This window comes from Tsukamurella soli (assembly GCF_039541155.1).
Taxonomy (GTDB): domain Bacteria; phylum Actinomycetota; class Actinomycetes; order Mycobacteriales; family Mycobacteriaceae; genus Tsukamurella; species Tsukamurella soli.
Genome location: NZ_BAABFR010000025.1, coordinates 1 through 57,671, shown reverse-complemented (window position 1 = coordinate 57,671; position 57,671 = coordinate 1). Strand labels below are relative to the sequence as shown.

At 69.8% G+C, this 57,671-nt stretch carries 48 protein-coding genes and 1 pseudogene (1 of these 49 running past the window's edge); 21 read left to right on the top strand and 28 right to left on the bottom strand.

What is annotated here, in order from left to right:
• A protein-coding gene (locus ABD908_RS10155; RefSeq protein WP_344994635.1) for an MFS transporter crosses the window boundary here: on the top strand, positions 1 to 1,073 show its 3' portion. The gene continues 304 nt to the left of window position 1, outside the view; the window shows 1,073 of its 1,377 coding nt (coding positions 305–1,377); the start codon falls outside the window, past its left edge; its stop codon occupies positions 1,071 to 1,073.
• 52 nt (positions 1,074 to 1,125) lie between these two features.
• The gene (locus ABD908_RS10150; protein WP_344994632.1) at positions 1,126 to 3,612 is read left to right on the top strand and encodes a beta-glucosidase family protein; all 2,487 of its coding nucleotides are present in this window, start codon (positions 1,126 to 1,128) and stop codon (positions 3,610 to 3,612) included.
• A 50-nt stretch (positions 3,613 to 3,662) separates the two neighbouring features.
• Here ABD908_RS10150 and ABD908_RS27630 read toward each other — a convergent pair.
• Positions 3,663 to 3,869, bottom strand: a pseudogene (locus ABD908_RS27630) (MmyB family transcriptional regulator); the annotation flags it as partial.
• Positions 3,870 to 3,939: 70 nt separating this feature from the next.
• Here ABD908_RS27630 and ABD908_RS10145 point away from each other — a divergent pair.
• Both ABD908_RS10145 and ABD908_RS10140 read left to right on the top strand, forming a co-directional pair.
• Complete coding sequence (locus ABD908_RS10145; RefSeq protein ID WP_344994629.1) at positions 3,940 to 4,260, top strand: hypothetical protein; 321 nt, start codon at positions 3,940 to 3,942, stop codon at positions 4,258 to 4,260.
• A 78-nt stretch (positions 4,261 to 4,338) separates the two neighbouring features.
• A complete protein-coding gene (locus ABD908_RS10140) occupies positions 4,339 to 4,548 on the top strand; it encodes a dodecin (RefSeq protein WP_344994627.1) in 210 nt (69 codons plus the stop codon).
• 5 nt (positions 4,549 to 4,553) lie between these two features.
• On the opposite strand, the gene ABD908_RS10135 is transcribed toward ABD908_RS10140, so the two are convergent.
• The 3 genes from ABD908_RS10135 to ABD908_RS10125 all read right to left on the bottom strand — a co-directional run bounded on the left by ABD908_RS10135 (position 4,554) and on the right by ABD908_RS10125 (position 8,012).
• Positions 4,554 to 5,561: a patatin-like phospholipase family protein gene (locus tag ABD908_RS10135; RefSeq protein WP_344994625.1), complete on the bottom strand. Its 1,008-nt coding sequence runs from the start codon at positions 5,559 to 5,561 to the stop codon at positions 4,554 to 4,556.
• Positions 5,562 to 5,640: 79 nt separating this feature from the next.
• A complete protein-coding gene (locus ABD908_RS10130; protein ID WP_344994623.1) occupies positions 5,641 to 6,951 on the bottom strand; it encodes an NAD(P)/FAD-dependent oxidoreductase in 1,311 nt (436 codons plus the stop codon).
• Entirely contained in the window at positions 6,951 to 8,012 is a 1,062-nt protein-coding gene (locus ABD908_RS10125) for a LacI family DNA-binding transcriptional regulator (RefSeq protein WP_425584365.1), read from the bottom strand. Before ABD908_RS10125 ends, ABD908_RS10130 begins: the two co-directional genes overlap by 1 nt.
• A 96-nt stretch (positions 8,013 to 8,108) precedes the next feature.
• On the opposite strand from ABD908_RS10125, the gene ABD908_RS10120 reads away from it, so the two are divergent.
• The 3 genes from ABD908_RS10120 to ABD908_RS10110 are packed head-to-tail and all read left to right on the top strand — an operon-like array spanning position 8,109 to position 11,315.
• Positions 8,109 to 9,155: a Gfo/Idh/MocA family protein gene (locus ABD908_RS10120; protein ID WP_344994619.1), complete on the top strand. Its 1,047-nt coding sequence runs from the start codon at positions 8,109 to 8,111 to the stop codon at positions 9,153 to 9,155.
• Between the two features lie 18 nt (positions 9,156 to 9,173).
• Positions 9,174 to 10,346 (top strand): Gfo/Idh/MocA family protein, encoded by a 1,173-nt coding sequence (locus ABD908_RS10115; RefSeq protein ID WP_344994616.1) that lies wholly within the window; start codon positions 9,174 to 9,176, stop codon positions 10,344 to 10,346.
• Positions 10,347 to 10,385: 39 nt separating this feature from the next.
• A complete protein-coding gene (locus ABD908_RS10110) occupies positions 10,386 to 11,315 on the top strand; it encodes a sugar phosphate isomerase/epimerase family protein (RefSeq protein ID WP_344994613.1) in 930 nt (309 codons plus the stop codon).
• A gap of 73 nt (positions 11,316 to 11,388) precedes the next feature.
• Here ABD908_RS10110 and ABD908_RS10105 read toward each other — a convergent pair whose 3' ends face one another.
• Positions 11,389 to 12,501 carry an NDMA-dependent alcohol dehydrogenase gene (locus ABD908_RS10105; protein WP_344994653.1) on the bottom strand — a complete coding sequence of 371 codons (1,113 nt, stop codon included), beginning with the start codon at positions 12,499 to 12,501 and terminating at the stop codon, positions 11,389 to 11,391.
• A 224-nt stretch (positions 12,502 to 12,725) separates the two neighbouring features.
• Between ABD908_RS10105 and ABD908_RS10100 the strand changes: the two genes are divergently transcribed.
• Positions 12,726 to 14,441, top strand: a complete 1,716-nt coding sequence (locus ABD908_RS10100; protein WP_344994610.1) for an HNH endonuclease signature motif containing protein — start codon at positions 12,726 to 12,728, stop codon at positions 14,439 to 14,441.
• A 13-nt stretch (positions 14,442 to 14,454) separates the two neighbouring features.
• Here the strand turns inward: ABD908_RS10100 and ABD908_RS10095 are convergent, their stop codons facing one another.
• From ABD908_RS10095 to ABD908_RS10060, 8 genes are all read right to left on the bottom strand, one after another.
• A complete protein-coding gene (locus ABD908_RS10095; RefSeq protein WP_344994607.1) occupies positions 14,455 to 15,411 on the bottom strand; it encodes an AraC-like ligand-binding domain-containing protein in 957 nt (318 codons plus the stop codon).
• Positions 15,412 to 15,421: 10 nt separating this feature from the next.
• Entirely contained in the window at positions 15,422 to 16,717 is a 1,296-nt protein-coding gene (paaK, locus tag ABD908_RS10090; protein WP_344994604.1) for a phenylacetate--CoA ligase PaaK, read from the bottom strand.
• 37 nt (positions 16,718 to 16,754) lie between these two features.
• On the bottom strand, positions 16,755 to 17,855 hold the full coding sequence (gene paaE / locus ABD908_RS10085; protein WP_344994600.1) for a 1,2-phenylacetyl-CoA epoxidase subunit PaaE: 1,101 nt from the start codon (positions 17,853 to 17,855) through the stop codon (positions 16,755 to 16,757).
• A complete protein-coding gene (gene paaD, locus ABD908_RS10080; protein ID WP_385921897.1) occupies positions 17,855 to 18,379 on the bottom strand; it encodes a 1,2-phenylacetyl-CoA epoxidase subunit PaaD in 525 nt (174 codons plus the stop codon). The genes paaE and paaD overlap by 1 nt, the downstream gene beginning before the upstream one ends.
• Entirely contained in the window at positions 18,373 to 19,290 is a 918-nt protein-coding gene (gene paaC / locus ABD908_RS10075; protein ID WP_344994594.1) for a 1,2-phenylacetyl-CoA epoxidase subunit PaaC, read from the bottom strand. Before paaC ends, paaD begins: the two co-directional genes overlap by 7 nt.
• A gap of 38 nt (positions 19,291 to 19,328) precedes the next feature.
• Positions 19,329 to 19,625: a 1,2-phenylacetyl-CoA epoxidase subunit PaaB gene (gene paaB / locus ABD908_RS10070; RefSeq protein ID WP_344994591.1), complete on the bottom strand. Its 297-nt coding sequence runs from the start codon at positions 19,623 to 19,625 to the stop codon at positions 19,329 to 19,331.
• Positions 19,618 to 20,565 (bottom strand): 1,2-phenylacetyl-CoA epoxidase subunit PaaA, encoded by a 948-nt coding sequence (paaA, locus tag ABD908_RS10065; protein ID WP_344994588.1) that lies wholly within the window; start codon positions 20,563 to 20,565, stop codon positions 19,618 to 19,620. Before paaA ends, paaB begins: the two co-directional genes overlap by 8 nt.
• Positions 20,566 to 20,626: 61 nt before the next feature.
• The gene (locus ABD908_RS10060) at positions 20,627 to 21,508 is read right to left on the bottom strand and encodes an enoyl-CoA hydratase/isomerase family protein (RefSeq protein ID WP_344994585.1); all 882 of its coding nucleotides are present in this window, start codon (positions 21,506 to 21,508) and stop codon (positions 20,627 to 20,629) included.
• Positions 21,509 to 21,610: 102 nt separating this feature from the next.
• On the opposite strand from ABD908_RS10060, the gene ABD908_RS10055 reads away from it, so the two are divergent.
• The 3 genes from ABD908_RS10055 to paaI all read left to right on the top strand — a co-directional run bounded on the left by ABD908_RS10055 (position 21,611) and on the right by paaI (position 24,849).
• A complete protein-coding gene (locus ABD908_RS10055; RefSeq protein ID WP_344994582.1) occupies positions 21,611 to 22,225 on the top strand; it encodes a TetR/AcrR family transcriptional regulator in 615 nt (204 codons plus the stop codon).
• Positions 22,226 to 22,314: 89 nt separating this feature from the next.
• Entirely contained in the window at positions 22,315 to 24,366 is a 2,052-nt protein-coding gene (paaZ, locus tag ABD908_RS10050) for a phenylacetic acid degradation bifunctional protein PaaZ (RefSeq protein ID WP_344994579.1), read from the top strand.
• 66 nt (positions 24,367 to 24,432) lie between these two features.
• Positions 24,433 to 24,849 (top strand): hydroxyphenylacetyl-CoA thioesterase PaaI, encoded by a 417-nt coding sequence (gene paaI / locus ABD908_RS10045; RefSeq protein WP_344994650.1) that lies wholly within the window; start codon positions 24,433 to 24,435, stop codon positions 24,847 to 24,849.
• Positions 24,850 to 24,943: 94 nt separating this feature from the next.
• Here paaI and ABD908_RS10040 read toward each other — a convergent pair whose 3' ends face one another.
• Both ABD908_RS10040 and ABD908_RS10035 read right to left on the bottom strand, forming a co-directional pair.
• Positions 24,944 to 26,155, bottom strand: coding sequence for an NAD-dependent epimerase/dehydratase family protein (locus tag ABD908_RS10040; protein ID WP_344994576.1), 1,212 nt, complete (start codon positions 26,153 to 26,155; stop codon positions 24,944 to 24,946).
• Between the two features lie 541 nt (positions 26,156 to 26,696).
• Positions 26,697 to 26,831: a hypothetical protein gene (locus ABD908_RS10035; RefSeq protein WP_344994573.1), complete on the bottom strand. Its 135-nt coding sequence runs from the start codon at positions 26,829 to 26,831 to the stop codon at positions 26,697 to 26,699.
• Positions 26,832 to 27,262: 431 nt separating this feature from the next.
• Between ABD908_RS10035 and ABD908_RS10030 the strand changes: the two genes are divergently transcribed.
• Positions 27,263 to 29,371 carry an alpha-glucosidase gene (locus ABD908_RS10030; RefSeq protein ID WP_344994570.1) on the top strand — a complete coding sequence of 703 codons (2,109 nt, stop codon included), beginning with the start codon at positions 27,263 to 27,265 and terminating at the stop codon, positions 29,369 to 29,371.
• 372 nt (positions 29,372 to 29,743) lie between these two features.
• Here ABD908_RS10030 and ABD908_RS10025 read toward each other — a convergent pair whose 3' ends face one another.
• From ABD908_RS10025 to ABD908_RS10005, 5 genes are all read right to left on the bottom strand, one after another.
• Positions 29,744 to 29,983, bottom strand: a complete 240-nt coding sequence (locus ABD908_RS10025; protein WP_344994567.1) for a universal stress protein — start codon at positions 29,981 to 29,983, stop codon at positions 29,744 to 29,746.
• A gap of 286 nt (positions 29,984 to 30,269) precedes the next feature.
• Entirely contained in the window at positions 30,270 to 31,043 is a 774-nt protein-coding gene (locus ABD908_RS10020; protein WP_344994565.1) for an SDR family NAD(P)-dependent oxidoreductase, read from the bottom strand.
• A 197-nt stretch (positions 31,044 to 31,240) separates the two neighbouring features.
• Positions 31,241 to 32,509 carry an MFS transporter gene (locus ABD908_RS10015; RefSeq protein WP_344994563.1) on the bottom strand — a complete coding sequence of 423 codons (1,269 nt, stop codon included), beginning with the start codon at positions 32,507 to 32,509 and terminating at the stop codon, positions 31,241 to 31,243.
• 128 nt (positions 32,510 to 32,637) lie between these two features.
• A complete protein-coding gene (locus tag ABD908_RS10010; protein WP_344994561.1) occupies positions 32,638 to 33,564 on the bottom strand; it encodes an NAD(P)-dependent oxidoreductase in 927 nt (308 codons plus the stop codon).
• A 101-nt stretch (positions 33,565 to 33,665) separates the two neighbouring features.
• The gene (locus ABD908_RS10005; protein WP_344994558.1) at positions 33,666 to 34,874 is read right to left on the bottom strand and encodes a PucR family transcriptional regulator; all 1,209 of its coding nucleotides are present in this window, start codon (positions 34,872 to 34,874) and stop codon (positions 33,666 to 33,668) included.
• 106 nt (positions 34,875 to 34,980) lie between these two features.
• Between ABD908_RS10005 and ABD908_RS10000 the strand changes: the two genes are divergently transcribed.
• The 6 genes from ABD908_RS10000 (at position 34,981) to ABD908_RS09975 (ending at position 43,933) form a co-directional block, all read left to right on the top strand.
• Positions 34,981 to 36,153: a thiolase domain-containing protein gene (locus tag ABD908_RS10000; RefSeq protein ID WP_344994551.1), complete on the top strand. Its 1,173-nt coding sequence runs from the start codon at positions 34,981 to 34,983 to the stop codon at positions 36,151 to 36,153.
• The gene (locus tag ABD908_RS09995) at positions 36,153 to 37,763 is read left to right on the top strand and encodes an AMP-binding protein (RefSeq protein WP_344994548.1); all 1,611 of its coding nucleotides are present in this window, start codon (positions 36,153 to 36,155) and stop codon (positions 37,761 to 37,763) included. The genes ABD908_RS10000 and ABD908_RS09995 overlap by 1 nt, the downstream gene beginning before the upstream one ends.
• Entirely contained in the window at positions 37,763 to 39,142 is a 1,380-nt protein-coding gene (locus ABD908_RS09990; RefSeq protein ID WP_344994545.1) for an FAD-binding oxidoreductase, read from the top strand. Before ABD908_RS09995 ends, ABD908_RS09990 begins: the two co-directional genes overlap by 1 nt.
• Before the next feature lie 74 nt (positions 39,143 to 39,216).
• A complete protein-coding gene (locus tag ABD908_RS09985; protein WP_344994542.1) occupies positions 39,217 to 39,735 on the top strand; it encodes a gamma carbonic anhydrase family protein in 519 nt (172 codons plus the stop codon).
• Between the two features lie 194 nt (positions 39,736 to 39,929).
• Complete coding sequence (locus tag ABD908_RS09980; protein ID WP_344994539.1) at positions 39,930 to 43,316, top strand: pyruvate carboxylase; 3,387 nt, start codon at positions 39,930 to 39,932, stop codon at positions 43,314 to 43,316.
• 185 nt (positions 43,317 to 43,501) lie between these two features.
• Positions 43,502 to 43,933: a pyridoxamine 5'-phosphate oxidase family protein gene (locus ABD908_RS09975; RefSeq protein WP_344994536.1), complete on the top strand. Its 432-nt coding sequence runs from the start codon at positions 43,502 to 43,504 to the stop codon at positions 43,931 to 43,933.
• Here the strand turns inward: ABD908_RS09975 and ABD908_RS09970 are convergent.
• Positions 43,905 to 45,374 carry an amidase gene (locus ABD908_RS09970; RefSeq protein WP_344994533.1) on the bottom strand — a complete coding sequence of 490 codons (1,470 nt, stop codon included), beginning with the start codon at positions 45,372 to 45,374 and terminating at the stop codon, positions 43,905 to 43,907. The two genes, ABD908_RS09975 and ABD908_RS09970, sit on opposite strands and share 29 nt — an antisense overlap.
• A 77-nt stretch (positions 45,375 to 45,451) precedes the next feature.
• Between ABD908_RS09970 and ABD908_RS09965 the strand changes: the two genes are divergently transcribed.
• A complete protein-coding gene (locus ABD908_RS09965; RefSeq protein ID WP_344994530.1) occupies positions 45,452 to 46,408 on the top strand; it encodes an Lrp/AsnC family transcriptional regulator in 957 nt (318 codons plus the stop codon).
• Positions 46,409 to 46,427: 19 nt separating this feature from the next.
• Here ABD908_RS09965 and ABD908_RS09960 read toward each other — a convergent pair whose 3' ends face one another.
• Positions 46,428 to 48,191, bottom strand: coding sequence for a glycerol-3-phosphate dehydrogenase/oxidase (locus tag ABD908_RS09960; protein WP_344994527.1), 1,764 nt, complete (start codon positions 48,189 to 48,191; stop codon positions 46,428 to 46,430).
• 96 nt (positions 48,192 to 48,287) lie between these two features.
• Between ABD908_RS09960 and glpK the strand changes: the two genes are divergently transcribed.
• Positions 48,288 to 49,793: a glycerol kinase GlpK gene (gene glpK / locus ABD908_RS09955; protein ID WP_344994647.1), complete on the top strand. Its 1,506-nt coding sequence runs from the start codon at positions 48,288 to 48,290 to the stop codon at positions 49,791 to 49,793.
• A gap of 28 nt (positions 49,794 to 49,821) precedes the next feature.
• Here glpK and ABD908_RS09950 read toward each other — a convergent pair whose 3' ends face one another.
• The 4 genes from ABD908_RS09950 to ABD908_RS09935 all read right to left on the bottom strand — a co-directional run bounded on the left by ABD908_RS09950 (position 49,822) and on the right by ABD908_RS09935 (position 54,217).
• Positions 49,822 to 50,784, bottom strand: coding sequence for an isopenicillin N synthase family dioxygenase (locus ABD908_RS09950; protein WP_344994524.1), 963 nt, complete (start codon positions 50,782 to 50,784; stop codon positions 49,822 to 49,824).
• On the bottom strand, positions 50,781 to 51,254 hold the full coding sequence (locus tag ABD908_RS09945) for a nucleoside deaminase (protein WP_344994521.1): 474 nt from the start codon (positions 51,252 to 51,254) through the stop codon (positions 50,781 to 50,783). Before ABD908_RS09945 ends, ABD908_RS09950 begins: the two co-directional genes overlap by 4 nt.
• The gene (locus ABD908_RS09940) at positions 51,251 to 52,687 is read right to left on the bottom strand and encodes a purine-cytosine permease family protein (protein ID WP_344994517.1); all 1,437 of its coding nucleotides are present in this window, start codon (positions 52,685 to 52,687) and stop codon (positions 51,251 to 51,253) included. The genes ABD908_RS09945 and ABD908_RS09940 overlap by 4 nt, the downstream gene beginning before the upstream one ends.
• 126 nt (positions 52,688 to 52,813) lie before the next feature.
• Entirely contained in the window at positions 52,814 to 54,217 is a 1,404-nt protein-coding gene (locus ABD908_RS09935; RefSeq protein ID WP_344994514.1) for an NAD(P)H-quinone dehydrogenase, read from the bottom strand.
• 85 nt (positions 54,218 to 54,302) lie between these two features.
• Between ABD908_RS09935 and ABD908_RS09930 the strand changes: the two genes are divergently transcribed.
• Positions 54,303 to 54,788, top strand: coding sequence for a gamma-glutamylcyclotransferase family protein (locus ABD908_RS09930; protein ID WP_344994511.1), 486 nt, complete (start codon positions 54,303 to 54,305; stop codon positions 54,786 to 54,788).
• A 313-nt stretch (positions 54,789 to 55,101) separates the two neighbouring features.
• Here ABD908_RS09930 and ABD908_RS09925 read toward each other — a convergent pair whose 3' ends face one another.
• Positions 55,102 to 56,268, bottom strand: a complete 1,167-nt coding sequence (locus ABD908_RS09925) for an amidohydrolase (RefSeq protein ID WP_344994508.1) — start codon at positions 56,266 to 56,268, stop codon at positions 55,102 to 55,104.
• Positions 56,269 to 56,310: 42 nt separating this feature from the next.
• Positions 56,311 to 57,468, bottom strand: a complete 1,158-nt coding sequence (locus ABD908_RS09920) for a M20 family metallopeptidase (protein WP_344994644.1) — start codon at positions 57,466 to 57,468, stop codon at positions 56,311 to 56,313.
• Between the last annotated feature and the right edge of the window lie 203 nt (positions 57,469 to 57,671).

Genomic DNA, 57,671 nt, shown 5'->3' with positions numbered 1-57,671 from the left:
TCGTGACCGGCACCGGCGCCCTGCTGGCGATGTTCGGCAATCCCCTGTTCGGCAGCCTGTCGGACCGCACCACCTCGCAGTTCGGCATGCGGCGCCCGTGGATGCTCATCGGCTTCGCCGGCGGACTGGTCGGCATCGTCATCGTCGCCGTCGCGCCGACGGTGCCGGTGGCCCTCGTGGGCTGGTGCATCACCCAGCTGATGTTCAACGCCGTACTCGCGACGCAGACCGCGGTTCTACCCGATCACGTCCCGGCGAAGCAACGCGGCACGGTCTCCGGCATCCTCGGCATCTGCATGCCCATCGCGCTGGTGATCGGCAGCTACATCGTCCAGTTGTTCTCGCCGGATCAGTTCCTGATGTTCGTCGTCCCCACCGTGATCGCGGCGATCCCCGTCATCGCCTTCGCCGTCCTCCTGAAGGACCGCAGGCTCGCACCGGCCGACCGGATCCCGTTCTCCGCCAAGGAGTTCGCGAGCAGCTTCTACGTCAACCCGCTCGCGAACCGGGACTTCTCATGGGCGTTCGTGAGCCGGTTCCTGTTCATCCTGGCGTACTCCTTCCTCACCACGTACCAGACCTTCTACCTCATCCACCGGGTCGGCGTCGGTGCGGACGACGTCGCCCACGTCGTGTTCCTGGGCACGCTCGCCAACTCCACCGTCTGGATCGTCCTCAGCCTCGTCGGCGGCCCACTGTCCGACCGGCTGCGCCGCCGCAAGCCGTTCGTACTCACCGCCTCCGCGGTGTACGGCATCGCCCTCGTGGTGCTCGCGGTCGCGACACACCAGAACGGCTACCTGATCGCCATGACGATCGCCGGGCTGGGCATGGGCGTGTACATGGCCGTCGACCTCGCGCTGGTCACCGACGTCCTGCCCGACACCGAGCACGCCGCCAAAGACCTGGGCGTGTTCAACATCGCCAGCGCACTGCCGCAGTCGATCGCACCGGCGATCGCACCGGCGATCCTCGCCGTCGGCGGCAGGAGCTACAGCTTCCTGTACGCGGTGGCGGCCGTCGTCGCGGTGCTCGGCGCCCTCGCAGTGCTCCGCGTCCGGTCGGTCCATTGAGCACGGAACCATCGGGACGTATATCCGTCACCGAGACAGGAGAATTCGACACATGACCACCACACGGACCGACCTCGAGCAGCTGATCGCCGACCGCGTCGCGGGCCTGACCCTCGAGCAGAAGGTCCGCCTGCTCACCGGGGCGGACTTCTGGTCGCTGTACCCGGAGCCGGCAGCGGGCCTGCGCCGCCTGGTCGTCTCCGACGGGCCGGCCGGCGTGCGCGGCGAGACCTGGGACGAGCGCAGCCCGTCGGCGAACGTCCCGTCACCCACCGCGCTGGCAGCCACCTGGGACCTCGAACGGGTGTCCGCGATCGGTCGCATCATCGCCGGGGAGGCCCGCCGCAAGGGTGTCGACGTGGTCCTCGCGCCGACCATCAACCTGCACCGCACCCCGTACGGCGGCCGGTACTTCGAGAACTACAGCGAGGATCCGACGCTGACCGCCGCGATCGGCGCCGCATACATCTCGGGCGTGCAGTCGGGCGGGGTCGGCGCCACCGCCAAGCACTTCGTGGCCAACGACACCGAGACCGACCGCTTCACGTACGACGCGATCATCGACGAGCGGACCCTGCGCGAGGTGTACCTCGTCCCCTTCGAGGCCGCGGTACGGCAGGCCGGCGTGTGGGCCGTGATGGCCGCGTACAACTCGGTCGACGGAGCCACGATGACCGAGTCGCCGCTGCTGCGCGAGGTGCTGCAGGGCGAGTGGGGTTTCGACGGGGTCACCATGACCGACTGGTATGCGGGGCGCTCGCTCGCGGCGGCGTCGGCCGGGCTGGACCTGCTGATGCCGGGGCCGACGGGCCCGTGGGGCGACGCGCTCGTCGCAGCGGTGCGGGCCGGCGAGGTCCCCGAGGGCGCGGTCGACGACAAGGTGGCCCGCATCCTGCGCCTGGCGGCACGCGTCGGCGCGCTCGACGTCACGGAATCCGCCGTCCCGCCGTCGTACACCGACGGTCAGGTGGCCGCCGAGCTGCGCGCCGCCGCGGCGGACGGCTTCGTACTGGCTCGCAACGAGGCGGCCGCGAGCGCCGACAGCGCCGCGCCCCTGCTCCCTCTCCGGGCGGTCACCAGGGTCGCCGTCGTCGGCCCCAACGCCACCCCTGGCCGCAACCTCGGCGGCGGCAGCGCCACCGTCTACCCCGCGCACGTGGTGTCGCCGCTCGACGGGATCCGCGCAGCCCTGGGCGACGGCGTCGATGTGCGCTACGCGCGGGGCGGGCGCACCACCGAGCGCGACACCCCCGCCCCGGTCGAGTGGCTGTCCACGCCCGACGGTGAGACCGGCGTGCGACTCGAGTTCGTCGACGGTGACGGTGCCGTGCTGCACACCGAGACACGGCGCGCCACCTCGTTCACCTGGCTCGGCGACGTCGCCCCCGGCGTCCCGCTCGCGGCGGTCGCCGCGGTGCGGGCGCGCACGACGCTGCGCGTCCCGGTCGCGGGGACGTACCGGCTCGGCATCAGTGGCGTCGGCGCGTTCCGCCTCGCGGCCGACGGCATGGTCCTGCTCGACGAGACCGTGTCGCTGCCCGAAGGCGCCGATCCGGTGGAGGCCGTGATGAGCCCGCCGCAGGTGGCCGTCGAGGTGGCGCTCGACCCCGCACGGCCGGTCGAGCTGGCGCTGTCGCACCCGGTCGCCACCGGCGGCGGTTTCGGCGATGCCGCTGTCAGCATGCTCGGATTCTCGCTCACCGCAGACGCCGAGGCCGATGCCGACGTCGAGCTCGCCGAGGCCGAGACGCTGGCCGGATGGGCCGACGTCACCATCGCGGTCGTCGGCACCACCGAGGAGGTCGAGTCCGAGGGCACCGACCGGAGGACCCTCGCGCTGCCGGGGCGGCAGGACGAGCTGGTCCGGCGCATCGTCGCAGCGAATCCGCGGACCGTGGTCGTGGTGAACTCCGGTGCGCCCGTTCTGCTCCCGTGGGCGGACGACGTTCCCGCGGTGCTGTTGGCGTGGTTCCCGGGCCAGGAGTTCGGCGCGGCACTCGGCGACGTGCTCACCGGCGTGGCCGAACCCGGCGGCCGCCTGGCCAGCACCTGGCCGCTCGACGAGGAGGGGCTGCCCAGCACCACCCCGGTCGACGGCCGGCAGTGCTACGAGGAGGGCCTGCACATCGGCTACCGCGCCTACCAGCGCGACGGCCGCACACCGCGGTTCCCGTTCGGCCACGGACTCGGCTACACCGGATTCCAGTTAGGCTGCGCCACAATTGTTCCCGCTGGCGAAGGCGTACGTATCGACGTCCCGGTGCGGAACACCGGCGACCGCCGGGGCAAGATCGTGGTCCAGGTGTTCGCGTCCCGGCCGGACTCGGCGCTCGAGCGCCCGGTGCGCTGGCTCGCCGGGTTCGCGACGGCGCGGGTCGACGCAGCCGCCGAGGCGACGGTCACCGTCGACATCCCGGCCCGCGCGTTCCAGCACTGGGACGCCGCGGCCGGCGAATGGGCCACGGAGCCGGGCATGTTCGCCCTGGAAGCGGGGACGTCGATCGCCGACCTGGGCCCGGCGGTGACCGTGACCCGCTGACGGTTCACGCAGCTCGAACCATTCACAGCCGAATCGCGAACGCCGACCTCCGAATGGGTGAGCGGCTTCGCCCCGGATCGATAGCGGAACACGTCGGGCGACGCCCAGGGCGTGCCGAACTCGGCGATCTGGGTGGAGAGGGTACCGATCACCTCGATGAGCTGCTCGTCGTAAGAGTCCCGCGCGCTCGCGGCGTGCAGCAGAGCCACCACGTTGTGCGTGGCGGTGGCGACGTCGCGGTGGAACCTCTTGTCGATTCTCGTCTCTCCCGGCTCGACGTCGGGTGTCGCCTCAGCCGCGATCGCGGTTCACGGGTGCGGCGGGGGCTTGACGGCGCGGCGTTCGTCGACGACCTCGTCGCCCCGCGACGGGAACCGGCGCACCGGCGATCGGCGCCTACGCCGGGCAGAACTCCTCGGCTGGCGCGGAACCTTCCGGGCCGTCGCGGTCCTCGCCGCGCTCGCGGCACTCGTCATCGCCAGGTTCACCCCCGTCGACGTCCCCGACCACGGACCGTCCGTCCGCACCGAACTCCGCGCCATCGGCACCCGGGCCGGCGCATCCGCCCTCGAGTCGTCACTCGGCGGCCTGGCGGCACTGCTGATCATGGCGGCGCTACGCCTGACCGGGCCCGCGAATCGCGGCTGACCGGCAACGTCGTCCACCGGCGACGACGATCCGCTCGAACCGCCCACAGGTGCATCGCCGCAGTGCCACGATCGAATGATGACCAACAACGTGTACCGAGTAATCGAGGTCGTCGGTTCGTCGCCGGACGGCACCGACGCGGCCATCGCCAACGCAGTGGCCCGCGCATCCCAGACGGTTCGGAACCTCGAATGGTTCGAAGTCGTCGAGACGCGCGGTCACATCGAGGACGGCGCGATCGCCCATACGCAGGTAACGGTGAAGATCGGCTTCCGTATGGAGTCCTGACGACCTCACGGGCGGGGGTGACGCTCCCGCTCCAACCCGTCGAGGGCCGTGGCCGTCACCTGCCGCCCGACGGCGATCACCTCGGCGGCCCGGTGGAAGTCCAGGCTGCGGCACACGGTGCGCGGGATCTCGATGAGCAGGTCCGGCGGGTACGCGGCGAGAGTGTGCCGGGCGAGCGCAGCCTGAGCGATATCGATGGTGCGGTTCATCACCTCGAAGCCGCCGAGCCGGGGCGCCGACGGTGCCGGCACGTCGTCGGCGACCAGCGGGTCGATGTGCCGATCGGGATCGGCCGGCACGTCGCCGTAGTCGTACCCCTCGGGCACGAACCGCCCCAGCACCGCGCGCCCGGAGGTCGTCTCCAGTAGCGACCGCACCGCCTTCGTCTCGAGTAGCGACGACGTGCTGCGCCACATCCGGCCCAGTCGATCCGCCGTGCGCGACTCCGTGTGGGCGAGCCGGGCCTCGGGATCGTCGCCACCGAGGCTCACCGCGATGGTCAGGTCCGCGTTGACCGCGGAGATCGGCGCCATGGGGATCGGCTCGAGGATCCCGCCGTCCGCGAGCAGCCGCCCGTCGAGGACGTGCGGCGCGATCACGCCGGGGATCGCGATCGACGCGCGGATCGCCTCCGACAGCGACCCGCGTTGCAGCCACACGGATCGGCCGGCGATCAGGTCCGTGGCCACGGAGGTGAACGGGATCGGCAGGTCCTCGACGGCCACATCACCCACGATGTCCCGGACCGCGCCGATGATCTTCTCCGCCCGCAGCACCCCCGCCGCGGTCACCGACGGGTCCAGCAGCCGCAGCACCGCGCGCTGGTTGAGCGACCGCACCCAGTCCGTGTACTCCCGCAGGGCCCCGGCGGCCTGCAGCCCGCCGACCAGCGCCCCCATCGATGAGCCGGCCACCCCCACCACCTCATGACCGCGCGCCGTGAGCTCGTCGATGACGCCGATATGCGCGTAGCCGCGCGCTCCTCCACTCCCCAGCGCCAACGCGACCCGCATGGCCTCATTCTGCGCCTCGCCGCCCGGTCCGCCGCGCGCGCCCGCCGATCCGGGCGCTCGACCCGCGAGGAACCGCCGCTCAGCCGACCACGGTGCCGGACGATTCGGCGTTCGGCGCGCGCCGGCGGGAGAACGAGCCGAGGTCGATCTCCCGGCCCGACACCCGACCGCGATAGCGCACCGGTTCGGCGTCGTGGTCGTGCCCGGCCCGGGTCGCATCGATGATCTCCGCGAGGAACTCCCCGGCCAGGGGCGCGTTCTTGAACTGGTTTCCGCTGGTGCCCATCGCCACGTAGAAGCCGGGCGCCTCGGTTCGGTCGTACACCGGCGTCCAGTCGCTCGCCACGTCGTACACGCCGGCGATCCCGCTGGGCCGCGACGGCACCCCGAGCGCCGGGAAGCGCCGCGCGAGACGCAGCACCTGCGCCTCGAACCGCTCCGCCGTACGGCGGCCGTCCACCGTGTCCGGGTCGTCGACCCACTCGAGCGGATCGCACTCGGGTTCCGTTCCTCCGACGAGGAACCCGCCGCCCGGCTCCGGCCGGGAATAGGTACCGAGGTCCATGTCCGCGAGCGCGGGACCGAGGCCCCCGTCCGGGTTGTAGCCCGACGGGGGCCGCACGTGGTGCACCTCCTGCCGCAGGGGACGCACGGAGACGGTCCAGCCGTCACCCACCCCGGCGAGCGCATTCAGCCCGCCGGACCACGGGCCCGTCGCGTTCACGACGATCGGCGCGGCGAGCTCGGTGCCGTCGTCGAGGGTCAGCCGCCACACCTCGTCGCGTTCCAGCGCGACGACCCTGCTGCGGTACCGGAACACCGCCCCCGCCCGCACAGCCGCGTCGGCGAGCCCCGCCGCGGCCAGGCGCGGGTCGTCGACGAAGCCACCGTCGGGCGTGTACAGCGCGCCGATCTCGCCGTGGGCATCGGCGAGGAACTCCGCCGAGTGCACAGGCGCGGGCGGGAAGTACCGCCCCGCATCGATTCCCGGGATCCGCCGCGTCAGTTCCGTTGCATCCCAACGCTCGTACGGCACACCCGCGGCATCGAAGAGGGCGGCGGTTCGATCGGCAGGCGCCGCGTCGACGTCGAGGAACACCATGCCCACCCGGTGGAACCGGGCCACCGGAACATCCTGCGGCAGACCGAGATACCCGCGCCAGTTTCGCCAGCAGTGCGACGACTCCCAGGCGGTCAGGACGCCGTCGAGCGTGGAGTAGTTGAACCGGATCATCGCGCTCGAGGCGCTGGTCGACCCGTATCCGGCGCCGCCGGCCTTGTCGACGACGGTGACGTGGTACCCCCGGCTGGCCAGCTGCAGCGCGATCGACGAGCCGATCACCCCCGCCCCGACGACGACGGCGATCGCTGGATCGTGGAGCCGTATCACTATGCCACGGGTCCGGTGGTGCCCCGCACGACGAGGTGCGGCGCCAGCTCGACGGTGCGTGACCCGTCCTGTCCATCGCCCGCGCCCCGCAACCCCTCACCCAGCCGGGCGACGGCGAGACGCACTGCGCCGCGGGCGAGTTCCGCGGCGTCCTGCCGCACGGTGGTCAGGTCCAGATGCGCGAGGCGGGCGGCGCGGCTGTCGTCGAAGCCCACGACGGACACCTGCCCCGGGACGTCCACGCCGGCCCGACGAAGCTCCACGACCACCCCGACCGCCGCCTGGTCGTTGCCCGCGACGATCGCCGTCGGCAGTTCCCCGGCCGCGAGCAGCCTACGCACGCACTCGGCACCGTCGGATTCCGCGAACCCGCCGGCGATCACCGTCGGCGCCAGCCCGTGTCCGCGCATCGCGGCCTGGTAGCCCGCTCGCCGCTCGGCGGCGCCCGACGCGGCCCCGCCGTCGAGGTGCACGATGCGGCGGTGTCCCAGCGCGACCAGGTGCTCGACCGCGGACCGGGTCCCGGCGCCGTCGTCGGTGTACACGCCGTCGAACGCCGAACCCGCTGCGCGCCGCCCGATCCCGACCGCGGGCAGACCGCCGCCCACCTCATCGACCTCGATACCGCCCAGCAGGATGATCGCCTCGCAGCGCGACGCGACCAGCGCATCCACCGCGCGCCGCTCGTCCCGGCCCGACACGACGGCGCTCAGCACCACGTCGTATCCGGCCGCCTCCGCCGCCGCGTAGATGTGCTCGACCAGATCGGCGTGGAACGGGTCGGCCGCTCGGAACATCACGCCCAGTAGGCGGCTCGACCGACTGCGCAGCAGCTGCGCGGCGACGTCCGGGCGGTAGCCCAGCTCGTCCGCCGCGGCCCGCACCTTGACCCGCGACGCCTCGCTCGGGCCGGCCGCGTCGCGGATCACCAGCGACGCCGTGGCGCGTGACACGCCCGCCCGCCGGGCCACGTCGAGCAGCGTCGGGCGGCGTACCGAAGCCCCCTCCTCGGCCATCCCCACCTCCGACGTCGTGGACTCGAGATCGGTCCAAGTGTGCACTTGACACGGCGGTGATGTCGACCACATACTTCCCTGGCCGCGATTTAGATCGATCTAAACCGCTTGAGAACGCCGCCGGAAGGGATGCAGCACACCATGATTCGGGAGACGACGCCCGCTGCGCGCTGGGGCATGCTGTCCACCGCCGACATCGGCCGGACGGTGGCGGCCGCGCTCCGCTCGTCGCAGACCGCCGAGCTGGTCGCCGTCGCGGGCCGCCACGGCGCCAAGGCCGCCGCGTTCGCCGCCGAGCTCGGCATCCCGACCAGCTACGGCTGTTACGACGCGCTGCTGGCCGACGACTCGATCGACGCCGTGTACATCCCGCTGCCGAACACGCTGCACGCCGAGTGGACGATCCGGGCGCTGCGCGCGGGCAAGCACGTGTTGTGCGAGAAGCCGTTCGCGCTCACCCCCGCCGAGGTCGATGCCTGCTTCGACGCGGCGGACGCCGCCGACCGATGGTGCATCGAGGGCTTCATGTGGCGCCTGCACCCGCAGACGCTGCTCACGTCGAAGTTGCTGGCAGACGGCGTCATCGGCGACCTGGCGACGGTGCGTGCCTCGCTCACCGTGGACGCACCGGCAGGCAATATCCGCCGGCGCACCGACCTCGGCGGCGGCGCGCTGTGGGACCTCGGCTGCTACTGCGTCAGCGCGATCCGCCTGTTCGCCGGACGCCCCGCCGCGGTCGGCGCGACGCAGATCGTCGATCCGCTGGCGACCGGCGAGGGCCACGACCTGCGCATGGTCGCCCACTTCACGATGCCGCGGAACGTGCTGGGGCAGTTGGACGTCGGCCTCGACCTCACCCGTCGCGACCTCCTCGAGCTGGTCGGCACGCGCGGCCGGATCGTCGTACCCGACCCGTGGCTGTGCCGGGCGGGTTACGTCACCGTCGTCCGCGACGGTCACGAGGAGCGGTTCGAGGCAGATCCGTCCGGCGAGTACGGGCTGGCCCCCGCCGCCCCCCACAACACCGACGCCTACCGGATCGAGTTCGAGGCCGCGAGCCACGCCATCACCACGCGGCAGGCGCCCCGCTTCGGCCGGGCCGACGCGGCGGAGCAGGCCGAGGTGATCGACGCCGTCCGCCGCTCCGCGACCGCACGCCGCACCGTCGAGCTCACCACCACCGTCTGATCCACCCGAGGAGACCCCGTGACCGCACCCCTGAGCGTCGGAGTCGTCGGCTGCGGCAACGTCGCGCTGAACTTCCACGTACCCGCCTACCTCGCCCTTCCCGGCGACTACACGCTCGTCGGCCTCGCCGACCCGTCACCCGATCGGCTCGCCGCGGGCGCTCGGATCGCCGGACTGGACGACTCTCACCTGCACACCGACGCAGCCGAGCTGATCGCCCGCGCCGATGTCGACGTGATCGACGTGTGTACGCCGCAGCATCTGCACCGCGACCTGGTGGTCGCCGCAGCGCGGGCCGGCAAGCACATCATGTGTGAGAAGCCCCTCGCCGCAACGCCGTCCGATGCCGCGGCGATGGTCGCGGCTGCGGCCGCCGCGGGTGTCCGACTCGCGGTGATGCACAACTACCTCTTCTTCCCGGAGGTCGTGGCGCTACGTGGGCTGATCGACGACGGCGAGCTGGGCACGGTGCGCACCGTCACCGTCGACATGCTGGGCGTGGTCGACTCCCCCGGCGCCGGCGGCTCGGTGTGGCGGCACGACCCCGCGCAGTCAGGCGGCGGCGTGCTGGTCGACATGCTGCACGGCGTATACCTCGCCGAGCACCTGCTGGGCGAGCAGGCCACGGCCGTATCGGCTTTCGTCGACTCGGTGATCGACGGTGACCGGGTGGAGGGCATCGCGCTCTGCCGCCTGGAGGCGGGCCGCCGAGTAGCGCTCGTGAACATCGCGTGGGGCGTGGGCCAGGGCGGCATCGCCGTCGAAGGCACCGGCGGTCGTGCGGTCGTCCGCTACCGCGGCGACGGGACCCCGCCGTGGGCGCCGTTCGAATCACTGACCGTCACAACGCCGTCGGGCGGCACGCGAACCGTCGACCTGGCAGGTGGGCAGGAGCTGGCTCAGCTCATCGCCGACGCCGTGCGCGACACCGTCGCCGACCTCGCCGCGGCCGTTCGGACCGGCCGCGCTCCGGCGGCCGACGGCGCCGTGGGCCTGCACACCCTCGAGGAGACGGTCGCGGCGTACGCGTCCGCGGCGTTGCGCGCCACCGTCGACCTGCCGCTGACGGGCGCCCTGCACGATCGCGGCGTCGGAGCGCTGGCCTACCTCGACGTAGCCCCGCAGTCGCTCGTCGCACAGCGGGCGCTGTTCGGGCCCGCGAACAGCGCTGCGGCGAATAGCGCTGTGTAACGCGAAGATACCCCACCACACCCCGAAAGGAACCCCATCATGGAACTGGGCCTGCTCACCGACAGCCTGTCGGAGCTGACCCGCGACCAGGCCCTCGACTTCGCCGCCGAACTCGGTATCGACACAGTCGAGATCGGCCTGGGCGGCACGCACGGCGGCTGGTCGCCGGCGCCGCACGCCGACCTGCGCGAGCTGCTCGACGACGGTGCCGAGCGGACCCGGCTGCACACCGACGTCACGGCCCGAGGCCTCCGCCTGGAGGCCCTCAACGCGTCCGGCAACCCGCTGCACCCCGTGCACGGCGAGCGCGACGACGCGGTCCTGCGCGGCGCGCTGCGGCTGGCCGAGGATCTCGAGATCGGCACCGTGGTCACCATGTCCGGGCTGCCGGCGAAGCCCGGCGACACCTTCCCCGCGTGGATCACCACCGTCTGGCCGCCGGAGAACCTGCAGCTGCTGGAGCACCAGTGGGAGGTCGCGATCGACTACTGGGGCGGCGTCGCCGAGGAGGCCCGGCGGCGCGGCGTGCGGATCGCCGTCGAGATGCACGCCAACCAGCTCGTCTACAGCGTGCCGGGGCTGCTCCGTCTGCGTGCGGCCGTCGGCGACACCGTCGGCGTGAACTTCGACCCCAGCCACCTGTTCTGGATGGGCGCCGACCCGATCGCCGCCGTCGATGCGCTCGCGGGGACCATCCATCACGTGCACGCCAAGGACACGACGATCGAGCCCCTGGCCGCGGTGCGGTCGCATCTCGAGACCGTCCCCAACGAGCGGTTCGCCGAGCGCGCCTGGAACTACGTCGCAGTGGGCCGCGGCAACGGGGTCGAGTTCTGGACCCGGTTCGTCACCGCGCTGCGCGCGGCGGGCTACAACGGCCCCCTGTCCATCGAGAACGAGGACTACGCAGTGGGACAGCGTGACTCGGTGGCCCTGGCGGCGAAGACGCTGCGCGGGGCCTTGAGCTGATCGCAGCCCTGCACCGACCACAGCCCTGCACTGACCGCGGTCGGCGCACGACCGCGCCGACCGCGGGCCTGCGTCAGTACCGGATCAGGCCCCGGACGTTCTCGGCTCGGCGCATGGCCGCGTAGCCCTCGTTGACCTGGTCCAGCGTGTACTCCCGGGTGATCATCTCGTCCAGCTTGAGCTGCCCCTCCATGTACAGCCGCAGGAGGTGGGGGATGTCGAAGCGGATGTTGGCGTTGCCGAACCACGCGCCCTTGAACGTCTTCCGCATCGCGGTGAGATCGAACAGGCTCAGCTGCACGTCCATGTCGGCGACGGGGCCCACCGAGACCTGAACGCACACACCGCCCTTCGCGACCAGGCTCATGGCCTGCGCCACGAGATCGCCGCGCGCCACATCGACGGTGATGAGCACCTTGTCGGCCATGTGGCCCCAGGTGAGGTCCTGCAGGAGCGTGGTCGCCTCCTCGATCGACGCGACCGCGTGCGTGGCACCGAAGATCTTGGCCTGCTCACGCTTGAACGGCGACGGGTCCACCAGCACGACGTGCCGGGCGCCCGCGAGGTGCGCCCCCTGTACCGCTCCGCAACCCACACCACCCATGCCGAGGACGACCACGGTCTCGCCGGCCTGCACCTCCGCCGCGTACACGGACGAACCCCAGCCGGTGGTGACACCGCAGCCGACGAGGGCCGCCTTGTCGAGCGGGATGTCGTCGGTGATCTTGACGCACGACGCCTCGTTCACCACGGTGTGCGGGCTGAAGGTGCCGAGCAGGCACATGATGCTCGCGTCCTTCCCGCCGATGTGGTGCCGCGACGTCGCGTCCGAGATCTGCAGTCCGAGCATGAGATCCGCACCCATGTCGCAGATGCTGGACTTGCCCGTGGCGCACTCGCGACATCGACCGCAGGCGGGGATGAAACCGAGCGCCACGTGGTCGCCCACCTCGAGGCTCCGCACGCCCGGCCCCACCGCCGTGACGATGCCGGCACCCTCGTGCCCGCCGATGAACGGGTAGATCTCGAGCGGGACACTGCCGTCTCGCACGTGCTCGTCCGAGTGGCACATGCCCGACGCCGCGAGCTCCACCCGCACCTCGCCGTACTTGGGCTCGTCGAGCTCGAGCTCCTCGATCTGCCAGTCCTCGCCGGGTGCGAAAATCACTGCGGCCTGCGTCTTCATCGTCTCGAGCTCCTCATCTGCACCGGGTGTGATGCACCACACATTCTTCTCCGGTCGATCCATGCGCAGTTGGCAATCTGTGCACACCCGTTGCCCGTCGGCGCACCATCGGTCGACACCCCGTGGGTGATTTTCAGACACTATGAGAATATGTGTTCCAATTTTATGGCGCCGTTCGATTTGTCGTGTAAGCTGGATCACATCGGATCGAAGGAGGTGAACACATGATCCCCGGACCCATCAGCACTGATGAATACCTGCGGCGTCTCGAAGCATTCGAACACGCCACCACCGGCCTGGCCGAAGCGGACCCGGGCATGCTCACCCCGAAGCAGGCCCTCGACGCGATGGTGCGGATCGAACGGTGCCACCGCCGCCTGTCGCCGGTGACGACCCGGATCGCGGGCACCTGCGACCGGCTCGGCGTCCCCGGGCAGCTCGGCTTCCGCAATCTGAAGCAATTGCTCGTCGCCGCCCTGCGGCTGTCGGGTGGGGAGGCCGCTGCCCGCGTCAAAGCGGTGCACTACCGGGCCTGGTCGACGACGCCGACCGGGGAAACCGTCGCGCCGCGGCACCCGCTGCTGGCTCAGGCACAGGTCGACGGGGACATCTCGGATGCCCACGCTGCCGCCGTCGAGAAGGCGATCGAACGGTGCCGACGCCGCCTCACCGGCGACCAACTCGACCAGCTCGAGGACATCCTCACCGGACTCGCCCGGGAGTCCACCCCCGACGCGGTGCGCAAAGCCGCGAAGCATGCCGCGGACACGGTCGACCCCGACGGCGCCGAACCCGACCCCGAGCAGGCCAGACGCGCGCGGAGCCTCGATGCCGCGCCGCAGGACGACGACGGCCTCACCGACCTCGACGCCACCCTCGACGCGGCGACCCGGGCCATGTTGGACGCGGTGATCGCGAAGTGGGGGCGGCCCGGGGTGTGCAACCCCGCCGACCCCGCGCCGCTCGACGACACCGCGCACGCGTCCGAGCAGGAGTTGGCCGCCGCCGCGAAGCGGGACGAGCGGACCCCCACCCAGCGGCGCCACGACGCCCTCACGCACGCCCTGCGCCTCGCACTCGGGCACGCCGGAACACACCGCGGACTACCCGCGATGGTGATCGCGACCATGACCGTCGATCAACTCACCAGCCTCGCCGGCACCGCGACCACGGCCACCGGTGGCACCCTGCCCGTCGCCGATGCGCTACGTCTCGCCGGCGGACATCCGCGCTACGTCCTCCTCACCGACGTCGCGAGCCGCCCGCTGTGGCTCGGCCGCACTCGACGCCTCGCCGCTCCCGACCAGCGGATCGCCCTCTACGCCACCGAGAAGGGCTGCAGCGCACCCGGATGCGACGTGCCGCCCGCGTTCTGCGCCGTCCACCACATGGATGAGTACGCCGCCGGCGGGACGACGGACATCGACAACCTCACCCTCGTCTGCGACGCCCACCACGCCACCGTCAGCCCCGACGGAAACCACACCGCGCCCGTCGCCGACGGCCCCTACCGCGGACGCGCCGGATGGAGCCACCCCCGGATCGCGGGCGGCGCGGTGCGTGTCAACCACACCCACGACTGCACCGAGCTCTATCGGCAGGCCCTGGAACGCTGGACGCTCACCCGCAGCGCGTGGCTGCGCTCCTACAACCAGCGCACGATGGCCGCGAGCGAGCACGCCGCCCACGTGCAGCAGATCGGCCCCATCCACGACGAGATCGCGGCCGTGCTCGACGGCCCCACCGGAGGTGAGATCCTCGAACGCCTGCTCGCGGAGCACGACGCCGCGACCCCCTGGGACACCCACGCCTGCACCATGAACGGCGCCACACCGACCCGTGGACAGCGCAACGTGCCGGTGTCGCTCGTCAAGACCAGCATCCGTAAGCGCTACACGCACGGTCGCACCACAGGCGACCGCAGCACAGACCCCGGCTGAGCCGGGACGCCGATCAGTCCAACCGATGCACCCGGTACTCCGACGGAGTGCAGCCGACCTCGGCGCGGAACATCCGGGACAGGGCCGCGGCGCTCGCGATCCCCCAGCGCGCGCCGATCGCGGACACTGTCGCACCCGCCAGCGCAGGATTGGCGAGGTCGTGACTGATCCGTTCGATCCGTCGGCTGCGGATCCAACCGCTGACCGTCTCGCCGTGCTCGCCGAACAGCTTCTGCAGGTAGCGCACTGAGACGTGATGCTCGGCGGCGATCTCGCGAACGGTCAGGCCCGGATCCGACAGCCGGGCGGCGATCCCGGTCTGGATCTCCAGCAGCAGACTCCGCCGCCGCGCATCTCCCGCGGGGGCCGCGTCTATCCGGTCGGCGAGAGCGGCGGTGAGCAGGTCCAACACGGCGTCGCCGACGACGGGATCGCTGCGCACCGGCAGGGTCTCCAGCTGCCGGCCGAGCTCGGCGAGCAGCCGGGAGACCAGCGCCGGCAGACCCGAGCGACCGTCGAACCGCACCGCGGTCAGCTCGGCGAGCCTGGGCCGCGGGATCCGCAGACGCGCAGCCGGGACCATGACCACGAAGACGGCGAACGGGTCACCGTAGTCCAGGCGGTAGGGGCGGCTGGTGTCGTACACCGCGAAATCGCCCGCCCCGAGCACGGTGGCCCGCCCGTCCTGCACGACCGTCCCGCTGCCCGCGAGTTGCAGGCCGACCTTGACGAATCCCGGGTCGTCCGCGGCGATCTCGCGACGGGTGCGAGACACCGTCACCCTGCTGGCCGCCACCGTGCTGATCGCGAGCCCACCCATCGCCTGCGCCACCAGCCGGCCCGTGAACTCCGCGGGCTCCGCCGTCGCGGCCCGCAACGGCACGAAGCTGCTGCGCACCGTCTCACACCACGCGTCGAACCGGTCCGCGCGGGCGACGTCCGCGGAGTCGAATCGGGTGCCGAACGACATCGCCGTCGCCTCAATCGCGCGGTCGACGATCGAGCAGCCTGCGTGCCTTACCCACCGAGCGCTCGAGCCCGCCGGGCCCGACGACGTCGACGGCCACGGTCACGCCGATCTTGTCCTTGATCAGCCGCTGCAGCGCCGCGCCCGCCGGTGTGTGCGCGCCGGACGGGGCGTCGGGGCGGTGCTCGACGCGCACGGTGAGCTCGTCCATGCGGCCGGGCCGCGTGAGGATGCACTGGAACTGCGGTGCAAGGGCATCGATCCCGAGGATCAGCTCCTCGATCTGCGTCGGGAACAGGTTGACGCCGCGCAGGATGATCATGTCGTCGGTGCGGCCGGTGACCTTCTCCATCCGCCGCATCGTGCGCGCGGTGCCCGGCAGCAGGCGGGTGAGATCCCTTGTGCGGTAGCGGATGATCGGCGTCGCCTCCTTCGTCAGCGAGGTGAACACCAGCTCGCCGTGCTCACCGTCGGGCAGCACCTCGCCGGTGGTCGGGTCGATGATCTCCGGGTAGAAGTGGTCCTCCCAGATGTGCAGTCCGTCCTTGGTCTCCACGCACTCCTGGGCCACGCCCGGGCCCATCACCTCCGACAGGCCGTAGATGTCCACAGCGTCGATGTCCATGTCGCTCTCCAGCTCCGAGCGCATCCGCTCGGTCCAGGGCTCGGCACCGAACACCCCGACCCGCAGGGACGTCGACCGCGGGTCGATGCCCATCGCGATCATCGTGTCCACGATCGTGAGCATGTACGACGGGGTCACCATGATCGCGTCGGGCTGGAAGTCGCAGATCAGCCGCACCTGCTTCTCGGTCTGCCCGCCGGACATGGGGATCACCGCGCAGCCGAGCCCCTCGGCACCGTAGTGGGCGCCGAGGCCGCCGGTGAACAGGCCGTACCCGTACGCGACGTGCACCCGGTCCCCGGGCTTCACGCCCGCCGCACGCAGCGATCGCGCCACCACATCGGCCCACGTGGATATGTCCCTCGCGGTGTATCCGACCACCGTGGGCCAGCCGGTGGTGCCCGACGAGGCGTGGATCCGCGAGACCTCCGCGCGCGGAACGGCGAACATGCCGAAGGGGTAGTTCTCCCGCAGATGCGCCTTCGTGGTGAACGGGAACCGCGCCAGGTCCGACAGTTCCCGGCAGTCGCTCGGGTGCACGCCCGCGGCGTCGAAGGCCTTCCGGTAGTGCGGGACGTGCTCGTAGGCGTGGGCGAGCGACCACCGCAGACGCTCGAGCTGGAGCGCCGCGATCCGGTCGCGCGAGGCGAATTCGATGTCGTCGGTGGGGGTGGCGGTGGTCATGCGTCCGGCTTCCTGGGGTTCGTCGGCTACGTGCGACTCACGCGTCGAAATCGACGGTGACGGCGTCGCCGATCGGGTAGGTCTGGCAGGTGAGGACGAATCCGGCGGCCACCTCGTCGTCCTCGAGGGCGTAGTTGCGGCGCATGTCCACCTCGCCGCACAGCACCCGCGCGCGGCAGGTGCCGCACACACCGCCCTTGCAGGCGAACGGCAGATCCGGGCGGAACGCCTCGGCGCCGTCGAGGATCGTGTCCGCCCGCGCGAGGGTGCCCGTCACGCTGCGGCCGTCGAGGACGACGGTGACCTCGCTGCGCGGGCCGGTCACGCCCGGCTCGCGGTGCCTCTCCTGCGGCGGCGGGGTGCCGTCGTCGACGTAGAACAGTTCGCGGTGGATCCGCTGGCGCTCCACACCCAGGTCGGCCAACACGGATTCGGCGTCGGTCACCATGCCGTGCGGGCCGCACAGCCAGAAGTGGTCGACGTCGCTGGTCGGGATCACCGTCTGCAGCAGCTCGCGCAGCCGGCCGGAATCGATTCTGCCGGTGAATAGTTCCACATCCCGCGGTTCCCGCGACAGCACGTGGACGACGTCGAAGCGGTCGTGGTAGCGGTCCTTGAGATCGGCGATCTCGTCGGCGAACATCACCGACCGGGTGCGCCGGTTTCCGTACACGAGGATCACCTGCGCTGCGGGATTCGCGAGCATGGTGGCCGCGATGGACAGCATCGGCGTGATCCCCGACCCGGCCGCGATCAGCAGGTGCACGCCGCCGGCGGCGGGGTCGGCGGCGAACGCGCCGCCGGGGCCCTGGACATCGATGGTGTCGCCCGCGCGGACCCGGCGGACCAGCCAGGTGGAGAACAGGCCGTCGGTCACCTCGCGCACGCCGACGCGCGGCGGGGCGCCCACGGGGGCGCAGATCGAGTACGAGCGCCGCTGCTCGACTCCGTCGACCACGCGCCGCAGGGTGAGGGACTGCCCTGCGGCGAAGGCGAACTCGTCCGCCAACTCCGCGGGCACGGCGAAGGTGACGGCGACGGCGTCGTCGCACAGCGACTCGACGTCGCTGACGACGAGCGGGTGGAACCCGCGGGCCCTGTTCGGTGTAGGTGCCTGGTCGGAGACCGCCGAGCTCATCAGATCTCCTTGACGTGGTCGAAGGGTTCGCGGCAGTCCAGGCAGCGGTACAGCGCCTTGCACGGCGTGGCACCGAATTCGGAGTCGAGGCGGGTGGCGGTGGAGCCGCAGACGGGACAGGCGACGGTGCGTCGCCGCGGAGCGAGGGTGATCGGTATCGGTCCGTCGGTGCAGCGGGGCGCGGCGCCGGGTGTGGAATACCCTGCGGCGCGCAGCTTCTCGCGGCCGGTCTCGGTGATCCAGTCGGTGGTCCACGCCGGGGAGAGCGCGGTGCGGATGGTGACGTCGCCGAATCCGGCGGCGTGCAGCGTGCACTCGATGTCGGCGCGGATGGCGCCCATCGCGGGGCAGCCCGAATACGTGGGGGTGATCGTCACGTCCACCCGGCCGCCGTGCTCCGCGACCTCCCGGACGATGCCGAGGTCGGCGAGGGTCACCTGCGGCATCTCGGGATCGAGTACGCCGCCGACGACGTCCCGGGCGGCGGTGACGAAGTCACTCGGACAGGCGGTCACCGTCACCACCTCCCCTCGGGGTGTGCCCGGGCGACGGACTGCATCTCGCCGAGGATCCGGCTCAGGGCCTCGGTGTGCAGGCCCTCGCGTCCCGCCCGGCCGCCGACGCGACCGACGGACACACCCACCGGTACATCCACGCCGCCGGCGGCGAACACCAGCGCGATCGCCTCGTCGAACTCGCCCCGCGCGTCGCTCGGGTCGACCGCGACCCCGACGGCGCTGAGCGCGAGCTCCTCCGGTGTCGCCACGAACAGCTCGGGCACGTACGGCCACACCCGCGTCAGCGCCTCCTCGGTGCGGCGGCGGGACTCGGCGGTGCCCAGGGCGAGCGTGACCACCCACCGCGCCGCGTAGTCGCGGTGGTAGGTCAGCTCTTTCACGCCCTTCTGCGCCACCGCGGCCAGCACGGGATCCCGCGATCCGCGCAGCCGGTCGAACACCGCGAGCCGCCAGGTCGTGAACGCCAGCAGACGGACCACCGTCGTGGCGAAGTCGCCGTTGTCGAGCTCGACGAGCCGCACGTTGCGGAAGTCGGGCGCGTCGCGGAAGAAGGCCAGCGCGTCCTCGTCGGGCACGGGTGAGGTGTCCGAGACGAACGGCGCCACAGCGGGATCCGCCGCGGCGGCGCGGGCCAGCAGCAGGCGAGCCTGGCCGACGAGGTCGAGGCCGACGTTGGCGAGCGCCACCTCCTCCTCCAGCTCCGGCGCACGGGTGGACCATTCGGCGAGCCGCTGGGCGGAGATCAGTGCGTCGTCGCCCAGCATCAGGCAGTAGGCGGCCAACGTCGGCGCGTCGACGTCGGCGGGTACGGTCGTGTCGACGCCCGCCAAAGGGTCGTCGAAACGTGTGCCGAAGGCCCACTGTCCGTGCGCATCTGCGTCCAGGAGACCGTCGTACGCGTTGTCGTGGTCGATCATGGGGGCTGAAGTCCTCTCCGCCGGAGACTGCTGCGGGGTCACATGTGCGGGACGTCGTCGGGGATCTCGTAGAACGTGGGGTGCCGATAGACCTTGTCTCGGCTGGGCGCGAAGTACGGGTCCTTCTCCGACGGGCTCGACGCCGCGATGTCGCTCGACCGCACCACCCAGATGCTCACGCCCTCGTTGCGGCGGGTGTACACGTCGCGGGCGTGCCGTAACGCCATCTCGTCGTCCGCGGCGTGCAGCGACCCGACGTGGACGTGGTTGAGCCCGCGCTTACCCCGCAGGAACACCTCGTACAGCGGCCATTCCGCCCGGGCCTGCTCACTCATGGTGTGCTCCCTCATCGCTGCGAGCGGCGAAGGCGATCGCCGCCTCGCGGACCCACCCGCCGTTCTCGTGGGCGGCACGCCGGTTCGCGATCCGCTCGATGCTGGTGGCTCCGCGGCCCGTGACGACCTCGGTGAACTCCTGCCAGTCGGGCTCGCCGAAGTCGTACGAGCCGCGCTCGGCGTTCCACGCCAGGTCGGGATCGGGGAAGGTCACGCCCAGCACCTGCGCCTGCGGCACCGACATGTCGACGAAACGCTGCCGCAGCTCGTCGTTGCTGTGCCGCTTGATCTTCCACTTCATCGACTGCGCGGAGTTGGGCGAGCGGTCGTCGGGCGGCCCGAACATCATCAGCGCCGGCCACCACCAGCGGTTCACCGACTCCTGCACCATCGCCCGCTGCTCCTCGGTGCCCTTCATCATGGTCAGCAGCAGCTCGTAACCCTGCCGCTGGTGGAACGACTCCTCCTTGCACACCCGGATCATCGCGCGGCCGTAGGGACCGAAGCTGCTGCGACACAACGGCACCTGGTTGCAGATCGCCGCGCCGTCCACCAGCCAGCCGATCACCCCCACATCCGCGAATGTCAACGCCGGGTAGTTGAAGATCGACGAGTACTTCTGCTGCCCGGCGATCAGGGCATCGGTGAGGTCTGCGCGATCCGCGCCGAGCGTCTCGGCCGCGGAGTACAGGTACAGCCCGTGACCGGCCTCGTCCTGGACCTTCGCCATCAGGATCGCCTTGCGGCGCAGCGACGGCGCGCGGGTCAGCCAGTTGCCCTCCGGCTGCATGCCGATGATCTCGGAGTGGGCGTGCTGCGCGATCTGCCGGATGAGCGAGCGCCGGTAGCCCTCGGGCATCCAGTCCCGCGGTTCGATCCGCTGGTCGGACTCGACGGTGTGGAGGAAGCCCGCCTCCAGTTCGGCGGTGGTCTCGGCCATCTCGTGATCGCCTCCTGCTCGGGTCGATTCGGTGTCCGGTGGATTCAGTGCTCGGCTGGGCTCAGTGCCCGGCGAACGTCGGCCGCTGCTTGGCGAGGAAGGCGTCGACCGCGGCGCGGTGGTCGGCGGTGGCACCGAGCGCCTGGGCGGCGACCCGCTCGCGCTCGAGCGCGTCACCCAGGGACGGCAGCGCCGCGCGGATGAGCGCCTTCGCCGCGGCATAGCCCGCGGTCGGTCCCTCGGCGAGGCGCTTCGCGAGCTTCCGCGCCTCGGCGGGGAGGTCACCGTCGGGCACGACGCGGTGCACGATGCCCCAGGCCTGCGCATCGGTGGCGGTGAACCGGTCGCCGAGCAGGATCAGCCCGCTTGCGCGACTGGCGCCGACCGCGTCCACGAGCGTCCGGGTGAGTCCCGAGTCGGAAGCGAGGCCGATCGCGGTGAACGCGGTCGCGAACCTCGCGCCCTCCCCCGCCACGCGGATGTCGGCGGCCAGCGCGATGCCGAGCCCGGCGCCCACGCACGCCCCCTGGAGCGCGACCACCACCGGCACGCGGATCGCGCTGATGGCGGCGAGCAGCGGGTTGTAGTGCTCGCCGACGGTGTCCATCGCATGCGCCGGATCCGCGGCCAGCGTCGCGGCATGCTCGCCGAGGTCCTGACCCACGCAGAAGTTCCCGCCCTCGGCGGCGAGCAGCACGGCTCGGACGGTGTCGTCGGCACCGAGCGCCCGGAACGCGTCGAGCAGGCCCGTCTTCAGGTCCACGTCCAATGCGTTCGCGGCTGTGGCGCGCCGCAGGGTGACGACGGCGAGCCCACCCTCGCGTACGACGGTGACAGTGTCCGCGGTGCCGTCGTGGCCGGGGCCGGGGCCGTCCTGGGTGGTTCCGTCGCGGGCGGTGTCGGATGCCGGCGCGGTCTCGGACGCCGCCGTGGATGAACTCATGTCTGTCTCCCTGAAGGATCTGCAACCCCATTCGATCCTAACCGATCGTTCGGTCGGTATCAACGGTTCGCCAGACCACCGGTTCTCTGCCAGGATCGACGGATGACGAGCGGACAGCCGCAGCGCAGGACCGGCCTTCCGGGGCGGCCGGGCTACGACCTCGACTCCCTCCTCGCGGTCGCGGTCCGGGTGTTCAACGAGCGGGGCTACGACGCCACCAGCATGGACACGCTGGCCAAGAGCCTCGGGCTCACGAAGTCGTCTATCTACCACCACGTGTCCAGCAAGGAGGAGCTGCTCGACCTCGCACTGAACCGAGCGCTGAGCGGCCTGTTCGCGGTGACCACCGAGCCCGGCGCCACCACCGGCCGCTACATCGACCGGCTGGAACACGTGGTGCGGCGAAGCGTGAAGGTGCTGGTCAGCGAGCTACCGTATGTGACACTCCTGCTCCGACTGCGAGGCAACTCGGAGATCGAGCGCAGGGCGCTGGCCCGCCGTCGCGAGTTCGACGCATTCGTCGCCGACCTCGTCGCGCACGCGGCCGCCGAGGGCGACCTGGACGCCACCGTCGACCCCGGGCTCGCGAGCCGGCTCCTGTTCGGGATGGTCAACTCGCTGATCGAGTGGTATCGACCCCGCCCCGGTCACAACGCCGACGACCTCGCCGACACCGTCGTCGCCGTGGCGTTCCACGGCCTGCGCACCAGCGCGTGAGACCCCGCGGTGTCCCTTGACACTCCGCCGTGCGGCCGCGCATCCTTGAGGCCGGATTACCGACCGAACGTACGGTGTGAGGAGTGGAAGTGACCAGAGCGCTCTCCAGCTACGCGGCGGGCCGGTGGTTCACGGCCGAGGACGCCGGCACGCCTGTCTTCAGCGCGGTGGACGGCACCGAGGTGGCGCGTGTCTCGGCTACGGGCCTCGACGTCGCGGGGATGGTCACATACGCCCGGGAGGTGGGATGCCCGGCGCTGGCGGCACTGACGTTCCACGAGCGCGCCACCGCCCTCAAGGCCCTGGCGCTCACACTGATGGCCGGCAAGGCCGAGTTCTACGAGCTGTCGAAGTCGACCGGCGCCACCCGGCGTGACTGCGCCGTCGACATCGACGGCGGTTTCGGCACGGTGCTCAGCTACGCCGGTAAGGCGAAACGCGAGTTGCCCGACGACGTCGTGTATCTGGACGGCGCGGTCGAGCCGCTCGGCAAGCGCGGCACCTTCGCGGGTCAGCACATCTACACGTCGCGCCGCGGGGTCGCGGTGCAGATCAACGCCTACAACTTCCCGGTCTGGGGCTTCCTGGAGAAGCTCGCGCCGGCGTTCATCGCGGGCGTGCCGAGCATCGTCAAGCCGGCGACCCAGACCGGTTACGTCACCGAGCTCGTGGTCCGCCGGATCATCGAGTCGGGCCTGCTGCCCGAGGGCTCGCTGCAGTTGCTCTGCGGATCGCCGGCCGGCCTGCTCGAGGCCCTCGACGGCCAGGACTCGGTGGCGTTCACCGGTTCCGCGCACACAGCCGCGCTGGTGCGCGCACATCCCACGGTGGTTGCCCGCGCCGTCCACTTCACCGCCGAGGCCGACTCGCTCAACTGCTCGATCCTAGGCGCCGACGTCACGCCCGACTCCGCGGAGTTCGGGCTCTACGTCGAGCAACTGGTCACCGAGATGACGGTGAAGGCCGGGCAGAAGTGCACCGCCATTCGTCGCGCGCTGGTCCCGACGCACCTCGTCGAGGCGGTTCTCGACGCCGCCCGCGAGCGGCTCGAACGGGTCGTCCTGGGCGCGCCCGGCGTCGAGGGCGTCACGATGGGTCCGCTGGTGAGCCTCGACCAGCGCTCCGACGTGCTCGCGGCGGTCGACAAGCTGCGGAGCGCGGCCGAGATCGCCATCGGTGACCTCGACGGTTTCGAGGTGGTGGGTGCGGATGCCCGTACCGGGGCGTTCCTGCCGCCGCTGCTGTTGCGCTGCACCGACTCCGCCGCCGCGCCCGTCCACGAGGTCGAGGCGTTCGGGCCGGTCGCGACCGTGATCGGGTACCGCGACACCGCGGACGCGATCGCGCTGGCCGTGCGCGGCGGGGGCAGTCTGGTCGGCTCGCTCGTGACGCGCGACCCCGCGCTCGCACGGGAGATCCTGCTGGGCATCGCCCCGTATCACGGCCGACTGCTGGTGCTCGACGCCGAGGACGCCGACGAGTCCACCGGCCACGGTTCGCCGCTGCCCGTGCTGGTGCACGGCGGTCCCGGCCGCGCGGGTGGCGGCGAGGAGTTGGGTGGCATCCGCGGTGTGCTACACCATATGCAGCGCACCGCGATCCAGGGCACACCCGACATCCTCACCGCCGTCGGCGGTCGCTGGGTGACCGGCGCCAAGCGTCGCGACGACGGGGTGCATCCGTTCCGAAAGTCACTGGCGCAGCTTAGGATCGGCGACACCATCGTGGGTGGACCGCGTCGGGTGACGCTCGCCGATATCGAGCACTTCGCCGAGTTCACCGGCGACACCTTCTACGCACACACCGATCCGGTTGCGGCGGCGGCCAACCCGCTGTTCGGCGGGATCGTGGCACACGGGTACCTGGTGGTGTCGCTGGCGGCCGGCCTGTTCGTGGACCCGGCGCCGGGACCGGTACTGGCCAACTTCGGCGTGGACGGACTGCGCTTCCGCACGCCCGTGAAGGCCGAGGACGACCTGACGGTGACGCTCACCGCGAAGCAGATCATCCCCCGGTCGAGCGCCGACTACGGCGAGGTGCGGTGGGACGCCGTGGTGGCCAACCAGAACGGCGACCCGGTGGCCACCTACGACGTGCTCACGCTGGTCGCGAAGACCGACGGCGATCAGCAGGCGGACTGAGCGGTGAGCGAGAACGCCACACCTCTCGACGGGGCCGCCCCCGCGGAATGCGCGATCGCGCGCCGGATGTTCGCCGCCGACAACGCCTCTCAGACCCTGGGCATCGAGATAGCACACCTCTCGCCCGGTCACGCCGTGACGACGATGACGGTGCGCGACACCATGGTCAACGGCCACGGAATCACCCACGGCGGCTACGTGTTCACGCTCGCGGACAGCACCTTCGCGCTCGCCTGCAACGGCTACGAATCACCGGCCGTGGCGGTACGGGCCGACATCCGGTTCCTCACGCCTTCGCGCCTCGGCGAGCAGCTGGTGGCCGAGGCCGTCGAGCGGGCCCGCTTCGGCCGCAACGGGATCTACGACGTGACAGTCCGGCGTGGCGACGAGGTGATCGCCGAGTTCCGTGGCGACAGCCGGACGGTGACGATCCAGCGCCGCCGGGTGCCGCACGTCACCGCGCCCGGCGACGCGTTCGAGTGAAGGGCGCGGCCGCCGGTCCTCGAGCCGGTCCACCTCCCCGTCCAAACCGGCGCAGACGCGCGACACCTCAGACTCGGAGATCCCACGCTCGCCTTTAGCTCACGCTCGCCAGGCCGTCGTCGATCATCTGCTGGAAGTGATCGACGATGGTCTTCTCGGGCGGGATGAAATCGAGATCCAGTTCGGCGCGAGTGCGGCTGTTGTCGAAGCGCAACGGCCAGCCCACGTTGAGCTCGACGTACTTGCGTGTCATCCCGACGGCCGGTGCACCGATCTTCACGAGCACCTTCGGCAGTTCACGGGTCGGGAAGGTGCGCCGTCTGCCGAACGCGCCGCGCAGGATCCGGCCCATGTCCAGCAGGCTCACCGTGCCGGAGGTGGCGATGTATCGGCCGTGTGCCGTCGGGGTGAATCCCGCCGCGATGTGGGTCCGCGCGGCGTCCCGTACGTCCACCACGCCCATCTCCAGCGCAGGCGCCCCGAACGTCATGGAACCATCGGTGAAGTGACCGATGGTCGTCATGGTGCCGGACGCGCTGCTCGTGGTGAGCGAGGGCCCGAACACCAGACCGGGGTGCACCGTCACCAGGTCCCACCGATCCTGCGCCGCGCACATCGCCCAGGCCTGTCTCTCGGCCACCGTCTTGGAGTAGCTGTACTCCTGGTGCGAGTCGGTGCTGGTGGTGTTCCAGTCGGCGTCCGTGAAGCACTCTCTGCCGCGCATGTCGATGTTGTCGCCGTAGATGGCGACGACGCTGCTGGTGAGCACCACACGCTTGACCGAATCGGTGCGGTTCACGCTGTTCAACACGTTGCGTGTCCCCTCCAGCGCGGGCCGGATCAGCTGCTCTCTCGGGTCGTCGAGCTTGCCCATGAGGAACGGTGAGGCGGTATGGATCACGAGCTCGCAGCCGGCCATCGCCTCCGTGAAGCTGCCCTCGTCCAGGAGGTCCGCCGGGTGCAGGGTGAGCCGACCGGGGTGTTGCTCGGCCAGGGTGTGCAGGTGCTCGAGTCCCTTGGGTTTGCGTGGATCGCGGACGGTGGCGCGCACCGTCCGGCCGTCCTCCAGGAGGTAGCGGACGATCCAGCTGGCCAGGTAGCCGCTGCCCCCGGTGACGAGGACGGGTGCGTTCGGGTCGATCTCGGTCATGTTCTCTCCTATTGGGATGGTCGTCTGATTCCGCGCCGGCGCGTCACCTACCGACGACCTGCTGGAGCCCTCGCGATACGTCGTGACGGCGAAGTCGGGGAAGCGTGCCGTGGACTTCGACGGGTCGAAGACGTTGTCCCCGCGGTAGCGCAGCATCAATTCCTCTGCGTCCCTGGCAGATCCGTTGAATGGGCCACCGACCCTGAAAGTGACCGGCGGGGCCGTGGTGTATCGGATCCGCCGCCTGACCATCTCCGAGGCGATCTCGATCGTGGTCTGGTAGGTCAATAGATCCTGGTCGATCGGCAGACGCCAGGTCTGGCCGTAGGCGTCGGGGGCGTTGCCCGGCCGCCTGCCCTGTCTGATGCGGTCGATGACGAGGGAGTCGGTGAGACTCTTGGTCTTGCCGGGTCCCGTAGAACCTCGGTGCCCGGCAGATCACGGCCTCGATCGTTCCGGCGTGCATCGTCTCGAGGCTTCGGCGCGTTCCTTGGCGGCAGGCTCGAGGTAGGCGATGGGCGGGGGAGGTTCGGACATTTCTACTCCGCTCGTCGTAGCGAATGATTCGTTGTAGGTGTCACGATGTCTACGGTGCTTACATGTAGACATCGCGACCATAGCACCGTCGGCCGCGCAGCCGGGTCGGTTCGCCGACCCAGGGTGAACGGACGAATGTCGACGGAACGGCCGGCAGGTATCAGCGGTGTGCCGCACGTCCGTATCCCGCGCGGAGGATGCGCCGTTCGCAGGTGAGGTCGATGTCGATGCCCCGCTCGACGACGCCGGCTCCCGAGTCTCCGACGCCGGCATCGAGCTGATCCCGGTGGGCCACGGCGTCGATCCCGCGCGTGCCCGTCGCGCCCTCACTGCCGCCCTCGCGTGCCTCGGCGACCGATCAGCCCGAGCCCTCACCGATCTCGGGCCCGGCCGTGCGCCCACCGGGTCCGCCTGCAGCATCCGGATCGATGTGCCCCATACGATCTTCATCGGTGAGGTGGGCGCGATAGGTTTGTCGCGCACCGCCGCGAGCGATCGCGGAGCATGGCCCCGGGACACGACGTGTCCCAGCGTCAGGCAAGAAGGGGGTCGAATATGCCTGAAGGCGGGCCGACCGGTCGCATATTCTCGCGGCGACTTGTTGTCAAGACAGGTGGCGCAGCGGCTGCTGTCGCTCTGGCGCTGGGATCGTGGGAGCCCCCTCGCGCGTCTGCCGCTCCGTCATCGGCGCCGACGACTCCACGTACCTTTCGGCTGGGGAGCTTCTTGGCACGCGTTTCGACGGGCGGATCGCCGTCGCTGCAGATAGCGCATGTCGACGAGCCGAGCAGAGTCATCTGGGACGGCTCGGTGGCCGGTGGATTCCTGCAGGGTGGCGCCGCCGAGACGGTGATCGAGGAGAATGTGACCCCGGCCAGTGGGTTCACGATCAGCGATCGAGATCTGGTGCGCTTCGACGCACAGACGATCGACTCCGCTGCCTCCGACGGGGCAGCCCTGACATTGGGGGGAAGGGTGCGGTCGACTTCGGGACGCACCACCGACTACACGATGAGCTGGACCGCGGTCGGGCCCAAGCAATTGCGGTTTCAGATCGCCCTTCACGACCGAGGGGTGAACCGCGTGTTCCTGAGGTACCGAGCGGACCCGGGTGAGCAGTTCTGGGGCTTCGGTCAGCAGCTGACGTACTTCGACCAGCGAGGACGGCTCCTTCCCATCCTGGTCCAGGAACATGGCGTCGGCCGCGGCCTGCCCATCATCACCGAAGCCATTCGATCGAGGTTCGGTGCGCGCACCGCCGGGAGTCCGGTGACGACGGAGGTTGCCGTACCGCACTACATCTCGAGCATCAACCGGAGCCTGATGCTCGAAAGCAGCCAGTACAGCGTGTTCGACCTCCGTACCCCGGGGATGGTCGAGATCGAGCAGTTCGATGATCGGCTCAGCGGTCAGATTCTCTACGGCACATCGCCATTGGACCTCATCGAGACCTACACCGGCATAGCCGGACGGATGCGACGGTTGCCCGACTGGGTCGACGATGGAGCGATCGTGTGCGCGCAGGGCGGCACCGAGGTCGTGCGGAAGCTGATCACCACTCTCGCCGACGCACATATCCCGGTCTCGGCGCTCTGGATTCAGGACTGGACCGGTGTGAACCACACCGCCGCCGGAAAGCAGGTGCAGTGGAACTGGATTCTCGACACCGGCCACTATCCGGACTGGGCCGAACTGCAGAATGATCTGGCGACACGACTGGGCGCGAAGACCGTTCTCTACGTCAATCCATTCCTGAGCCACAACAACGGATACCGGCACCTCTTCGACATCGCTGCGGCCAGGGGTTACCTCGTGAAGCACCGCGACGGAACTCCCTATCAGATTCGCAGCGCGTCGTTCGAGGCCGGTCTGATCGACCTGACGAATCCTGCCACCAGAGCCTGGATCACCGACGTCATCAAGAGCAATCTCATCGGCAACAGGGCGGTCGGCTGGATGGCCGACTTCGGCGAGGCCCTGCCTTTCGACTCCGTGCTTCATTCCGGTGAGAATCCGGCAGACTTTCACAATCGCTACCCCGAGGAATGGGCCAGGATCAACCGCGACGCCATCGCCGAAACCGGCCACGACACCGATGGCCTGTTCTTCAGCCGCTCGGGCTTCACGCGCAGCCCGGCGATCTCCACGCTGTTCTGGGTGGGCGACCAACTCCAGACCTGGGATGCGTTCGACGGTCTCAAGTCCGCGATCACCGGCTGCCTGAGCGGCGGGATCTCGGGCTTCAGCCATGTCCACAGCGACATCGGCGGGTTCGACTCGATCGTGGGAACCATTCCGGGTACCACCAAAGAGGTGGCGCTCGTGCGCCGAACCAAAGAGCTCTTCCTGCGGTGGGCCGAGCACAGCGCGTTCACGTCCGTCATGCGGACTCATCAAGGCATTTCGCCGGCCGACGCCTGGCAGATCGATCAGGATGCCGACACCCTCGTCCAGTTTCGGCGGATGGTTGCGCTCTATCGAGCCTGGGCGCCCTACCGACGGCGACTCAGCGCGGAAGCCGCGCGGACCGGCTACCCCGTCATGCGCGCCATGGCCCTGACGTTTCCTCAGGACTCTGTGGCCTTCGACTACCAGTTTCAATACACCCTCGGCGACGCGCTGCTTCTCGCCCCGGTGACCGAACCGGGTGCCAGGACGGCAGTCGCGTACCTCCCCCGCGGGAATTGGTACCACCCGTGGACCGGGAGCACCTATCGGCACGCAACCGGTGCCACCGTGACCGTGCCCGCACCGATCGGACGCCCGCCGGCATTCATCAACCTGCAATCAGCTTTCGCTTCAGAGCTCCGCAGGTCCTTCGACATGCTCGTGTGACCCGATACCGCGCATCACACCGACCGCGGCTACGGGCGGTCGCAGCGATACACACGGCGCTGGGGCCGGGTGGGGATCAGTCGTTCGGCCGGACCACCGGCACCGGGCACGGGACGTGCCCGATCAGCGCGGCTCACCGACCTCAGGAACGAACCGACCGGTTCGCCGTGTCCGTGACTGCCCGGCTGCGACGGGCCCGCGTCCCCGGGCCACCGTGGACAGCGCGACCGAGCCTGCGAGCACGGTCCTGAAACCGCCGCGGCCGGTGGCGCCGAGCACGGTGACCACCGCGCGCGGACAGCTCGTCCAGCGTCGGCGTGGGCTGCCCGCGGTACACCCGGGCCTTGACCGAGTAGAGCTCCGGTGCCACGGTCAGGGCCGCGTGTCCGCGTCCGCGAGCATCAGCTTCCCCGCCTCGACCAGGCCCTCCTGGAACTCCTGCGGCATGGCCGAGTAGACGAACCGCACATCGTTGTCGTCGACCACGGTCACGATCCGGAGTGGTTCGTGCCGTCGCTGCGCGACCCGTGCCGCCCAGCGCACGGCGCGCAGCGAGGACTCGGATCCGTCCACGCCCACCAGCACGTACCGGTCCACCGTCGACTCCGTCATGATCGCTCCTCGTCGCCTGCCGATTCGGACGGCGAGTCAGCGCTCACCGTGATTCCGACGGTATTCGGCGGCCCATCGCAGGACAACGGCGCAGGGTCCGGCCGCATCGGGACATCCGCCCCGCGATGCAACGACCTACCCGATTCGACGACCGATCCGTCATGACCAGGTTCGCCGAGCACCCAGGAGTAGACGAATGCGTCGACATCGGAAATAATTCGGTACCCCCGGTCGAACCCGCCGCAACCATACGCACACGGTGTTCGGCTCCTCAAGCGTGCAGCTGCTACCCCAGATGCGAGCCTCCATTGATATCCAACGTGGCACCGGTGATGTACCCCGCAGCCTTGGACCAGAGATAGAGCACCCCCTCCGCGATGTCCTCGGGCGTCGCGAGCCTATTGAGCAGCGCCTTACTCGCCAACCGCTCGACGACCTCCGGGTCCTCCCCCACCATCGAGGTCGCGGTCGCCCCCGGGGCGACACAATTAACCCTGACTCCGCGACCCGCCAGCTCACGCGCGGCACCGCGAGTCAGCCCGATCACGCCCGCTTTCGATGCGCCGTAGACGGATCCACCGACGTACCCCCCACCCGTGTAGGCCGCAGCGGACGCCGCAAGAACGATCGACGCGCCGTCACCAAGATGTTCCAGAGACGCCTGAATGGTGTTGACCGAACCGAGGAGGTTGATCAGTAGACAGCGCCCCGCCGCTTCCATCGTCACCTGATCGATCGGCGTCGGAAGCGTGATTCCTGCCGAGACGAAGATGCTCCCGATATGTGCTGCTCCGACCTCCGATTCGGCTCCGCCGCGAGAGATTTCGCCGAACGCGCGGACAAGAGTCTCCGGATCAAGTACATCGGCCTGCTGGTATTCGACGTCCACGAGCCCAGAAGCAGATTCCGGCATCGAAGCACCTAGATCGATCACCGCGACATCGGCGCCACGGGCGCGGGCCAACCGCGCCACGGTCAGCCCGATCCCACTGGCACCGCCCACGATCACCGTCTTGCGGTGACTATCGCCCTGCTCTACTGCGTCTAACGTATTCATCATCGTCCTCACGGTTCTCGGTTGAATTCGGTACAGCTCGAAGAGTCGTCGGTGGACATCACGAAGCCGACCCCACCTCTCGTCATCCGCTGTACTATGTATGCGCCGTCGATCGGCAATGTGGCAGGTGCGCAGTTGCCGATGGACGCCGATTGTTCTGTCGATGTACTTCTTCTACGGAGACCCCACGTCGCGCTCTTCTAGCGGACCGTATCGGGAGTGTCGATTCGTTCGATTGATCGCCACCTCGACACCGATATGGCGACGATCATGGATACGAGGCAGAATCCGGCGATGAGGTACAGGCTCGCGTCGATGTTGCCGGTGAGGCCCTTGATCCAGCCGAACAGGTAGGGACCGGCGAAGCCGCCGATATTCCCCACTGTGTTGACCAGTGCAAGACCTGCGGCCGCGGCGGTGCCCACCAGGAATTTAGTCGACATCCCAAAGAAGAGCGGAATGCCTGAGCACAGGCCCATTGCGGCGATCGCGACGCCCACGAGAACGAGATAGGGCGAGTTCGCCCAGATGGCGAGAAGAATACCGATCGCACCGATCGCCGCCGAGGCCGCGACATGGAGCGGGACCTCGTCCCTGCGCCGGGAGTGCCACGCCCAGAAGAGCGTGAATACGACGGCGCAGCCGTAGGGAATGGCGGTCAGTAGGCCGATCTGCAGGATCGAGTACTTGACTTCGAACCGTGCCTGGAAGCCTTTGATGATGGTCGGCAGGAAGAAGCCGATGGCGTATAAGCCGTAGATGAGGCCGAAGTATCCGATGCCGAGAATCCAGACCTTCGCGTCGCCGAGTACACTGCGAACCCCGGTGTGTGCCTGAACGGGGTCTTCGCCGGCGACATCCGCTTCGAGGAATTCACATTCTTCGGTGGTGAGCCATCGCGCGCCAGCGGGGCGATCCGGGAGTAGGAATAAGCACGCGAGGCCGAGAACAATGGCCGGGACGCCGGTCACCAAGATCATGAATCGCCAGCCATCGAGTCCGAAGAGCAAGCCGTGGCCGCTCTGAACCAGCCATGAGGCCAGTGGGGACCCGATCATCGACGACAGCGGAATACCAACGAGGAAGAATGTAAATGCCTGCGCCCGGTCGCGCTGAGCGAACCAGTATGTCAGGTAGAGCAGGATTCCCGGTGTGAAACCGGCCTCGGCGACACCGAGGAGGAACCGCATGGCGTACAGCATCGGAGCGTTCTGAACGAATGCGGTCGCTGCGGCGACCATTCCCCAGGTGATGAGGATGCGGGCGATCCAGATTCGGGCGCCGAATCGGTGCAGCGCCAGGTTGCTGGGCACTTCCAGGAGGATATATCCGATGAAGAAGATGCCCGACGCGATGCCGAACATGGTAGACGTCAGGCCTAGGGCGTCGTTCATGCCGCTGGGGCCGGCGATCGAGATGTTGCTGCGATCGAGGTAGTTGACGAAGTAGCACAGCAGTAGGAACGGCATGAGCCGGACGAGAACCTTGCGACGGACAGTCGACTGCAGCGCAGACGGGGGTGAAATGGGCATAGCGAACCTCTCGGGCAGGGCTGGATGGTGTTTGAACACGCACGAATGTGGTGCTCACTGGTGATTCAGTAGGTGCGGAAGACCTCGACGATCCCGGAGTCGTCACCGTCGCCGAGGCCGAGTTCGGCGGCCCGGGTCAGGGCGTCCCGTGCGGCGGCGGTGAGCGGCGCGTAGGCGCCGCTGGCGGCGGCGGCCGCACTGACCAGTCCACTGTCTTTGACGAAGACCGACAGGTGGGTCTGTGTGGGGCGTTGCTCGGTCGGTAGCGCCATCCGGGGCCCGCGATCGGCGAACATCCATGAGGCGGCCGCGCCGGTCGGCAGCAGGTCCGTGACGACGTCGAGGTCGAGTCCGAGTCGTTCAGCGAAGGCGATGGCTTCACCAGCGGCCACCAGGTGAATGCCGGCCAGCATCTGGTTGACGAGCTTGAGCGACTGGCCGTCGCCGGGGCGCGATCCCACGACCCGCACGGCGCCCGCCACGTCGAGCACCGGCCGTGCTGAATCGACAGCTCCTTGATCTCCAGAGACGATCAGGGTCAGGGTGCCGTCCGTGGCGCCGATGACGCCGCCTGTCACTGGGCAGTCGATCAGCCCGATTCCTAGCTGCGAGGCAGATACCGCGGCGTCGCGGACGACGTCCGGTCCCACGGTGCTCATCGCGATGAGCACCGCGCCCTCGAGTCGTCCGTCGGTGAACACCGGAGCGGCCAAGAGGTCGAGCAGTTGTGTGCCGGTCGCCACCATGGCGATGACGACATCGCGTCCGGCGATCGCACCGAGGTCGGTGCTGGCCGACAGCCCCGCTTCTCGGCACTGCTCGATCCGTGCGGTGGAGATATCGACTGCGCAGATGTCGAATCCGTGATTGTGGAGCCGCAGGGCGATCGGCATGCCCATCGCGCCGACGCCGACGAGGGCGACAGACGGCAGGGCGCGGGAGTTTGCGCCCGTGGGACTGGCGAAACGGGCATCGGGGTCAGCTTCTTTCACATCACGATCCTGTCGTTGATGTGACAGCCGTCACTACCGCGTGCCGTCGGGATCTGTCCCCCGGTTTTCCACTCTGTGTAGGAATACGTCGGCGAGTGTCGTCAGCCGACGATGTCGAGGAGGTACAGACCGAGGTGCAGGAGCAACCGTGCACGTCCGTCGTTCAGGTCGATTCCGGTGTGTTCCTGGATCCGTTCGAGTCGGTAGTACAGCGATGTGCGGTGCAGGTGCAGGGCCTCCGCCGTGGCAGGTGCCGAGCACCCTTCGTCGAGGTAGGTACGTAAGGTCGTCAGAAGCCTGCCGGTCGAGTCCGCGTCCCTGAGCCGGATGAGCGGTTCGGGAACGAGGGCGTCGGTGAGTTCGTGGTCGGGGAGTCGTAACAGCAGCTCCAGCGGCCCCAGTTCGTCGGCGAGTGCGACGCCGCCGAGCGAGGGCACCCGGCGAGCCGCGCGCGCCGCGACGCACGCTTCGTCGTAGGCACGGTGCGCTGCGGTCAAGCCGGTACGCAGCCGTCCGACCCCGGCCACTGATCCGCCGTGGTCGCCGACCACGCGACGGACGGCCTCACGCAGGTCCGCCGCCTGATCGCGTAGCCGATCCTCCCCAGGCGGGGTGTCCCACGTCTGCAGCAGTACCCCGCGGCCGCCCAGGGCGACACCTGCGGCGTAGCCGGATCGGGCCCGGGCCAGACCCGATGTCGCGATCCGCAGAGCAGACGCGGCTTCGGTGGACTCGACCGGCTCGTGGCCAGGAACCAGCTCCACGACAGTGATCGAGACATGGGTGGACCGGCGGACCACGCCGAGCCGGTCCAACTCACGAACGGCGGCGTCGCGGCGCATCGGCTCCGCGCTCAGAAGACCCGACACGCAGGCTTCCACCTCCCGGCGTAACAGATCTTGGCCCAGCTGCTCGCCGAGCAGCAGCACTGCTGCCTCGTGGCCGGCATCGACCACGTTCTGCTTCTGCGCCGCGGTCATCGACAGATCGTCGTCGATCACGAGGAGGAAGCCGAGCAGTTGTGCCTGCCACCGGACCGGGTAGCAAAGGCGGCTCTTCATCCCCAGCTCGGCGTTGGCCGGGATGACTCCGGGGCTCGTCCATCGCGCGACGCCGTGTCCGAGGATGTAGCCGATCGCCGGGACACCGACATCGCGTTGCAGCACCGCCCGGACCCGCTGATCGTCGGCATCCCCGAAATGGCGACTGGCCACAATGAGCTTCAACTCGGGATCGTCCAGCACCACCGACCGCCCGAGCTTCTCGGCGAGGGTATCGACGAGACGCTGCAACGACTCCCGCTCCGACATACGCGCAGCATTCCACAGGCATTCCTACAAAGAGTGGAAATCAGCCGTGGAGATCCCTTCCCGGCGCGGTCGTTCGAGACGTAACCCGAGTCACATACTGGTCGCCATGAGCACAGATCCTTTCCTGACCGGGTGGGCCCACACCGCCTTCGGCAAGAGCGCCCCCGAAGTGACCGTCGAAGACCTGATGGCCGAGGTCTCGACCACCGCGATCGTCGACGCCGGCCTCGCAACGGCCGACGTCGACGCAGCCTTCGTCGGCGTCTTCAACTCCGGCCTGTCCCGGCAGTCCTTCGAGGCTGCGCTGCTCGGAGCCGGAAGTCCCGAACTGGCTCGTGTACCGGCATCTCGACACGAGAACGCCTGCGCGACGGGCAGCGCGGCCCTGCACGCCGCGATGGATTTCATCCAGTCCGGCAGAGGACAGGTGGCCTTGGTCGTCGGCGCGGAGAAGATGACCGGGGTCGGGAACGATGTCGTCAACGACTCGCTGCTCGGCGCCAGCTACCGTCCGACCGAGGAGGACGCCGGAAGCTTCGCCGCGTTGTTCGGCCGCCTCGCCGACATCTACGCCGACCGCTATGGCGACCCACGCGAAGCGTTGTCGAGGATCGCCGCGAAGAACCACCACAACGGCGTGTCCAATCCTTGGGCACAGATGCGACGGGACCTCGGCTTCGAGTTCTGCTCGGTGCCCTCGGAGAAGAACCCGCTGACCGCGGGGCGGCTGCTGCGTACCGACTGTTCCCTGGTTTCCGACGGTGCCGCTGCGGTCGTCGTCACCTCCGCGGACGTGGCCCGGTCGGCCCGCCGCCGGGTACGGGTGGCCTCCCGCGCCCACGCCAACGACGTGTTCGCGATCGCCGGCCGCGACGATCCGATCGCCTTCGACGGTGCCCGCCGGGCCTTCGCCCGCGCGCTGGCCGACGCCGGCACCGATCTCGCCGGACTCGATCTGATCGAGACCCACGATTGCTTCACCCTCGCCGAGCTGATCCAGTACGAGGCGTTCGGCCTGGCCGAGCCGGGCAAGGGAGCCACTGTGCTCGCCGACGGAATCACCGCTAAGGACGGCAAGCTGCCCGTGAACGTCTCCGGCGGCCTCAAGTCGAAGGGCCACCCGATCGGAGCGACCGGAGTGTCCCAGCACGTGATGGCAGCGCTGCAGCTGACGGGAGAAGCCGGAGAGATGCAGCTGCCCAAGGCCGATCGAGCCGCGGTGTTCAACATGGGTGGCGCAGCCGTGGCGAACTATGCATCCGTGCTGGAGGTGGCCTGATGGGAACCCCGTCCAACCGGGCGATGAACCTCGCCCACTTCCTCACCCAGACCGCCCGCCGATTCGGCGACCGGGACGCCGTCGTGCACGGTGACACCCGATGGACGTGGCGGGAGCTGAACGACAAGGTCTCGGTGCTCGCCGCCGAAATGCGGCGGCGCGGGATCAGCTCGGGCGACTGCGTCATGCTGCACAGCCCCAATCACCCCGAGTTCATCCAAGCGATGCTCGCGGTCTGGCGGGTCGGAGCCGCCTTGGCCCCCACCAACTTCCGACTGACCGCCGGCGACGTCGCCGTCATCGCCGGCGTCTGTAAGCCGCGCCTGCTGATGGTGCACCCCTCCCTCGCCGACCAGGTGCCCACCATCACCGCCGCCGCCGATTTCGATTGCGGCACGATGCTGGTCGACGGACAGGGGGCGGACGCGATCGGGGCCCTCACCGACGACGGCCCGAAGCTCGGCGACCAGAGCGTGACGGTCGGCCAGCACGCCTGGTACTTCTTCACGTCGGGAACGTCGGGGACACCCAAGGCAGCGGTACTGACGCACGAGCAGATGGGGTTCGTCACCCTCAACCACCTGTGCGACCTGATGCCCGGTACGACGGAGAACGACGTCTCGCTCGCCGTAGCACCGCTGTCGCACGGCGCCGGCATCCACCTCCTCCCGCAGATCGCCCGCGGGGCCCGCACGGTCATCCCAGTCTCGCAAGGACTCGATGGCGAGGAGGTCTTCAGCCTCATCGAACACGAGCGGGTGAGCAATCTCTTCACGGTGCCCACCATCCTGAAGATGCTCGCCGAACATCCCGCGGCTGGCGCCCACGACCACTCCTCACTCCGATACGTCATCTACGCCGGCGCTCCGATGTACGTCGCGGACCAGGAGCACGCCCGCCGGGTGCTCGGCGAGGTCCTCGTGCAGTACTACGGCCTCGGCGAGGTCACGGGGAACATCACCGTCCTGCCTCCCCGTGAGCACGGTCGCGCCCGACCGGAGGGCATCGAATTCGGAACCTGCGGGTTCCCCCGCACGGGTATCCAGATCAGCATCCAAGACGACGCCGGTACCGAAGTCGAGTCCGGGGTCCAAGGGGAGATCTGCGTAGCCGGGCCCGCGGTCTGCCACGGCTACCTCGACAACCCGACAGCGAACGCGGCGGCGTTCCGCGACGGCTGGTTCCGCACCGGAGACCTGGGAATGCTGGACGCACAGGGGTACCTCTACGTGACGGGCCGAGCCTCGGACATGTTCATCTCGGGTGGATCGAACATCTACCCCCGCGACATCGAGGAGAAGCTGCTGCTGCACCCGTCCGTGAACGAAGTGGCCGTTCTGGGCATGCCGGACCCGAAGTGGGGTGAGGTAGGCGTGGCCGTATGCGTGCCGTGCCACGGAGAGACCATCGACCCCGACGAACTCAAGGAGTTTCTGCGCGGCAAGCTGGCGAGCTACAAACTCCCGCGACAGTTCATCATCTGGGACGAGCTTCCCAAGTCCGGGTACGGCAAGATCGTCAAACGGACACTGCGCACCACGTTGCTGGAGCAGGGATGGCCGCCTGTGCGCCCGGCCGCCGGCCGCAGCATCGGGGACGGAGGACGCTGATGTCGGCCCTCAGCTCCCTGCCGCCGGCACTCGCCTCGTTGTCCACGGACCTGACGATCACGGACTCCGACATCATCGCGGGCTACCTTCGAGACGAATCCCGATTCACCGAGGCAGGCACCCCACTGGCTGTGCTTGCACCGCGTACCACCGACGAAGTCGCCACATGCCTACGCGCGTGTCACGAGGCGGGGATCCCCATGTCGACCCGGGGCGCCGGAAGCGGCCTCAGCGGCGGAGCCAACGCCGTTGACGGTGGCGTCGTACTCACCCTGCACCGAATGAACACCGTCGTCGAGATCGACCGGGCGAATCGACTCGCCGTCGTCCAGCCCGGCGTGATCACCTGCGATCTACGAGCAGCGGTAGCCGAGCACGGCCTGTACTACCCGCCGGATCCAGGGTCGGTCGACTTCTGTTCCATCGGCGGCAACGTGTCCACGAACGCCGGCGGAATGTGCTGCGTCAAGTACGGCGTCACAGGTGACTTCGTCCTCGGACTCGAATGCGTGCTGGCCGACGGCCGGATCATGCGCACCGGGCGGCGAACAAGAAAGGGAACCGCCGGCTACGACCTGACGGGGCTACTCGTCGGTTCCGAGGGGACCCTCGCCGTCATCACCGAAGTCACCGTGCGGCTGCTTCCGGCGCCAGGGCAGCCCCACACGCTCGTCGCGTCGTTTCCCACGCTCGACGGCGCCGGGCAAGCGGTCGCGGCGATCGTCGACGCCGGAATCACGCCCTCGATGCTGGAGATCCTCGATCGGACGACCGTCCAGGCCGTCGACTCGATGACCAGGATGGGCATAGGCGACGACACGGCTGCGCTGCTGCTCGTTCAACACGACGGAGTCGACGCACCGGACGTCCTCGCCGAGGTCGAGCAGCACTGCGCCGGTCACGGCGCCGACGTGGTCGTCAGCTCGGACCCCACCGAAGCGGACATGCTCCTCGAGGCACGGCGCCAAGCTCTGCCCGCCCTCGAACGGCTCGGTGACTGGCTCCTCGACGATGTCTGCGTTCCGTGCTCACGGATCACCGAGCTCATCGCCGCGATCGAGGGGATCGCGCAGCGGACCGGGCTGACGATCGGCGTGTTCGGTCACGCCGGCGACGGCAACCTTCACCCGACCGTCATTTACGACAAGACCGATCCCGCCAGCCGCGATGCGGCGCTGGAAGCGTTCGATGCGATCACCCAGAAGGCCCTCGACCTTGGGGGAACCATTACGGGCGAACACGGCGTCGGCCGTCTCAAGACGGAATGGCTGCGCAGGGAACAAGACCCCGTGAACATGCAGATTCATCACCTGGTCAAGCAGGCCCTGGACCCCACCGGAATTCTCAATCCTGGTGCTGTCCTGCTCGCTCAGGCTTGACATGCCAATGCCCCCAGTCCGGTGCGACGTTCGACCGAGGTCGGCATCGCACCGGTCCGACATGTAAGGACATCATGATCGTCAGCCTCGATGACGCTCGGCAGCCGACCATTGCACAGGACGCCTGGATCGCACCTACTGCAGTCGTCGTCGGTGCCGTGACGATAGGAGCCGAATCCGGAATCTGGTACAACACCGTCATTCGGGCAGACGACGAAACCGTCGTCATCGGACCACGCACCAACGTGCAAGACGGATGCGTGATCCATGCCGACCCCGGTAGTCCCGCAACTATCGGTGTCGGTGTTTCGATTGGTCACAACGCCACCGTCCACGGATGCACCATCGGCGACAATGTGCTCGTCGGAATGGGCGCGGTCATCATGAATGACGCGGAGATCGGAGCGGACAGCCTTGTCGCCGCCGGCGCCCTGGTCACGGAACGAACGTCCATCCCACCCCGATCATTGGTCGCCGGCGTACCGGCCGAGGTTCGGCGTCGCCTCACCGGCGAAGAGATTGATCGCATTCGCGCGAACGCAGCAAACTACATGACCCGACGCACACCTCATGCAAACGCGATGACACAGTAATGCCCGATGCCCGGCCCGCAAGTCGCGTTCAGCAGTAGATCGGCCGCTCGATGCAGCTCCGAGCTGCGGTCTTTGCTGCGCGATCCGGTCGATCGGATACCGCCGTTCCGCTGACGCCCAACCCCACACCGTGCGTGGCGCGGAACGTACTCGACTCCCATTAACGGCTCACGACAGACAGTGGTAACGAATATATGTTCAACAAAATCCTGGTAGCGAACCGCGGTGAGATCGCAATCCGCGGGTTCCGAGCAGCGGTGGAATGCGGTGCGCGCACCGTGGCCGTGTATCCCTACGAGGATCGGAATTCGCCCCATCGACTCAAAGCGGATGAGGCGTATCAGATCGGCGAGGAGGGGCACCCTATACGCGCCTACCTGTCGGTGGACAAGATCCTGCAGGTGGCCGAATCCGCCGGCGCCGACGCAGTATATCCCGGATACGGTTTCCTGTCGGAGAACCCGGCGCTCGCAACCGCATGCGCCGAACGGGGCATCACCTTCATCGGTCCGCCCGCGGACGTGCTCGAACTGACGGGCAACAAGGCCCGCGCGATCGCCGCCGCCCGCGCCGCCGGACTGCCGGTACTGGCCTCCTCGGCACCATCGGCGGATCCGGAGGAGTTGCTCGCCGCCGCTGCCGAGATGAATTTCCCGGTGTTCGTGAAAGCGGTCTCCGGTGGCGGCGGGCGCGGCATGCGCCGCGTCGCGGAGCCGAGCGCCCTGCGCGACGCCATCGAGGCGGCCGCCCGCGAGGCGGAGTCGGCGTTCGGCGATCCCACCGTTTTCCTCGAGGAGGCGGTGATCGACCCCCGGCACATCGAGGTGCAGATCCTCGCCGACGATGCTGGCAACGTCATCCACCTGTACGAGCGGGACTGCTCGCTGCAGCGCCGACATCAGAAGGTCATCGAGATGGCCCCTGCACCGAACCTCGATCCGACGCTGCGTGAGCGGCTGTGCAACGACGCGGTCGCGTTCGCCCGGGCCATCGGCTACAGCTGCGCCGGCACCGTCGAATTCCTCGTGGCGCCGGACGGGCGGCATGTGTTCATCGAGATGAACCCGCGCATCCAGGTCGAGCACACGGTCACCGAGGAAGTGACCGACGTGGACCTGGTCGCCACGCAGCTGCGCATCGCCTCGGGCTCCACGCTTCCCGAGCTGGGTCTTTCCCAGGACGCGATCACGCTCCGCGGGTCGGCGCTGCAGTGCCGCATCACCACCGAGGACCCCGCCGACGGTTTCCGCCCCGACACCGGACGGGTCACCGCATACCGCACTCCGGGCGGCGCCGGGATCCGGCTGGACGGCGGCACCTCGGTGGGTGCGGAGATCTCCCCGCACTTCGACTCCATGCTGGTCAAGCTGACCTGTCGAGGCCGGGATCTGGAGACCGCCATCATCCGCGCCCGACGCGCGGTGGTCGAGTTCCGCATTCGCGGCGTACACACCAACATCCCGTTCCTGCGCGCCGTGCTCGCCGACCCCGACTTCGCCGCGGGCCGGGTGACCACGTCATTCATCGAGCAGCGGCCGGAGTTGTCGACTACCCGCGGCTCGGGCGACACCGCCAGCAAGATCCTGCGCTACCTTGCCGACGTCACCGTCAACAAGCCGCACGGCGATCGGCCAACAGCCTTGTACGCGGCGGACAAGCTGCCGGTCGCCGATCTGACGGCGGCGCCGGCGGAGGGCTCGCGAGACCGGCTGCACCGGCTCGGGCCGGCGAGGTTCGCCGCCGAGCTGCGGGCGCAGAGCGCGATCGCGGTCACCGACACCACCTTTCGCGACGCGCACCAGTCCCTGCTCGCGACCCGGGTGCGAACCTCCGCGCTGGACGGGGTCGCCCCGTACGTCGCCCGGATGACGCCGCAGCTGTGGTCGATCGAGGCGTGGGGCGGCGCGACCTATGACGTTGCGCTGCGGTTCCTGCACGAGGATCCGTGGGCGCGGCTGGCGAGCCTGCGGGAGTCGATCCCGAACATCAACCTGCAGATGCTGCTGCGCGGGCGCAACACCGTGGGCTACACCCCGTACCCGCAGCAGGTCACCGAGTCGTTCGTGGCCGAGGCTGCGGCGACCGGCGTGGACGTGTTCCGGATCTTCGACGCCCTCAACGACGTCGAGCAGATGCGGCCGGCGATCGAGGCGGTGCTGGCCACCAACACCGCGTTGGCAGAGGGCGCGCTCTCCTACACCAGTGACCTCGCCGATCCGCGGGAGAGCCTGTACACGCTGGACTACTACCTGGGCGTCGCCGAGCAGATCGTGCGGGCGGGCGCGCACGTGCTGGCGATCAAGGACATGGCCGGGCTGCTCCGTCCCGCCGCAGCGGACCGGCTGGTGCGGGCGTTGCGCAGCGAGTTCGACCTGCCGGTGCACGTGCACACCCACGACACTCCGGGCGGTCAGCTGGCCACCTACCTGGCGGCGTGGCACGCAGGTGCCGATGCTGTCGACGGTGCTGCCGCGCCGCTATCCGGCACCACCAGCCAGCCGTCGCTGTCGTCGATCGTCGCCGCCGCCGCGCACACCGACCGCGACACCGGCCTCGACCTGGACGCGGTGTGCGCACTGGAGCCGTACTGGGAGGCCGTGCGCCTGATGTACGCACCGTTCGAGTCGGGCCTGCGGGCGCCGACCGGACGTGTGTACCACCACGAGATCCCCGGCGGGCAGCTGTCCAACCTGCGGCAGCAGGCCTCTGCGCTCGGGCTGGCGGAGCGGTTCGAGGCCATCGAGGACTCCTACGCGGCGGCCGACCGGATGCTCGGTCGGCTGGTCAAGGTGACACCGAGCTCGAAGGTGGTCGGCGACCTGGCGCTCGCGCTGGTCGGCACCGGCGTATCCGCCGACGAGTTCGCCGCCGATCCGGCACACTACGACATCCCGGCCTCGGTGATCGGGTTCTTGCGCGGCGAACTGGGCACCCCGCCCGGCGGCTGGCCGGAGCCGCTGCGCACCCGCGCGCTGGAGGGGCGGGCCGGCGGCCCGGGGCCGATCAACGAGGTCCCCGAAGCCGAGGCAGCGGAGCTGACCGGAACGTCGGAGCAGCGCCGCGCGTCGCTCAGCCGGCTGTTGTTCCCGGGCCCGATGCGCGAGTTCACCGCGCACCGCGCTGAGTTCGGCGACGTGTCGAAGCTGTCGACCAATCAGTTCCTCTACGGCCTACGGCCGGGCGAGGAGCATCGGGTGCAGCTGGCGACGGGCGTGGAGCTGTTGATCAAGCTGGAGGGCATCGGTGCCCCGGACGAGCACGGGATGCGCACCGTGGTCTGCCAGCTCAATGGTCAGCTCCGGACGGTGTCGGTGCGGGACCGCTCGGTCACCGCGGATGTACCGCTCGCCGAGAAGGCCGACCGGTCCAAGCCGGGGCACGTCGCGGCGCCGTTCGCGGGGGTGGTGACCCCGACGGTGGCCGCCGACACCGAGGTGCAGGTCGGCGACCAGGTGGGCGCCATCGAGGCGATGAAGATGGAGGCCGCCATCACGGCGCCGGTCGCCGGTACCGTCACCCGGGTAGTCCTCGCCGGCGCGACCCAGGTCGACGGCGGAGACCTCGTGGTCGTCATCGAATAGCTGCAATGCTCGTGACGTCGACCACAGGGGGTGATCGGAATCCTGGATACAGTTCCGTAGGCCGACGGAACACCGGGCGCATTGCACGACCGAGACGAGCCCATACGCGGATCGAGTACCGAGACCCGAGGCGACCGATACCGAGCGACCGGAATAATCCCATACCGCCCGGCGTTTGCCGACGCATGTCGAGACGATTCACGGAGACAGAGCGTCAGGATTTCCTCGCGGACCGGCACATCGCCGTGCTATCCGTGGCAACGACCGACGGACGGCCGCCGGCTGCGGTCCCGATCTGGTACGACTACTCCCCCGGCGGGGTCATCCGCATCAACACCGGTTCCGGGTCCCGCAAAGCGCGGCTCATCCGGGCCGCCGGAGCAGTGACCCTCACCGTCCAGCGTGAGGAGCTGCCGTACCAGTACGTCACCGTCGAGGGCTCGGTGGTCGACGCCGTCACCCCCACGCCGCGGGAAGCTCGCGAGGAGATCGCGGTGCGATACCTCGGCCCGGAGGCGGGGCGCGCCTTCGTCGACGCGATGGACGGGTCCGACTCGGTGCTGTTCACCGTCCGCCCCGATCGGTGGATCACTCAGGGCTTCTCGGAAGACGGCTGACGTCCGGCGCCTCGAGGCCGAGGGCGACGAGGTCGGGGCGGCGGTCGCCGACGCGGGTGGCCTGTTCGAAGGCGTGGCCCACGTCGAGCGCCGTCAGCTCCGCGCGGTGCGCGGTGACGATCTGCAGTCCGACCGGCAGGCCCTCCGGGCTGAACGCGGCAGGCACCGACAGGGCCGGGCACCCGGTGGCCGACACGAAGTAGACCGACCTCATCCAATCCAGGTAGGTCTCCTGGCGCACCCCGTCGATCTCGACCGGGAACTCCTGCTCGGCGGGGAACGGAAGCACCTGCACCGTCGGCAGCAGCAGAGCGTCGTAGCGCTCGAAGAACCTCCGCACCCGCTCGAACAGGCGGCCGTGCAACTGCTCGGCGCGCGAGACATCGGGGCCGCTCAGCGCCCGGCCGACGTCGATGTTCCACTTCAGGGAGTCCTTGAACAGCTCGGGAGAACGCTCGACCACTTCACCCAGCATCCGGTGGAACTGCCACGCCCGCAGGGTGCGGAACACCTCCTCCGCCCCGCCGAAGTCCGGCGACGCCTCCTGAATCGTGGCGCCGAGCTGCTCGAACACCGGGATCTGCGGGGCGAGCGCATCCCGCACCGCCCCGTCGACGGGAACGGCGCCACCCAGATCCGGTGACCAGGCGATGCGCATCCCGGTCAGATCGGTCGCGAGCGGGCGGGCGAAGACCGAGGGGTCGCCGTCGATCGCGATCGGTGAGCGCGGGTCCGGCCCCGCGATCGCCGACAGCAGCAGCGCCGTGTCGGCGACGGTGCGGCCCATCGGACCCTGCACCCCCATCGTGGCCCACGGCACGGCGGTGGGCCAGCTGGGCACGCGACCGGGGGACGGCCGCAGGCCGACGACATTGCAGAACGATGCCGGGTTGCGCAGTGATCCGCCCATATCGCTTCCGTCCGCGACGGACGTCATGCCGGCGGCGAGCGCCGCGGCCGCCCCGCCGCTCGACCCGCCCGCGGACCGGTTCGGGTCGTACGGGTTGCGTGTCACGCCGAACACGTCGTTGAACGTGTGCGAACCGGCGGCGAATTCGGGGACATTGGTCTTGCCGAACACCACCGCCCCGGCTCCGCGGATGCGTTCGATGATCAGCTCGTCGGCCTCCGGGACGTTGTCGGCGAGCGCTCGTGAACCGAAGGTCGTGCGGATCCCGGCGGTGTCGTGGGTGTCCTTGCAGGCGACGGGCAGGCCGTGCAGCGGGCCGACGGGTTCGCCCGCCGCGAGGCGGCGATCCGCCTCCCGGGCGCGGGCGCGGGCATCATCGGGGACCAGGGTGACGACGGCGTTGACGACACCGTTCACTGCGGCGATCCGCTCGAGGTGGAGGTCGAGGAGCTCGACCGCCGAGATCTCGCGGTTGCGCAGCAGAGCGGCCTGCTCGACGGCCGGTCGATCGCAGATCTCGTTGAGTGGCATGGACTCAGTAAACGGCGTATGACTCTTGTGGGCATATGATCTAGTGGAAGTGACGGAATCCGCCATACTCTTGGCGAATGAGTTCAACCTGCCTGGATGCTCTGGACCGCCGGATCGTCGGTGCGTTGCAGATCGACGGACGCGCATCCTGGCGCGCCATCGCCCTCGCGCTCGACGCTCCCGAGCGGACGGTGACGCGGCGCGGGACCGCCCTGCTCAGCGACGGGACGGTGCGGGTGTCCGGCCTCGCGCCACGGGGCGACTCGCTGGTCGTGCGGGTGCGGTGCACGCCCGGCAGCTCGCGCCTGACGGCGCGCGCGCTGGCCGCGCGCGAGGACACCACGTTCGCATACCTGGTCACCGGCTCGACGGACTGTGTCGCCGAGGTGATCGCGCCGCCCGACACGAGGGCACAGTTCCTGCTCGAGGCCCTACCTACCATCCCGGGCGTCGTGTCCATGACCACCGCGCCCGTGCTCCGGTACTTGCGCACCGTCCACGAGTGGCGGCCGAATCTGCTGACCGAGGCGGAACAGGACCGGCTCGGAGCGATCACTCCCCCGCCGATACCGCCGCGCCAGCTGGACCGGCCGACCACCACGCCGCGGGACCGCGCCATCATCAAAGCCCTCCACGACAACGGCCGGTGCACATATGAAGAGCTCGGCCGACTGGTCGGAGTGTCCGAACCGACGGCGCGCCGACGCGTCGAGGCGCTCCGCCGCGACGGGCAGGTGTACATCAGGTCCGTGGTCGACGCCCGCGCGCTCGGCTACAGCACGTCCGTCATGCTGTGGATCCGTACCCCGCCCGCTCAGGTGGACGCCACCGCCGCAGCGCTGGTCGAGTCGCCGTACGTCCGGTACGCGGCGGCGCTCATGGGCAATGACCAGATCGTCGCCGAACTCGCGCTGCCCTCGCTGCAGGGCGTCTACGACGTCATCACCTCGGCCCCATGGTCCGAGTTCGCGACGGCCCTCGACACGTGCCTCGTGATCCAGGCCGTGAAGACGAGCGGCGTCGTGGTCGCCTGACGCGCCCGCCTCCCGACCGCTATGTCAGCCGCGCCCCCGGAGCCGGAACGGGCTCGAGTATCTCCCGCCGTGCCTCCGGCGCAGCCGCCCGGAGTGCGTCCGCGGCCTCGTCGTCGGGCTGGATCTGCGACTCGATCTCGGCCTCCACACGCGCCCGGTACACCTCGAGCTCGCGCGCGACCTGCGCATCGTCCCAGCCGAGGATCGGCGCGACGAGGTCGGCGACCTCCGCCATGCACTCGAGTCCCCGGTGCGCATACTCGATGGCGATGCGTGTGCGCCGGGCCAGGATGTCCTCGAGATGCAGCGCGCCCTCGGCCGCCGCCGCATACACGGCCTCGACCCGCAGGTACTGCGGCGCGCCGCGCAGCGGCTCGAGCAGCCCCGGGTCGGCGTCGGCGAACGCGAGCACGTCCCCCACCAGCGAGCCGTACCGGTCCAGCAGATGCGTCACCCGGTGCGGGTGTACGCCGTGCTCGTTCGCGATCGAGGCCGTCTGGTTGGTGAGGGCGAAGTAACCGTCCGCCCCGACCAGCGGCACCTTGGCCGTGCACGACGCCGGGACCTTGTACGGCAGGAACTGCTCGGCCGCATCCACAGCGTCGGCGCCCATCACCCGGTACGTCGTGTACTTGCCGCCCGCGATCGCGACCAGGCCGGGCGCCACGGCCGCGACAGCGTGCTCCCGCGACAGCTTGGACGTCTCGTCGGACTCGCCGGCCAGCAGCGGCCGGAGGCCCGCGTAGACGCCGCTGATGTCGTCGCGGGTCAGCTTGGTGATGAGCACGGTGTTGACGTGTTCGAGGATGTAGTCGATGTCCTTCGCCGTCGCCGCGGGATGTGCGAGATCGAGGTGCCAGTCGGTGTCGGTCGTCCCGATGATCCAGTGCAGGCCCCAGGGGATCACGAACAGCACCGATTTCTCGGTGCGCAGGATCAGGGCCGCGTCGCCCACGATCCGGTCGCGCGGGACCACGATGTGGACGCCTTTGGACGCCCGTACCCGGAATCGGCCCTTCTGCTGCGATAGCGCTTGCAGCTCATCGGTCCACACACCCGTCGCGTTGATCACCACGGTCGAGGTGATCGTGGTGGTCTCGCCGGTCTCACTGTCGCGCACCACCACTCCGCTGACCCGGTCCGACTCGCGCAGGAAGTCCACCACCTGCGTCGACGTCCGGACCACCGCGCCGTAGTGTGCGGCGGTGCGGACCACCGTCATCGTGTGGCGCGCGTCGTCGACGACGGTGTCGTAGTACCGGATGCCGCCGACCAGCGCGTCGCGCCGGACACCCGGGAACAGCCGCAGGGCCCCGCTGCGGGTCAGATGCTTCTGCGCCGGCACCGTCTTCGCGCCGCCCATGCTGTCGTACAGGAACATCCCCGCGGCCACATACGGCCGCTCGTACCCGCGCTTGGTGATGGGGAACAGGAACGGTAGCGGCTTCACCAGGTGCGGCGCGAGCGTGGAGAGCGACAGCTCACGTTCGCGCAGCGCCTCCCGCACCAGCCCGAATTCGAGCTGCTCGAGGTACCGCAGGCCGCCGTGGAACATCTTGGAGGAACGGGACGACGTCCCCGACGCGAAGTCGCGGGCCTCCACCAGCGCCACTGAGAGCCCGCGGGTGGCGGCGTCGAGCGCCGCACCGGCACCGACGACACCGCCGCCGATCACCACCACGTCGAAGGCCGTGGAGCCCAGCTTCTTCCACGCCTCAGTGCGATACGCCGGCGACAGCGGCGTGGCCGATCCGGTCGCGGTTTCGTGGTTGGCAGGTTCCATTGCGATTCACCGTGCAACTATCGTCTCGTGGCTAACAGTTCCGTGGGTCCGCAATACGTCGCCGCGATCGACCAGGGCACGAGCTCCACTCGATGCATGATCTTCGACCGGAACGCCCGCGTCGTCGCCGCCGAGCAGCGCGAACACGACCAGATCTTCCCACGGAACGGTTGGGTCGAGCACGACGCCACGCAGATCTGGGTGAACACGCGCAAGGTCTGCGCCGACGCGCTGGCCACAGCCGACCTCACGCCGGGCGACATCGCGGCCCTCGGGATCACCAATCAGCGTGAGACGGTGGTGGTGTGGGATCGCGCCACGGGTGAGCCGATCCACAACGCGATCGTGTGGCAGGACACGCGCACCGAGGCGCTCTGCGAGGAACTCGCCCAGGCGGCGCTCGTACCCGGCGACCGCGACAGGTTCAAGGCGAGCTGCGGACTGCCGCTGTCGACGTACTTCTCCGGCCCCAAGATCGCATGGATCCTCGACAACGTGCCGGGGGCACGCGAGCGCGCGGAGGCCGGCGAGCTGTGCGCGGGCACCATCGACAGCTGGTTGGTCTGGAACCTCACCGACGACGGTGACGCAGGCCCGGCCGGCGCCGCCGGCCGCGTCCCCGACCCGGGCGCAGAGCGGCCGCTGCACGTCACGGACGTCACGAACGCGTCGCGCACGATGCTGATGAACCTCGCGGACGGCGCGTGGGACGCGCAGACCTGTGCGGCGATCGGCGTACCGACCGCGATGCTGCCCGAGATCCGTTCCAGCGCAGAGGTGTACGGCGCAGTTCGGGCACGTGGAGTGCTCGCCGGCGTGCCGATCGCCGGGATCCTGGGCGACCAGCAGGCGGCTATGTTCGGCCAGGCTGCGCTGGACCCGGGCGGGGCCAAGAACACCTACGGCACAGGCAATTTCCTGCTCATCAACACCGGAGAGCGCCCCGTGTTCAGCGAGCACGGGCTGCTCACCACGGTGTGCTACCGGTTGGGCGACGCCCCCACGGTGTACGCCCTCGAGGGCTCGGTCGCGGTGAGCGGCTCGCTGGTGCAGTGGCTGCGGGACAACCTCGGCATCATCTCGTCGGCGCCCGAGGTGGAGACGCTGGCCGCGCAGGTCCCCGACAACGGTGGGGTGTACATCGTGCCGGCGTTCTCCGGGCTGTTCGCCCCGCGCTGGCGGCCGGACGCGCGCGGCGTCATCGTCGGGCTCACACGGTTCGCCGACAAGCGACACCTGGCCCGGGCCGCCTTGGAGGCCACCGCATTCCAGTCGCGGGAGGTGATCGACGCGATGAACGCCGACAGCGGGATCGCGCTCACCGAGCTGCGGGTGGACGGCGGCATGGTGGTCAACGACACGCTGATGCAGTTCCAGGCGGACATCCTCGGCGTACCCGTGATCCGCCCGCGGATCATCGAGACGACGGCGCTCGGGGCGGCGTACGCCGCCGGGTACGCGACCGGGTTCTGGACGCTCGACGAGATCCGGACCAACTGGGCGGAGGACCGCCGATGGCTGCCGGAGATGGCGGAGGCCGAGCGGGCCCACCTGTACAGCGAGTGGAACCGCGCCGTGGAGCGGACGTTGGACTGGGCGTGAGCGCCTGCCGCCTCCGGGTGCCGTGGGCTCAGCCGATCGTGATGGCGTCGAGGCGCTCGCGGATGAAGTCGCCCGAGGTGACGGCCGGGAGGTCGGCGCGATGACCGAGAGGCGGAGCCAGGGGCTGCACCAGGGCGTCGTGGTCGAGCTCGCCGAAGTAGATCAGGGACACCAGATCCTCGTGGGCCGCAGCGGGGCTCGGCGGGAGCACTCGATGGCGGCCACTGCACCATCGCCCGGCGGACCAGTGCGCGAGTAGGTCGCCGATGTTGACGGTCAGGGCGCCCGGGACGAACGGTGCGTCCGCCCAACCGATCTCGTCGGAGTACACCTGCAACCCGGCCACACCGGGCTCACGATCGAGGAGTGTCACCGTCCCGAAGTCGGTGTGCGGCCCGATCCGGAACTGCCCCGGCTCGGGCTCGCCGACATCGGCGAGCGACGGATAGTGATTGACGTTGAGGGTCCAGGTCGGGTGAGCAGCCAAGTCCGCGAACGGATTCCGCGGCAGCCCCAGTGCGGACGCGAACAGCGCGAGCAGCTCCGCGGTCACCTCCCGGCAGCGCTGCTGGTAGTCGCCGAGTAGCACGGCCAGCTCCGGCACCTCGGCGGGCCAGACGTTGGGGAGGAACCACAGCGCGTCTGCGGCCGCATCACCGGTCGGCTCGAACGCGCCGAGCGCGAAGGTCTCCTTGAGGTCGGGCGGCGTCTCGCCACCCTCCGAGTAGGCGTTGGCCTCGCGTCCCGGCCCGATCCAGCCGCGCTCGCCGACACTCGCGGCGTACCGCTCCTTGATCTCCGGGGCGAGGGCGAAGAACCGTCGGGCCGCGGCGCGCACGTCGGCAGCCAGCGTCACCGGGATCGAATGCCCGGTCACCAGAAGAAAACCCGCACGCTGCATGCCCTCGTCCACCGCCGCCTCCACGGCGGCCGCGCCCGCCCCGCCGGCCCGCCACTGTGCGAGGTCGATCGTGCAGATGAAATCGCTCATAGCTCGCCGATGTCCTCGTTCCAGATCTCGGGGTACCTCGCGATGAACCTGGTCATCAGATCGAAGCAGCGCTCGTCGTCGAGCACCGTCACCGCGACACCCGCCTCGGCCAACCACTCGTGCTGCCCGTCGAAATGCCGTGCCTCGCCGATGATCACCGTGCCGATCCGGAACTGCCGGATCAATCCGGCGCAATACCAGCAGGGGCTCAGCGTGGTGACCAGGGTGGTGGACCGGTAGTCGCGCTGCCGCCCTGCGTTCCGGAAGGCATCGGTCTCGCCGTGCACCGACGGATCATCGTCCTGGACGCGCCGGTTCCGGCCGCGCCCCAGTAGGGCCCCGTCGGCGGCGAACAGTGCGGCACCCACCGGCACCCCGCCCTCCCCGAACCCGAGCCTGGCCTCGTTGAGCGCAGCCTCGAGCTTGGCCTCGGTGGTCGCGTAGGTATCGGATGTCACTGCGCCTGTCATGCTTCCAGCTTAGAGTGGGCGCCGGGTCGCGAGCCGCGGATCGATGACGCCACGAATGCCAGATACAACCCACCTCCGATAAGGAAGCCGACGAAGAACGTGAGGTCTCCCAGCTGGGGCACCTGCTTCGCGATCACGCCGGTGAACTTCTCCTGATTGCTGAACAGCGCCACGGAGACGACGAGCCCGATCAGGAACGCGCCGACGCCGCCCCAGTTGGTGAAGGCACGGTCGTAGAGGATCCACGATTTGCCGGCCTGATCGCGCCGCAGCCACTGGTCCGCGATCACGACACCCAGCCACGGCCCGATCCAGTACGCCACGATCAGCAGGAAGCTCTCGTACGACGCCGCGGCGTCCGGCAGCGCCCACCACGCCACCAGGAACCCGACCACCCCGAACACGACCGCGATGGCTGCGCGGGCGAACCGTGCCCCACCGGTGATACCGATGACCACGAACGCCATCGATCCCGAATACACGTTGAGCACATTGGCCGCGACCGCGCCCACGACGATCGCGAGCAGCACCAGGTGCGCGAGGACGGACGGCAGGGTCGACGTGAACTCGGCCGTGGGGTTGGGACCGGACGCCCCGGCGATGGTCGTGCTCGCGCTGCCGGCGGCCATCAGGAGCGTGGTGGACACGAACAGGCCGATCGCCGCAGACCAGCCGACGGCGCGCCGCGACGTGGCGGACGGGAGGTATCGCGTGTAGTCCGCGGCGTACGGGTTCCACCCGGCGGTGTAGCCGAAAGCCGTTCCGACGGTGAGCAGGAACCCGCCGATGCCGCCGACCCCCTTGGCGGCCGGGGCCGCGTCGCCGGGCGACGACTTGGCGAACACCACGATCACCGCAACGACGAAGATCACCGCCAGCACCGGGAAGGCGTAGCGCTCGAAGGCCTGCACGAGGTTGTGCCCGGCGAACGCGACGAACACCTGGACCACGACCACGATCGCCAGGCAGGGCAGCGGACGCAGGTGGGTGAGCGTGGACAGCGCCCAGGCGCCGGAGGTGGAGTTGGTGGCGAACCAGCCGACGCCGCACATCAGCGACATCAGCGTGGCGGGCAACGCGTTACCGAAGTAGCCGAAGCTCAGCCGCGACAGCACCATCTGCGGCACACCGTATTTCGGCCCACGCGCCGACAGCACACCCTGGGTCGCCGAGCCGAGGAGGTTCCCGATCGCGACGGCGGCGACGGCCTGCCAGAAGGTCATCCCATAGGCCGTCACGGCGAGCACACCTACGAAGACGGTGGCGAACTCCAGGTTGGGTGACGACCAGGTCCAGGCCAGCTGAACGGGCCTGCCGTGCCGCTCGGACTCGGGGATGAACTCCCCCGCACCGGGTTCGACCGCGAGCACCTTCGAGCCATAGCCCAGGTCGCTGTCGAGGTGCTCTCCGGTTGGAGGTGTCGCTGTGGTCATACCTTGTAAGTGTGCTGCGCCGCATCGGGACCGCAAGCGGGAGCGCCAAGTGGTTACACGCTGGTTACGCTCGTGCCCGCGCCAGTCGCTAGTGCAGGGACCGGCCGGCCGTGCGCGACCTGCCGCTCAGGCCAGGTCGTCCTGCCGCATCAGCTGTCGCGCGGCCTCGGTGACGGAGCCGGCCAGCGAGGGGTACACCGAGAACGTCTGAGCGACGTCGTCGACCGTGAGGCCGTTCTGCACCGCGAGGGCGATCGGGAGGATCAGCTCGGAGGCGTTGGGCGCCACCACGACCCCGCCGATCACGACGCCGGTGTTGGGGCGGCAGAAGATCTTCACGAAGCCACGCCGCGTGCCGCTCATCTTGGCCCGCGGATTGGTCGCCAGCGGCAGCATGACGGTGCGGGCCTGGTAGGAGCCGTTGTCGATGGACACCTGCGAGACGCCGACAGTGGCGATCTCGGGCCGGGTGAAGATGGCGGAGGCCACGGTCTTGAGCTTGATCGGCGACACGCCTTCGCCCAGGGCGTGGTACATCGCGACGCGGCCCTGCATGGCGGCGACGGATGCCAGCGGGAACACGCCCGTACAGTCGCCCGCAGCGTAGATGCCCGGGATCTTGGTCCGGGACACGCGATCGACGGGCAGGTACCCGCCCTTGTCCAGCTCGAGCCCCACCTCCTCGAGGCCGATGTCGCGGGTGTTGGGCGTCGAGCCGACCGTCATCAGGCAGTGCGAGCCGACGACGGTGCGCCCGTCGGTGAGGGTGACCACGATGCCGTCGTCGGTCCGCTCCACCGCTGCCGCATAGGCCTTCTTCATCAGGGTGACGCCACGGTCGACGAGGGCGTCCTCGAGCACCAGCGCCGCATCCTCGTCCTCGCCCGGCAGCACGCGATCACGCGAGCTCACCAGCGTGACCTTGATGCCCAGCTCGGTGTACGCGTGCACGAACTCGGCACCCGTGACGCCCGATCCGACCACCACCAGGTGGGTGGGGAGCCGGTCGAGGTCGTACAGCTGCCGCCACGTGAGGATCCGCTCGCCGTCGGGCTGCGCCGTGTCGAGGACGCGGGGCGAGGCGCCCGTCGCCACCAGCACGACGTCGGCCTCGATCGTGACCTCGCCGCCGGACGGGGTGGTGACGAGCACCGTGTGCTGCGCCATTCCGGGGTTGGCCGCGGTGAGGGAGGCGCGGCCGTTCAGGATGCGTACCCCTTCCCCGGCGAGACGCGACCGGATGTCGGCGGACTGCGCGGCGGCCAGGCTCTTCACGCGGCCGTGGATCTTCGCGATATCGATCTCGACCTCGCTGAAGTGGAGGTCGATCCCGAGGTCGACGGCCCGCCTGGTCTCGGTGCGGATCCCGGTCGACGCGATGAACGTCTTGGACGGGACGCAGTCGTAGAGGACGCACGCGCCGCCGACACCGTCGGACTCGACGAGCGTCACGTCCCCGCCGTGCGCCACCGCCACCAGAGCCGCCTCGTAACCCGCCGGTCCGCCGCCCATGATCACGATGTTGGTCATGGCGAGAACGGTATCGGGTCGTGGGGTGCCGCGGGCCACTAAGGGTGAGCACCGCGATCGCGCGTCGCCCGCTAGAGTTCGTCTCGTGCCCATCTATGCTGCGTATGGCTCGAACATGCATCCCGACCAGATGGCGGAACGCGCACCCCACTCCCCGATGGCGGGGACCGGATGGCTTCGCGGTTGGCGCCTGACGTTCGGCGGCGGCGACATCGGCTGGGAGGGCGCGCTCGCCACCGTTACGGAGGATCTGGACGATCCTGACGCCCAGGTGTTCGTGGTGCTGTACGACGTGACCAGCGAGGACGAGTCGTCGCTGGACCGGTGGGAGGGCTCTGAGCTGGGCATCCACCGGAAGGTCAAGGCGCGCGTGGACCTGGTGGGCGGCGGCTCACAGCTCGCCTGGCTGTACGTGCTCGACGCGTTCGAGGGCGGCCTGCCCTCGGCGCGTTACCTCGGCGTGATGGCCGATGCCGCCGAGATCGCCGGGGCACCCGCGGACTACGTGCTGGCGCTGCGCACCCGCGAGTCCCGCAACGTCGGGCCCGGTCCGGGCTCCGCGGCGGACTGACGTCCCTGGGCCCGCGTCAACCCCTACCGGCGGGTGCTGGATAGGGACTTCGCTCCATCCCCAGGCCGGAGAACTCCCGACGAGCAGCCCGGCCGCGACGCCATGATCGGCCCATGGAGGGGCTGGAGACTCGGCTTTCTGCCTTTCCTCACCTCATACCAGCGCGTCCACTACGCCTTCCACCGGGTCGCGGACGCGCTCGAGACGATCTTCCGGCGCGGAGACCATCGTGGCCACCCTGATGTCGACGTCTGAGCGGCGCGCCCCGGCTGGAGCCGGTAGGCGCGCCGTATGCGTGTCGGTCTCGGCGGGGTCAGTCCCGTGCGGACTCGAAGACGATGCCTGCCAGCACCTCGACCCCCACGGCGAGAGCACGCTCGTCGGCAACGAAATCAGGCTGGTGGAGGTCGTACTGCCGCCCCTCGCCCGACCACACGCCGAGCCGAGCCATCGCGCCGGGGACGTCCTCGAGGTACCAGGAGAAGTCCTCGCCGCCACCGGACTGCGGGGTGTCGGTGAGCGCGTCCTCCGAGACGGCCCGCACCGCGGCGGCGATGACCGACGTGGCGTACTCCTCGTTGATCACGGGCGGCACGCCCCGCTTGTAGTTGAGTTCGTACTTCACCCGGAGCGGACCGAGCATCCCGTCGACCGCCTCCCGCACGAGCGGCTCGAGGGTCTCCCACACGTGGTGCTCGCCGGTCCGGACGGTGCCGTGCAGGGCGCCGACCTGCGGGATGGCGTTGGCGGCCGACCCGGCGTTGGCGGCGCCCCACACCATGATGGTGCCGGACCGCGGGTCGACGCGCCGCGACAGCACGCCCGGCAGCCCGACGATCACCGTGCCCAGCCCGTAGATCAGGTCGGACGTGAGATGCGGACGGGAGGTGTGCCCGCCGGCGGAGTGCAGCACCACCTCGACGTGGTCGGCGGCCGATGTGATCGCGCCCTCGCGGACGCCGACCTTGCCGGCCTCGATCCGCGGGTCGCAGTGCAGCGCATAGATCCGCGACACCCCGTCGAGCACGCCGTCGCGGACCGCGGACAGCGCACCACCGGGCATCACCTCCTCGGCGGGCTGGAACACCAGCCGCACACCCACCGGCAGCTCGGGCAGCTCCGCCAGGGCCAGGCCCGCACCGAGCAGCACCGACGTGTGCAGGTCGTGGCCGCAGGCATGGGACACGCCGGGTTCGGTCGAGGCGAAGGACAGGCCGGTGTCCTCGTGGATCGGCAGCGCGTCCATGTCTGCCCGCAGAGCGACCCGCGGTCCGTCGTCGGGGCCCAGATCGCACACCAGCCCCGTGGTGGACAGCCGCCTGGGCTTGAGCCCGGCGTCCGTGAGCACGTCGAACACGGCTGCGGTGGTGCGGGTCTCACGCCACGACAGCTCGGGGTGCGCGTGGATGTCGCGACGGAACTCGCGCAGCCAGTCCCCCTTGCGTCGCAGCCAGTCCTCGACCTGCGCCGTGTTGTTCACGCCTGTCCTCCGTTCATCCCGATGCCACCGGCCGGCCCGATCTCACTCACGAGCGCCGCGCACGAGCCGTGCACGCTGCTGCTCGTCGGCGGCCGCCGCCGCGAAGGCCTCCGCGAGGGCGACAGCACCGTCGACCACCCCGAGGTCGGCCGACGGTGACACACACGCCGCGGCGAACGCGGGCTGATGCGTGACCGCCCCGCCCGCATCGATCCCGATGGTCGGGTGGAGCGACGGTATCTCCCGGGAGACGTTACCCATGTCCGTACTGCCGAGCAGGAAGTGCTCCTCCGATTCAGGCGCGATCGGCGTCCGTCCCCGGCCCTCGATGGCGCGGCGGTAGGCGCCCGCGAGCCACGGGTCGGGGGTGAGTTCGGCGTAGGGCGGCGAGACCTCGCGGACCGCGTGCGTGCAGCCGGTGGCCAACCCGCCGGCGGCGAAACAGGCCTCGGCGCGGGCGTAGAGCCGGTCGAGTGACTCGCGGGACCGCGCGCGCAGGTAGTACAGCAGCTCGGTGGAGGCGGGCACGATGTTCGGCGCGTCGCCGCCGCGGGCGACGATGCCGTGCAGCTGCTGACCGGGTTCGAGGTGCTGGCGCAGCAGCCCGAGCGCGACCTGGGCGACGGTGACGGCATCGCCGGCGTTGCGCCCGAGGTGCGGCGCCGCGGACGCGTGCGACTCCACGCCGGAGTACTCGACGGCGAGGTCGGCGAGCGCGAGCGAGCGGGCCCCGACCACGTCGACCGGTCCCGGGTGGACCATCCCGGCGCACGCGAGCCCGTCGAACGCGCCGCGCTCGAGCATCAGCACCTTGCCACCGCCGGTCTCCTCGGCGGGCGTGCCGTACACCTCGACGGTGAGCCCGAGCTCGTCGGCCACCTCGGCGAGGGCGAGACCCGCGCCCACCGCGATCGCGGCGATCATGTTGTGCCCGCACGCGTGGCCGAGGCCGGGCAGCGCGTCGTACTCGGCGAACACCCCGACCCGCAGGTCGCCGGTGCCGGCCCGCGCGACGAACGCCGTGTCGAGGCCCACCACGTTGCGGGTCACCTGGAAGCCGCCCGCCACCAACGCCTCCGCGACCGCGGCGCTGGAGCGGTGCTCGGCGAACGCGAGCTCCGGGTGGCGGTGCAGGTCGTGGCTGAGGGCGATGAGGTCGGCGCGGTGCCGGTCGACCACGGCGGCGAGGCGGCGAGCCACCCCAACGGCGGCCCCGCGCTCGGGTACGGCGGTCACGTCAGCCGAACGACATCGGCGGTGTGCTCACCGCCAGTGAACCGAGCAGCGGCGCGTGCAGGTCGCGCTTGATCTTCGCCAGCGTGGGTCCGTCGGCGGCGGCGTTGGCCGCGGCACGCGCGACCGCGACGGGGACCAGCTCGTCGGCGGACGCGGCCGCCTGCGCG

What these genes read in the sequence shown, in the direction of transcription:
- ABD908_RS10150 (WP_344994632.1), top strand. Translation starts at nt 1,126, where the DNA reads ATGACCACCACACGGACCGACCTCGAGCAGCTGATCGCCGACCGCGTC.
- ABD908_RS10140 (WP_344994627.1), top strand. Translation starts at nt 4,339, where the DNA reads ATGACCAACAACGTGTACCGAGTAATCGAGGTCGTCGGTTCGTCGCCG.
- ABD908_RS10135 (WP_344994625.1), bottom strand. Translation starts at nt 5,561, where the DNA reads ATGCGGGTCGCGTTGGCGCTGGGGAGTGGAGGAGCGCGCGGCTACGCG.
- ABD908_RS10120 (WP_344994619.1), top strand. Translation starts at nt 8,109, where the DNA reads ATGATTCGGGAGACGACGCCCGCTGCGCGCTGGGGCATGCTGTCCACC.
- ABD908_RS10110 (WP_344994613.1), top strand. Translation starts at nt 10,386, where the DNA reads ATGGAACTGGGCCTGCTCACCGACAGCCTGTCGGAGCTGACCCGCGAC.
- ABD908_RS10105 (WP_344994653.1), bottom strand. Translation starts at nt 12,501, where the DNA reads ATGAAGACGCAGGCCGCAGTGATTTTCGCACCCGGCGAGGACTGGCAG.
- ABD908_RS10100 (WP_344994610.1), top strand. Translation starts at nt 12,726, where the DNA reads ATGATCCCCGGACCCATCAGCACTGATGAATACCTGCGGCGTCTCGAA.
- ABD908_RS10095 (WP_344994607.1), bottom strand. Translation starts at nt 15,411, where the DNA reads ATGTCGTTCGGCACCCGATTCGACTCCGCGGACGTCGCCCGCGCGGAC.
- paaK (WP_344994604.1), bottom strand. Translation starts at nt 16,717, where the DNA reads ATGACCACCGCCACCCCCACCGACGACATCGAATTCGCCTCGCGCGAC.
- paaE (WP_344994600.1), bottom strand. Translation starts at nt 17,855, where the DNA reads ATGAGCTCGGCGGTCTCCGACCAGGCACCTACACCGAACAGGGCCCGC.
- paaC (WP_344994594.1), bottom strand. Translation starts at nt 19,290, where the DNA reads ATGATCGACCACGACAACGCGTACGACGGTCTCCTGGACGCAGATGCG.
- paaB (WP_344994591.1), bottom strand. Translation starts at nt 19,625, where the DNA reads ATGAGTGAGCAGGCCCGGGCGGAATGGCCGCTGTACGAGGTGTTCCTG.
- paaA (WP_344994588.1), bottom strand. Translation starts at nt 20,565, where the DNA reads ATGGCCGAGACCACCGCCGAACTGGAGGCGGGCTTCCTCCACACCGTC.
- ABD908_RS10060 (WP_344994585.1), bottom strand. Translation starts at nt 21,508, where the DNA reads ATGAGTTCATCCACGGCGGCGTCCGAGACCGCGCCGGCATCCGACACC.
- ABD908_RS10055 (WP_344994582.1), top strand. Translation starts at nt 21,611, where the DNA reads ATGACGAGCGGACAGCCGCAGCGCAGGACCGGCCTTCCGGGGCGGCCG.
- paaI (WP_344994650.1), top strand. Translation starts at nt 24,433, where the DNA reads ATGTTCGCCGCCGACAACGCCTCTCAGACCCTGGGCATCGAGATAGCA.
- ABD908_RS10040 (WP_344994576.1), bottom strand. Translation starts at nt 26,155, where the DNA reads ATGCTGCGCTACCGCGGGGACAACGTCTTCGACCCGTCGAAGTCCACG.
- ABD908_RS10025 (WP_344994567.1), bottom strand. Translation starts at nt 29,983, where the DNA reads ATGACGGAGTCGACGGTGGACCGGTACGTGCTGGTGGGCGTGGACGGA.
- ABD908_RS10020 (WP_344994565.1), bottom strand. Translation starts at nt 31,043, where the DNA reads ATGATGAATACGTTAGACGCAGTAGAGCAGGGCGATAGTCACCGCAAG.
- ABD908_RS10015 (WP_344994563.1), bottom strand. Translation starts at nt 32,509, where the DNA reads ATGCCGTTCCTACTGCTGTGCTACTTCGTCAACTACCTCGATCGCAGC.
- ABD908_RS10005 (WP_344994558.1), bottom strand. Translation starts at nt 34,874, where the DNA reads ATGTCGGAGCGGGAGTCGTTGCAGCGTCTCGTCGATACCCTCGCCGAG.
- ABD908_RS10000 (WP_344994551.1), top strand. Translation starts at nt 34,981, where the DNA reads ATGAGCACAGATCCTTTCCTGACCGGGTGGGCCCACACCGCCTTCGGC.
- ABD908_RS09995 (WP_344994548.1), top strand. Translation starts at nt 36,153, where the DNA reads ATGGGAACCCCGTCCAACCGGGCGATGAACCTCGCCCACTTCCTCACC.
- ABD908_RS09990 (WP_344994545.1), top strand. Translation starts at nt 37,763, where the DNA reads ATGTCGGCCCTCAGCTCCCTGCCGCCGGCACTCGCCTCGTTGTCCACG.
- ABD908_RS09985 (WP_344994542.1), top strand. Translation starts at nt 39,217, where the DNA reads ATGATCGTCAGCCTCGATGACGCTCGGCAGCCGACCATTGCACAGGAC.
- ABD908_RS09980 (WP_344994539.1), top strand. Translation starts at nt 39,930, where the DNA reads ATGTTCAACAAAATCCTGGTAGCGAACCGCGGTGAGATCGCAATCCGC.
- ABD908_RS09975 (WP_344994536.1), top strand. Translation starts at nt 43,502, where the DNA reads ATGTCGAGACGATTCACGGAGACAGAGCGTCAGGATTTCCTCGCGGAC.
- ABD908_RS09970 (WP_344994533.1), bottom strand. Translation starts at nt 45,374, where the DNA reads ATGCCACTCAACGAGATCTGCGATCGACCGGCCGTCGAGCAGGCCGCT.
- ABD908_RS09965 (WP_344994530.1), top strand. Translation starts at nt 45,452, where the DNA reads ATGAGTTCAACCTGCCTGGATGCTCTGGACCGCCGGATCGTCGGTGCG.
- ABD908_RS09960 (WP_344994527.1), bottom strand. Translation starts at nt 48,191, where the DNA reads ATGGAACCTGCCAACCACGAAACCGCGACCGGATCGGCCACGCCGCTG.
- glpK (WP_344994647.1), top strand. Translation starts at nt 48,288, where the DNA reads ATGATCTTCGACCGGAACGCCCGCGTCGTCGCCGCCGAGCAGCGCGAA.
- ABD908_RS09950 (WP_344994524.1), bottom strand. Translation starts at nt 50,784, where the DNA reads ATGAGCGATTTCATCTGCACGATCGACCTCGCACAGTGGCGGGCCGGC.
- ABD908_RS09945 (WP_344994521.1), bottom strand. Translation starts at nt 51,254, where the DNA reads ATGACAGGCGCAGTGACATCCGATACCTACGCGACCACCGAGGCCAAG.
- ABD908_RS09940 (WP_344994517.1), bottom strand. Translation starts at nt 52,687, where the DNA reads ATGACCACAGCGACACCTCCAACCGGAGAGCACCTCGACAGCGACCTG.
- ABD908_RS09935 (WP_344994514.1), bottom strand. Translation starts at nt 54,217, where the DNA reads ATGACCAACATCGTGATCATGGGCGGCGGACCGGCGGGTTACGAGGCG.